The following is a 55,704-nucleotide window of genomic DNA, read 5'->3' as shown; positions in this document are numbered from 1 at the left end:
GGGGCGATGACATCGCGTACCCGCTGCTTGATCTCCTTGGCCTCGGGGAAGCCCTCGTCGGCCACCCTATCCCACACCAGCACCCCGTCCACCAGAATGCGAAATTCCCCCTTGCTGGCCGGCACCAGCGCCACCTCACCCAGATCGCTGTCGAAGGTGGAGAGCAGCTCCTGGGCCAGCCAGGCGGCGCGCAGCATCCAGCGACAGAGGGTGCAGTAGCGGATCTCGATGCGAGGTTTGGGGGCGGGCAGCGTCGTGTCGCTCATGTGGTCACTCCATCAATGGCGGCTAAGAAAAAAGCACTCACTGGGCAACCCCGTGGAAGTCGGCCAGCCAGTGGCGGGCAATGGTGCGCATGGTCGATTGCGGCAGGTCAAACAGACCGGGGGCCAGCGGCTGCAACGCCAGCTGACGCACCCCTTCGATGATCTCCGCCAGCACCAGATAGACATATTCGCCGATGACGGCGCCGTGGACGAAGTTGACCGCCTCGCCCCGGTTGAGCAGGAAGATGGTGCTACCGTCGGGGCGGGTCAGTGCCAGCACGTGGGGGCACACCTCCTCGCTCGGCCAGGGCAGCTGGGCGAGGCAGAACGCAAACTCGTCGTCGGCCGAGGTGACCGAGGCGACCATGGTGCCGGGGCGTAACTGCTGCAGATCCGCCAAGTCCAGCGCGCCGTTGCCGGTGGAGCAGATCACCAGCTCGGCCCGACCGAGGGCTTCGGCCTTGCCCACCAGCTTGAAGCCGTGGGAGAGCGCCTCCACCTGGCGCAACACGTCGGTCTCCACCAGCTCCAGATGCAGGTTGCGGCACCTGAGTTCACGGGCGATGCTGCGGCCCACCTTGCCGTAGCCGAACAGAGCGGCCTGGCAGACATTGAAGGTGCGGTTGAGGGTGCGGGCCAGGGATTCGGCGGAGTAGACCACGCTCAGACCAATCTGGATATCCTCGGCCTGCTTGAGGGGGCTGCGCGCCACCGAGATGACCGGGGTGGCCAGCACCTCCTGCTCGTAGCGCTGATGGCCGTTTTCGGTCATCTCCACCACCCCGAGGAAGCGGGGGCCGAAATACTCGCTGAGGGTGACCTGGGTTCTGGCGAAATAGCCCCCGATATCGAGGATGATCAGCCGCTCATGGGGAGCTACCAGCGGGGCTATGTGCTCGATCACCCCCTGCGGGGTGTTGGTCCACTGGCGATTGAGGGGCAGTACCGGATAGTGTTGCTGGGCCCAGGTCAGGGTCGGTCCATGCACTGACTTGGGTTTGGGCAGGATGGCGCCGATCCGCCCGATCTGATCGAGGGCCTGGATAAACTGGGGGCGATCGGGAAGCAGATGGGTAACCAGCAGGATGCAGAGCCCGTCGAGACGTCCCTGCTCGGTGAAATGGCGAAAAAACAGATGCTCAGATCCTTGACTGCGCAACTGTGGCCTCCTTAGCGCGCCGCAAACAAGCAGGCAAACAGAACCCGGTCAGACCGGGTTCTGTGTGTGTCCAGATAATTGAAAATCCTTTTTATCTGAAAGCACTATGGGGCTCAATCTTTATCTGTGCAGACTATGACGAAGTCGGCAACTTTCGGGTTAATTGTCTGTTTTTTATGCTAAAAATCAGTACAACGAGGCTTCCGGCCACACCTTCCAGAGACTGAGTCCGGCTCCTGCGCCCGCCAGCAGGATCAGCAGGGTCCAGCGCTGGATCCAGGGCTTGCTGCGCAAGGTCCACTCCAGCAGCGGCAGCAGCCAGACCGGCAGCAGCACCAGCAGCGGCACTTCCACGTATTGCCAGGCGAGCATCTGGACAAAGGCCAGCGCCAACCCGAGCGCCGCGGGCGCCACCTGGCTGCCGACAAAGGCCCCGAGCAGAGCACGGAAACCGGCGAACGCCGCCAGCGCACCGGCCAGCTGGGCAATCAGCAGGCTGCCGTCGATGCCGATCACCAGCGCCAGCCAGATGAAGCCGAGGGCAAAGCCGAGCCCCTCGCGGCTGTCACCGCGCAGCCCGGTCCATCCCAGCCAGGCGATGGCAGGCAGCAACGCCAGCCAGATGGCAGGCTCGCTTGCCAGCACCGAGGCCAGCCCCTGCCACCACACCAGCGCCCCCAGAGCGGCAAACAGCGCAAGCGCGGCCCGCTGGTCGGCCAGCTGCGCCGCCAGGGCGGGCACCAGCAGAGTCAGCGGCAGCCACTGCCACGCCTTGACCGGCAGCCCGTAGGCACCGCCCAGCAGACAGCCCACCAACCAGAGCGCCAGGGCGCCCCACAGATACCCCAGCCGCGGCCAGCGCCACGACAGCAAAGCGGCTCCCAAAGGAGCCGCCAGGGTTTGCAGCAGGAGTGCCGCGCCCATTACTTGCGCACGCCTTCGACGAACAGATTGATGCTCATCTCGTCAGGGATGTTCGGCACCATGTAGTTCACGCCAAAATCGCTGCGCTTGATGGTGGTGGTAGCGTTGAAGCCGCTGCGGTAGCCACCCCAGGGATCCTTGCCTTCACCGATGTGGACCAGATCGAAGGCCACTTCCTTGGAGACGCCGTGCAGGGTCAGGGTGCCTTTCAGTACGCCTTTATCCTTGGTGCCCTCATAGCCGGAGCTGACGAAGGTCATCTTGGGGAACTGCTTCACGTCGAGGAAATCGGGGCTGCGCAGGTGTTTGTCGCGCGGCTCGTGGTTGGAGTCCACGCTAGCGGCATCGATCTCGAAGCTCGCCTTGGCCGCCGCCGGGTTGGCGTCGTCCATGCTGAAAGTGCCGCTGAAGGTATTGAAACGGCCCACCAGTTCGGAGAAGCCGAGGTGACCCACCTTGAACTGCACCGTGGTGTGCGCCGCATCGACGTCGTAATCGGCTGCCATCAGGGGAGCCGCCATAAACAGGCAGGAGGCCAGCAGGGCCTTGGTCATTTTCATCCGTTCGTTCCTTCATATTGGGGGTTCACAACAACAGCCAAGATGCTAACCTCCATATCGGAATAGATAATCAGCGATTTATTAAAATAATTATCAACTGAGAGTGAAAGATGGACCAGATAGCCGCCATGCGCACCTTCATCAAGGTGGTGGAGTGTCAAAGTTTTACCAAGGCCGCCAACCAGCTCGGCATCTCGGTCGCCATGACCTCCAAGCTGATGCAGCAGCTGGAGGAGTCGCTCTCCACCCGGCTGCTGTCGCGCACCACCCGCCAGGTCAACCCCACCGAGGCCGGCCAGTTCTACTACCAGCGTTCCCAGGCGCTGCTGGCGGAACTTGAAGAGACCCACAGCCAGCTGACCCGCAACAACCAGCAGCCCCAGGGCACCCTCAAGCTGTCGGTGCCGATGGATTTCGGCTACCTGCACCTCTCCCCCGCCCTGCCGCTGTTTCGCGAACGCTACCCGGATCTGAAGCTGGAGATAGAGTACAGCGACCGACGGGTGGCGCTGGTGGAAGAGGGGTTCGATCTAGCGCTGCGCATCGGCAACCTGCCGGACTCCTCCCTGGTGTCCAAGCCGCTGGCCATGATGCGACTGGAGGTGTGCGCCAGCCCGGCCTATCTGGCCCGTCGGGGGACGCCAAACACCCCGGAGGATCTCAAGCAGCACGACTGCCTACTCTATACCCTGACCCAGCCGGACTGGGTGTTCAAACGGGATGGCGAGCAGCTGAGCGTGCGCCCGCAGGGGCCGCTGCGAGCCAACAACGGGGTGGCCCTGACCCGGGCGGCCTGCGACCATCAGGGCATCATATTGCAGCCCACCTTCATCGTCGGCGATGCGCTGCGCTCCGGCGCCCTGGTGTCACTGCTGCCGGAGTGGGAGAAGGGGCAGGTGGGGCTCTATGCCCTCTATCCGCACCGCCGTTTCGTCTCGGCCAAGGTGCGCTGTTTCATCGAATTCGTGCAGGAGCGCTATCTCGCCCCCCACTACTGGGATCGCAAGGCTTAAGACCTTTGCAGCGACCGAGGTGACGGGATGGCTAAGAGGCGGCGCTATCGGCAGGCAGCGGCAGCTCGGCCACCAGCAGCAAGTCGCGCAGGCTCAGCTGCCAGCGCGGCAAGCGCTGGCGCAGGGTCGCCAGCTGCGCTTCATCAAATGCATAAGGCAAGGTGATGTGCAGGCAGTGGCAGTCGAGCATGCCGGCCAGCTGCAGGGTCAGGATGAGATTGGCCTCGTCGGTCTTGTGCTTGTTGATGCGCTTGCCCAGTTCGTGGCGAAAGTGGGTCTCGGGATCCTGGGTCATCGCCTGCCAGCCATAACCAAACAGCGGAATGAAGGCGCTGACGACCCCCAGCGCGGTCAACGGCTGTTTGGGCGGGTGATAGAGAGCGTTGAGATCCAGCTCGATGGGCGTTAGATGCAGCTCACGATTGCCGGACAAAATATTATTACTCATTGGATAACCCTGTTGATTCCACTAGACTGCGCCGCATATTTGACCTGACATGCCAACGAGGTGCTGATGCTAAGCGATATCGAGATCTCCCGCCAGTCCCCCCGTCTCCCCATTCACGCGCTGGCCGAACGCCTCGCCATCCCTTCGCACCAGCTCCATCCTTACGGTCACTACAAGGGCAAACTCAGCCTCGGGCTGCTCAAGTCGCTCCCCAAACCGGCGGGCAAGCTGGTGCTGGTGAGCGCCATCACCCCCACCCCGCTTGGCGAGGGCAAGACGGTGACCACCCTCGGTCTCTCCATGGGGCTCAACCATATCGGCCAGCCCAGCATCGCCACCATCCGCCAGCCGAGCCTGGGCCCGGTGTTCGGGGTCAAGGGGGGCGCCGCCGGTGGCGGTCACGCCCAGGTGGTGCCGATGGAGGAGATGAACCTGCACCTCACCGGTGACTTTCACGCCCTCACCGCCGCCCACAACCTGGCGGCGGCGGCCCTCGATGCCCGCCTGTTCCATGAGCGCAAGCTCGGTGACCAGTTCAGCGCCAGAACCGGTTTGCAGCGCCTCGATATCGATGCAGACAACATCCTCTGGCCACGCACCCTCGATATAAACGACCGCGCCCTGCGCCACCTCACGATTGGACAGGGGGGCGCCGCCGATGGCGTCGAGCGCCAGGATCGCTTCGTCATCACCGCCGCCTCCGAGCTGATGGCCATTCTGGCACTGGCGAGCGATCTGAAAGACCTGCGTCAGCGCATCGGCCGCATCCAGCTGGCCCGCGACCTGCACGGCAAGCCCATCAACGCCGAGCAGCTGGAAGTGGCGGGGGCCATGACAGTGCTGCTCAAAGAGGCCCTGCAGCCGACCCTGATGCAGACCACCGAGCAGACCCCGGTGCTGGTGCACGCCGGCCCCTTTGCCAACATCGCCCACGGCAACTCCTCGGTGATCGCCGATCGCATGGCCCTCGGCCTTACCGATTACGTGGTGACCGAGGCAGGCTTTGGCTCCGACATGGGGCTGGAGAAGTTCTTCAACATCAAGCATCGCCAGTCCGGCATCACGCCGGCCTGCGTGGTGCTGGTGGCGACGGTGCGCGGCCTCAAGACCAACAGCGGCCTGCTCGACATCCGCCCCGGTCAGCCGCTGCCGGAGAGCCTGCTGCGCGAGGATCTGCCGACCCTCGAGCAGGGCTGCGCCAACCTCGGCTGGCACATCGCCAATGCCCGCCGCTACGGGGTGCCGGTGGTGGTCGCCATCAACCGCTTCCCCACCGACAGCGAGGCCGAGCTGGCCCTGCTGGCCCGCGCGGCGATGCAGGCCGGCGCTTGTGGCAGCGCCATCTCCAGCGCCTTTGCCCAGGGCGGGGCCGGTGCCAGCGAACTGGCCCAGGCGGTGGTGGCCGCCTGTAAGCAACCGGGCAAGGTCAAACTGCTCTACCCCGACGAGATGAGCCTGGACGCCAAGCTGGCAACTCTGGTGGAGTGCGGCTACAGTGGCCGCGGGGTGACGCTGTCGGACAAAGCCCGCCAGCAGCTGGCGCAACTCTCTGCCGAGGGGTGGGATCACTTGCCGGTCTGTGTGGCCAAGACGCCGCTCTCCATCAGCCATGACCCCGCCCTCAAGGGGGTGCCGACGGACTTCGAGGTGCCCATCGAGGAGGTGAAGCTGTGCGCCGGTGCCGGTTTCGTCTATGCCCTGGCGGGCCCCATCATGACCATGCCGGGCCTTGGCAGCCTGCCGGCCTACCGTCATATCGACATCGATGATAACGGCGATATCGTCGGGCTGAGCTGATGGTTGATGGTGAGTGGCAGCTGCAGGCCAAGCCACCGCCTCGACAACCTGCCACCGGTTACCGTCATATCGATATCGACGATAACGGCGAGATAGTCGGCCTGAGCTAAGTGATCGGATAAAGGGTCTGGCGCCGGCCGATGACACTGCGCTCATCGACCCGGCTACCAACAAACCTGCCAAAACAACAAGGCCCCGCCGATTGGCGGGGCCTTCTGTTATTTGCCTAGTGGCAGCAAGATTTAGAGCGTGAAACGCTGGGTCATATGGTGCAACGTATTGGCCAGCTTGCTCAGCTCCACGCAGGCCTGGGCGGTCTGCTGGGCCCCCAGGGCGTTCTCGTCGGCCGCATTGTGGATGTTGACGATGCTGCGGTTGAGCTCCTCGGTCACCGCGTTCTGCTCCTCGGTGGCGGTGGCGATCAGGGTGTTCATGTCGGTGATCTGGGTGACGGCACCGTTGATGGTGTCGATGCTGCTGCCCGCTTCCCGGGCCAGCCCCACGCTCTCCTGCATCTGCTGGCGACTCAGCTGCATGGCGCTGCCCGCCTCGGCGGTACGCTCCTGCAACACCTCGATCATCTTGCTGATCTCGGCGGTGGAGTTCTGGGTGCGCTGGGCCAGGGAGCGCACCTCGTCGGCTACGACTGCGAAGCCGCAGCCCTGCTCGCCGGCACGGGCCGCCTCGATGGCCGCGTTGAGCGCCAGCAGGTTGGTCTGCTCGGCGATACCGCGAATGACGTCCAGCACCATGCTGATGTTGTTGCTGTCCTGCTCCAGCTGCTGCACCACGGCGCCCGCCTGCTCAATTTTGACCGACACCTCCTCGATGCTGCTGATGGCGCTGCGCACCACCTGGTTGCCCTGGGTCGAGGTACGGGAGGCATCCTTGGCCGCGCTCATGGCGTCCGTGGTGTTGCGGGCCACCTCATTGACGGTGGACTGCATCTCGTTCATGGCGGTGGCGACCTGGGAAACCTCGCTCTGCTGGCGAGCCATGCCGGTGGCGGATTGTTCGGAGATGGCGCTCACCTCCTCCACTGCGCTGCTGAGCTGGCTCACCGAGCCGGCGATCTCGCTCACCAGATCCGCGAGCGAACCCTGCATGCGATCGATGGCGGCGCCGAGCTGGCCCAGCTCGTCACGCTTGAAGCGACTGCCGCGGATCCACTCCTGCAGTTCGCCCTTGCCCAGATCACCGCTCGCGATGCGCTGCGCCTGACGGGCCAGCATCACCAAGGGATCGCGGATCTGGCGGGTCAGCACGGTGGAGAGCACGGCCGCCAGCCCCAGACCCAGCAGCAGGGCGATGATGATGCTCAGCTTGGCGCTGTCAAACGCCTCCACCACCTGGGCACGGGAGCCCACGGAGTAGCCGTGGTTGATGCGGATCAGGTCCGCCACCGACTTGGCCAGGTTGGTATAGAGGGTGATCCCCTCGCTCATGAACAGCTGCTGGGCCTCGGCCAGCTGGCCGCCATCCTGCATCAGCCGCACCCGCTGGTGCAGGGCGACGTACTTGTCCCAATCCTGCTTGACGATATCGAAGGTGCGACGCTCCTCCACATCCTCTGCCCAGATGGTGGCGTCGTGGGCTTTGACCTGGCGGGCAACCTCTTGCAGGCTCTGCTCGCTGAGATCCCGATAGTGGGCTCGCTGCTGTGGGTCGGCTGCCACCAGAAACACATCCAGTTCATAGCGGCGCAGGGTGTTGATGGTCTCACCCAGGGTGCTGGTGCGCACCACGGCGGGCAGTATGCTGTCGGTAAAGCCGATGGCCGCCCGGTTCATGTTGCCGAACTGCAGCAACGAGAAACCGCCGATGAAGGCCATCATCAGGCCGAGCACGGCAAAGCCGGCGGTGAGTTTCTTGCCAATGGTCATGGTACTGGTATTCATGGCGTGTCCTGGATATGAGTGAACAGATAACGCTCGTCTGGACCGTAGCGATACGATCCGCAGTCACCGCCTCCATGGCGGCTCATCCAGCCTTGATGAATCTATGTCCTTGCATGAACGAGGCGAACAGTTTTTGCCAAAGTGCCGATCAGCCCAAGCGCCGAGCCCAAGCCGCAATGGCGCATGGCAGGGAAACGGCAGCAAGACCCCGGTCGAGAGAGCCGCCGGAACAGGCACCTTGCCGGCTTGGGTGCGCTCCCCAGGAGTGCACCCAAGCCATGGAAAGATATATCGACCGAGCCTGCCAATCCCTTGAGGAAAATCGTCGGGGCGACCAGCGGGCAGTCAGGAGAAGGAAAAAGGAGGGAAAAGCGAGGAGACATGCCGCCGCAGCGGCACGTCTCCGGGCAGATCAGCGCTTCAGGCCGGCCAGGAATTCGGCGCGGGTATCGGGCTGGGTCTTGAACACCCCACCGAGGGAGGTGGTGGTGGTGTAGGAGGTGGAGTCCATCACGCCGCGGGCCTTCACGCAGAAGTGGGTCGCCTTGATGCTGATGGCCACATCCTTGGTGCCGAGCAGGGTCTGCAACGCCAGCAGGATCTGCTGGGTCAGTCGCTCCTGCACCTGGGGACGGCGGGCAAAGAACTGCACGATGCGGTTGATCTTGGAGAGCCCGATCACCTTGCCACGGGGGATGTAGGCCACGTGGGCCAGCCCGTCGATGGTGACGAAGTGGTGCTCGCAGGTGCTGGTGAGGCTGATGTCCCGCACCATGATCATCTCGTCCACCTTCATCTTGTTCTCGATCACCGTCACCTTGGGGAAGGTGGCGTAATCGAGGCCGGAGAAGATCTCGTTGACGTACATCTTGGCGATGCGGTGCGGCGTCTCCGCCAGACTGTCATCGGCCAGATCCAGCCCCAGCGTCTCCATGATGGCGCGCATGTGGCCTTCGATCTTCTCCCGCTTCTGCTGACCGTCCAGTGCATTGGCCACCAGAGGTGTTTCGAGGCCCTCGGCCTCGAGGGCGGCCCTGACCAACAGGGCTTCCCGACTTAAGCTCGTCATCTTGTTCCTCTCCCACGCTCAGGGACTGTGATGGCCGCCTTGTCTATGACGGCATTCTGTTTTGGCGCAATAGTAAACGGCGATTATTGTCATAATTCAAGCTAACTCAAGCCCGTTCCCTGACTTTATGCCAATCAGGCGAATTTTACCCCGCCGGCGCTCCCCATACGGGGGTACCCTTTCGCTCCGGTCGCTGCCTATCTGTGCAGCCAGTCGGTTTTATCCCGCGGCAACCTGCCCATCCAGCTGGATTTTTGGGATAATCCGCCCTCTACTCCCCCTCCATCACACAATGAGGTCATGACATGGGATTTGATACCAGCGGACTACTACCCCTGAGCGACGCCCTGCAAGGCATGCTGGCACAGCTTGACGGCTGCTGCGACAGCGAACAGCTGCCCCTGCCAGAGGCCCTTGGCCGGGTACTCGCCATGGATATCGCCTCCCCTCTCTCCGTGCCTCCGTTCGACAACTCCGCCATGGATGGTTACGCGGTGCGGCTGGCTGATCTCGCCGGCGGCGCTCCCCTCATCATGGTGGGCAAGGCCTTTGCCGGGCAGCCCTATCAGGGCGAGTGGCCCGCCGGCCACTGCGTGCGCATCATGACCGGCGCCCCGGTGCCGGCCGGGACGGATGCGGTGGTGATGCAGGAAGAAACGCAGGCCGACGGCGACAGGATCACCTTTTTGACCACGCCGGTGCCCGGCCAGAACATTCGCCGCCGTGGCGAAGACATCCGCGAGGGCGCCGGCGTGCTCGCTGCCGGTACTCGCCTCACCGCCCGGGAGATGCCGCTGCTGGCCTCCCTCGGCATTGCCAGCGTGCCGGTACGTCGGCCGCTCAAAGTGGCCATCTTCAGTACCGGTGACGAGCTCAAGCCGGTCGGCACCCCGCTCGCCCACGGCGACATCTACGACTCCAACCGCTACGGCGTGCGAGCCATGCTGGATCGCATGGGCTGTGATTGCCTCGACCTTGGCATCATCCCGGACGATCCGGCCCAGCTGCGCGCCGCCTTCCAAAAGGCCGACCGCGAGGCCGACGCCCTCATCACCACCGGCGGCGTCTCGGTGGGGGAAGCGGACTTCACCAAACAGCTGCTGGAGGAGCTCGGCGAGATCGGCTTCTGGAAGCTGGCCATCAAGCCGGGCAAGCCGTTTGCCTTCGGTCGCCTGCCCCACGCCTGGTTCTTCGGTCTGCCGGGCAACCCGGTCTCCGCCATGGTCACCTTCGATCAACTGGTGCAACCGGCGCTGGCCAAGCTGGCCGGCCAACGTTTCGAACGCCCGCTGCAACTGCCAGCCATTGCCACAGAGCCGCTCAAGAAGGCGCCGGGCCGGCTCGACTTCCAGCGCGGCATCCTGGCTCAGGGGCCAAACGGCCTGGAGGTGCGCAGCACCGGCTCGCAGGACTCCGCCGTGTTCAGCTCCCTGTCGCGGGCCAACTGCTACATCGTCCTTGAGCGCGAGCGGGGGCGTGTCGCGGCAGGCGAGACGGTCACTGTCGAACCGTTCGGGGGATTGCTGCTGTGAGCGAGATCCTGAGCGATGCCGAGCTCTTGCGCTACAACCGCCAGATCATCCTCAAATCCTTCGACTTCGAGGGGCAGGAGGCGCTCAAACAGGCTCATGTGCTGGTGATCGGCGCCGGCGGCCTCGGCTGCGCCGCCAGCCAGTATCTGGCGGTGGCCGGGGTCGGCCAGCTCACCCTGGTCGATTTCGATCGGGTGGAGCTCTCCAACCTGCAGCGCCAGGTGCTGCACACCGATGAGCGCATCGGCCACTACAAGGTGGACTCCGCCGCCCAGTCCCTGCGCGCCCTCAACCCCTGGCTCAACGTGGAGACCCACGCCGCCGTGGCCGACGAGACGCTGCTCGATGCCCTGTTGCCACGCCACCAGCTGGTATTGGATTGCACCGACAACCTGGCCATTCGCAACCTGCTCAACCAAAAAGCCCGCCAGCACGGCGTGCCACTGGTCAGCGGCGCCGCCATCCGGCTGGAGGGACAAGTCTGCAGCTTCACCTGGCAGGAGGGGGAGCCCTGCTACGCCTGCCTCAGCGCCCTGTTCGGCGAGCAGGCGCTCACCTGCGTCGAGGCGGGGGTGCTGGCTCCGGTGGTGGGTCTGGTGGGCAGCCTGCAGGCGCTCGAAGCCATCAAGCTCTTGGCAGGGATGGGCCGCAGTTACAGCGGCCGCCTGCTGATGATCGACGGCCTTGGCGGCACCTTTCGCGAGATGAAGCTGCCAAAGCGCTCCGACTGCCCGGTCTGCTCGCACGGATGAACCACCCCAGCGAGCCTTTGCACCAACAAAAAAGCCGACCCATGAGGTCGGCTTTTTTATCCACCTTTGCTACCTCCCCCTCAATGAGTTGAGAGGATCCGCTGCAACAGATGATTGAAGCCGGAGGGGTCTTCCGCCGGCCAAGCGTGGTGGCCGTTGGGGGTGTGGATGGTGGCGTTGGGCAGGGAGGCAAACTGCTCCACCCGCTTGGCCAGCGGCAGATAGTCGTGACTGGTGGAGATGATGGCCACCGGCTGCCAGATATTGCCAAGCCGGGCGCGCACCGACCAACCGGGCAGCGCCTCCAGCAGCGCCTTGTAGGTTTTCTTCTTGTTGCGCACGAAACGCAGCCGGAAGGTGTGGCGCACCTGAGCAAGGTCGGGGCCGGGAAAGAGCTCGCGGCCGAGCCACCAGGCGAGCGGTCGCAGGCCGAACCAGCGCAGCCACTTGAGCCGCTGGGCAAAGCGCTCCTGCTCTTTTGGCGTCTCCAGCAGAAATTCGCTGAAGCCGTTGACCAGCACCAGCCCCTGCACCTTGTGGGGCAGTTGCAGCGCCAGCTCCAGCGCCACCATGGCCCCGAGCGACAACCCCACCACCCAGGCGGGCTCAGGCTGTTCATCGAGCCAGTTCACCACGTCCGCCGCCAGGGTCGCCACGTCGAACGGCCCCTCCTGCATGCTCTGGCCGTGGCCGCGCAGATCCAGCGCAACCACCCGGTAGTGCTCGGAAAAGCGTTCGATCTGCGCCTGCCAGTCGAGGCTGGAGGAGCCCAGCCCGTGCAGCAACAACAACAAGGGGCCCTCCCCCGCGCTGCGCAGGGCAAGACCGTTGGATTTCATCACCTGATTGCGGCGCATCAGTTCATTGCCTCTCGACTCATCCGCTGAACCATCCTGATTTTCTGCCTCTTCTGCAACCCGCTCAACCCTCGCTGACCAGGCTCACCGCCTTGATGTAGGCGTAGATCTGCTGGTTCGGGGCGAGTGCCAGCCGTCTGGCGGAGCGGCTGGTGATCCGGGCCAGCAGTATCTGCTGACCCAGCGCCAACTGCAACAGGGTCTGACCGGGACGTACTTCACGTTCGGCCAGCAGTCGAGTGGTGAGGCAGTTGGAGAGGCTGGAGTGTTCGATGGGGGCGGTGGCGATCACCACGTCCCGCCCGGCCACCTTGATCTGCAGGGGGCCACCATCGTCCGGCACCTGGGTCATGGTGACCCGCAACTGCTGCTCGCCGAGCTGCAGGGTTGCCATCTGCTCGTCGTCATCGTAGTGAGAGAGTGTCGCCGCCAGCATCACCCCGGCATCGTCGCGACTGGCAAGCGACAAGTCGGTGCGGGCGAAGATCTCGCTCGGCTTGCCTTGCGCCTCCACCCGGCCATCCGCCAGCAGCACCAGCTGATCGCAGAGCAGGCTCACCTCCTCCATGGCGTGGCTGACGAAGATCATCGGGATGCCGCTCTCTTGCTGCAAGCCCTTGAGCACGTGGGCCTGGTGGATGCGGCTGCGCCTGTCCAGCGCAGAAAAAGGTTCATCCAGCAGCAGCAGATCGGGCTCGGCCAACAGGGCCCGGGCCAGTGCCACCCGCTGGCGCTGGCCGCCGGAGAGGCCGTGGGCTGGCTGGGGCAGCAGTTCGGCAAAGCCGAGCCGCTTTGCCAGCACTTCGGGTTGCCAGCGCCCTCGCCCCTTGCGAGCCGCCAGTTGCAGGTTGCCGAGCACGCTCAGATGGGGGAAGAGGCGCGAATCCTGAAACACCAGCCCGATGCGGCGCGCCTCGGGCGGCAGATCGCTCAGCGCTCTGCCCTGCCAGTTCAGCTTGTCGTCCGGCGCCCTGTCCAGCCCGGCGATGATGCGCAGCAGGCTGCTCTTGCCGCAGCCGGAAGGGCCGAACAGACCGAGGATGCCCCCCAGCTCCAGGGCCAGTTCACAATCGAGGGTGAAGGCGCCAAACGCCCGCCTCACCTTGAGCAGCAATGGTTGCGCCTTGCGGGAGTCACTCATCCGAACAGCCTCCGTTGCCGGCGCTGCAGCACGCCGTACACCAGCACCAGCATCACCAGCGAGAAGCCCATCAGGCCACCCGCCAGCAGGTGGGCATTTTGATAGTCCATCGTCTCCACATGATCAAACAGGGCGATGGAGAGCACCTGGGTTTCGCCGGGGATGTTGCCGCCAATCATCAGCACCACCCCGAACTCTCCCAGGGTGTGGGCAAAACCGAGCGCCGCCGCCATCACGAAGCTGGGCAGCGTCATCGGCAAGATGATGTGAAAGAATCGCTCCACCGGCCCGAGCCCCAGGGTGGCGGCAGCCTCCAGCTCCTTGTTGCCCATGTTGACGAAGGCGGAGGTGAGCGGCTGCACCACGAAAGGAAGCGAGTAGAGAATGGAGGCCAGCAGCAGGCCGGTAAAGCTGAACGCCAGCGGCGCCCCGAAGGTGTCGCGCCACCAGGCGCCCAGCCCGTAGGAGGGGGAGAAGGCCAGCAGCAGATAGAAACCGAGCACCGTTGGCGGCAGCACCAGCGGCAGCGCCACCAGGGCCTCCACCACGGGTCTGAGCCTGTGCTGGCTGCGCGACAGCCACCAGGCCAACGGTGGCGAGAGCAGCAGCAGGATGGCGGTGGTGCTGGCTGCCAGTCTCAGGGTGAGCCAGACCGCCAGCAGATCCCCTTCACTCATCGGACTCACTCCAAACGCCAGCTCCAGCACCAGGCACGGCGAATGAGCCGCACTCCCGGCAGCGCTGCTCCCGAGTGAGACAAGTCATTGCCAGCAGATCTCTTTCAATACTCATCGCCCACCTCTCGGGTGAATTCAGGCAACGGCATGGTGCGCACCCCTATCGCAAAAGTGGGCCGACCCGAGGGCCGGCCACTCATCAGGCAGGTGTGTGATTGCGCCATCAGTGGGGCAGCGCATAACCTGCCGCCTTGATCTGTGCCTGACCCGGCCCCTTGAGCCAGGCCACCAGCGCCTCGACCGCCACCCCTTTCTTCAATACCAGCCCCTGCTGTTCGATGGGCGGATAGAAGTCGGCCGGCACGGCCCAGGCTTCACCGGTCTTGCCCGCTTCCACCAGGTTGGCCCAGGCGACGAAACCCAGTTCGGCGTTGCCGGTATCGACGAACTGCCAGGTCTGGCCGATGTTGGTGCCAGTCAGCAGGCGGTACTGCTTGGGATCGATCTTGAGATGGTCGAGGGTCGCCATGGCGGCGGTGCCGTAGGGGGCGGTTTTCGGATTGGCGATGGCGAGATTGCCCTTCCAGCTGCGCAGGGTTGCCTCGTCAGGAGCCGGCCCGCCCTTCTGCCACAAGCCCAGCTGGCCGATGGCGTAAGTGAAACGCTCGCTGCCCTTGCCCTCCTGCTCCAGCTTCTGCGGGGTTTTCACGTCGGCGGAGAGGAAGAGATCGAACGGGGCGCCGTGGCTGATCTGGGTGTAGAGCACCCCGGTCGCGGCGGAGGAGATGGCCAGGGTGTGGCCGGTCTTGGCGGTGAACTCCTTGCCGATGCGCTCTATGGTGCCCTTGAAGTTGGCGGCCACGGCCACCTTGACCTCGTCGGCCTGCACGGCACCGGCCTGCAGCGCACTGGCGCAGACCCCGGCGATGACAACGGATAACAGCGGTTTCATTCCTTTACCTCCTGACTGGGGCCGCGTTTATGCATCCCCAGCCAAGGGGGCAGCCCCGAAAACAGGGGCCGCGGCTCCCGATGAGCCAGCCCCCTTGAACAGGTCAAGCTTGCCAGCGGGCGGCGGCAGTGTTGTCGCTCTCCTTGGCCTCGACCCAGCGTTGTACCCCTTCGGCGGTCAGCTCTTTTTTCCAGAACGGCGCCCGGGTTTTCAAGAAATCCATGATGAAGTGACAGGCCTCGAAGGCCGCCTCGCGGTGGGCACTGCTCACCACCACCAGCACGATCTGATCGCCGAGCAGCAGCTCGCCGATGCGGTGGATCAGGGTGCACTCCTGCAAGGGCCAGCGGCTGCGAGCCTCGGCCACTATGTCCGTCAGCGCTTTCTCGGTCATGCCGGGATAGTGCTCAAGGGCCAGCCCCTTGACGAGCTCCCCCTGATTGAAGTCGCGCACCTTGCCGACAAAGCTGACCACGGCGCCGGTGTCCTGCCGGACAGCGAGGCGGGCATATTCGTCGGCCAGCGAGAAGTCATCCCGCTGCACCAGAATGCGATCGGTCATGGTTGCCTCGCTCATCCTTAACCTCCGGTCACCGGCGGGAAGAAGGCGACCTCATCGCCATCATGAAGGGGCGTATCCAGCGGCACCAGGGTCTGATTGACCGCCACCAGCAGCTTGCCCGCCTCCAGCGCCAGCGCCCACTTGTCGCCGCGCTCGCTTAAGACGCTCCGCAACTGCTCGGCAGTCGCGTAGTCGCACGGCAGGCTCAGTTCGTCGCAGGCCACCAGCTCTCTTACTTGCGCAAAAAAGAGTACCTTGATCATGCTTGCTCTCCGTCAGTCACACCCAGCTGAAAATGGCCGGACTTGCCGCCCTTTTTCTCCACCAGCCGCACCTGTTCGATCACCATGTCCTTTTGCACCGCCTTGCACATGTCGTAGATGGTCAGCGCCGCCACCGAGGCGGCAGTCAGCGCCTCCATCTCGACCCCGGTCTTGCCGGCCAGTTTGCAGAGGGTGCGAATGTGGACCCTATTTTGCTCCGCCTGGGGTTCTATCTCTACCTCCACCCGGGTAAGGGCCAGTGGATGGCAGAGGGGAATGAGATCCGAGGTCTTCTTGGCCGCCATGATGCCGGCGATACGGGCGGTGGCAAACACGTCCCCCTTGTGGTGCTTACCGCTCAGGATCAGGGCCAGGGTCGCGGGGGCCATGGTGACAAACGCCTCGGCGCGAGCCTCACGCTCGGTCACCTGCTTATCGGTCACATCCACCATGTGGGCTTCGCCGCTCTGGTTGAGATGGGTCAGGTTGGGTTCGGTCGGATTCATCAAAGGCCCTCAAAGATGGGAGACAAAGTTGCACGGCTTGGTGCGGGCATCGAGCTGGTCCTGGACAAGCTTCTCCCAACCCAGCTGGCAAGCGCCGGGGGAGCCCGGCAGGCAGCAGATCAGGGTGCGATTGGCCAGCCCCGCCAGCGCGCGGCTCTGCATGGCGGAGCCCTTGATTTCGGCAAAGGAGAGCTGGCGGAACAGTTCGCCAAAGCCCTGCACGGTGCGCTCGAACAGCACGCCGACCGCCTCGGGCACCCGGTTTTGTTCGTTGAAGCCGGTGCCGCCGTTGATGAGCACCACCTGCACCCCTTCATCGGCGATCCAGTCACTCACCTGAGCGCGAATACGAAACAGATTGTCGGGGCAGAGCGCCCGGTCGGCCAGCACGTGGCCGGCATCGGTCAGGGCAGAAACCAGATAGTCGCCCGCACTGTCATCGGCAGCGGTACGGCTGTCGGAGACCGTCAGCACGGCGATCTTGAGGGGAATGAATGCGTTGTTTTTCTGTCCCATGGGCAGCTCCTGATGGCAAAGGACCGTGAGCAAAGAGAAGAAAAGTGGCCAGGATCCCGGCTGGCAGCGCTCGATTGCGAGGAGAGGCTCACGTCCGTCAGGACCAAACCTTGACCAGTTGGTCACGCGCTGCGACTCACGGCGGGCCGATTCTACCAAAACTCGCGCCAGAGGGGGGATTAAAAGGGCGCACGGCGGCGCTTTTGCCCTGACCGGGCGGAATATGAACAGGCCGGGCGAACCCGGCCTGCATCATGTGAGCTTAGAAGCCCTTCACTCCCGTCATGTCGGGCAGCTGGTGAGCAATACCCTTGTGACAGTCGATACAGGTGCTCTCGCCGCTGGCCAGACTGGTGGAGTGCATCTGGGCACCCCGTTTGCCTTGCAGGGAGAAGTCCATGTATTCGAAGTTATGGCAGTTGCGACACTCCCTCGAATCCGTGTCCTTCATCCGCTTCCACTCCCGCTCGGCCATCTCGCGCCGGTGCGACTCGAACTTCTCGCGGGTATCCACCTTGCCGGTCAGCATGCCCCACAGCTCCTTGGACGCCTGCACCTTGCGAATGATCTTGTAGGTCCATTCATGCGGCACGTGGCAGTCCGGGCAGCTGGCGCGCACGCCGGAACGGTTGGCGTAGTGGATGGTGTCGCGGTACTCCACGAACACGTTGTCCTTCATCTCGTGGCAACCGGTACAGAACTTCTCGGTGTTGGAGGCTTCCATGGCGGTGTTGAAACCGCCCCAGAAGATGACCCCGCCAAAGAATCCCATCAACAGCAGCACCCAGAGGGCGGCCTTCGAGGGAGACTTGAAGGTGGTCCACAGACGCTGCACAAAACCGGGTAATTTCATCTATGGGCTCCTCAGTTCAGCGCTTCAACTGGTTTAAACGTGTTTTCCACCAGCGGCTTGGCATCCGCTTGCGGCACGTGGCACTGCAGGCAGAAGTAGCGACGCGGCGAGACCTCGCCCAGGGTCATGCCGTCACGGGTCTCGAAGTGAGTCGGGCTGATCTTGGGGGCCTTCATGGCGCTGGCGTTCTTGAAGCTGTGACAGGCCAGACACTTGTTGACCTTGTTGTCCACTTCATAGTTGCGGGTGTCGTGGGGGATCAGCGGGGGCTGATGCATGTACTGGCGATCGTAGAGGTCGCCATCCTTGCGAAAGTTCTTCAGAGGGGCCGCGTCGGCATCCGTTACCAGATCCGTGCTTCCCCGCTCCGACTTGATGCCCCCCGTGCTGTTGGTGATCTCGGGGACGGCCGCCATCAAGGAACCTGCCATCAGACAGGCCAGCATTGCTCCAATCAGCTTCTTCATTATGTGTTCTCCGACGTTTTCTCTGCCTTGACGGCAAAACCTACAGTGATTTCAAAAACTTGCTCCGCGCAGACATCGATGCAACGGCCGCAGTTGGTACACTCCTGAGCCACAATCAAGGGCCCGTGACCACGCTTGGCACCGTGAACGGGGCCGCGCAGGATGGGACGTTCCGGGCAGACCGCATAACAATCCATGCAGTTGCTGCACCGCTCGCGCCCCTTGGCAGAAATCTTGATGAACCCGACCCGGTTGACCAGGGCATAGAAGGCCCCCACCGGACAGAGGTGACCGCACCAGCCCCGCTCCACCACGAAGAGGTCGAACAGGAACAGCACCGCCAGCAAGGCCCAGCCTGCCCCCATGCCAAACAGCAGGCCGCGCAGGGTGAGCGACACCGGATTGACCAGCTCCCACACCAGTACACCGGCGATGGCCGGTGCTACCAGCACCATGGCCAGCAGCCAGTAGCGGGTGGTGCGACTGAACTGACCGTTGCCCTTGAGGCCAAGACGACCCCTGAGCCAGGCCGCGGCATCGGTGACCAGGTTGACCGGACAGACCCAGGAGCAGAACACCCGTCCCCCGACCAGCCAGTAACCCAGCAGCACGATGACGGCCCCCAACCAGAGGGTGGGGATGGGCCAATGGCCCGCCGCCAACGACTGCAGCAGGGTCAGCGGATCCGTGAGCGGCACCGTCTCCAGCAACAGCGAGCTGGAGAGGTTGCCCTTGAGGATCCAGATGCCCGCCAGCGGCCCCAGCAGGAACAGAGTGAGCACACCGAACTGGCAGAGCCGGCGCAGCAGCAGGAAGCGGTGTGACCGCCACCAGCCCAGCCTGGCCGTGGCCTCGGCTCCCGGATAACGACTCATAGCCCCTCCGGTTTGCGGGTCGGCAGAGTGAGCCTGTCGCCGATGAGCGATTTGCCCGCCTTCGCCTTCTCTTCCCAGCCGAGCCGATAGTGGTGGCCGATCTCCCCCTTGGCGAGCTGGCGAGGCACCACCTTGATGGCCGCCTCCTCCAGCACGCAGGCATGCTCGCACTTGCCGCAACCGGTGCAGACATCGCTGTGCACCGTGGGCAGGAACATGGCGTGCTTGCCGGTGCGCTGGTTGTGCTGCAGCTCCAGGGTGATTGCCTTGTCGATCAGTGGACAAACCCGGTAGCAAACGTCGCAGCGCAGCCCCAGGTAGTTGAGGCAGGTCTCGTGATCGATAAGCACTGCCACTCCCATCCGCGCCTGATCGATGTCGGTCATGGTCTGATCCAGCGCCCCGCTCGGGCAGGCCACCACGCAGGGGATGTCTTCACACATCTCGCACGGGACGGCGCGCGCCTTGAAGTAGGGGGTGCCGGTGGTCACGGGTTCAAACAGCCGGGCGAGCTTGAGAGTGTCGTAGGGGCAGGCCTCAACGCAGAGCCCGCAGCGCACGCAGGCGCTGAGGAACTGCGCCTCGTCGAGGGCGGCCGGCGGGCGCAGCGCCTGGGCAGGCACGGCCTGCACCTGCTGGCGCGCCATGCCGCCGAGCCCCACGCCAAGCAGGCCCACACCGCAGGCCCCCTTGGCCATGTCGGCCAGAAACTGGCGCCGACTACGACTCATCTCGCGCTCCCCCGCCTTATGCCTTGACGACCTTGACGGCGCACTTCTTGTAATCCGTCTCTTTGGAGAGCGGATCGGTGGCGTCCAGGGTCAGCTTGTTGACCAGTTGGCTCGCGTCGAAGAAGGGCATGAACACCAGTCCCTTGGGCGGACGGTTGCGACCGCGGGTCTCGACCCGGGTCTTCACCTCACCCCGGCGGGAGGAGACGATCACCTCTTCACCACGGCGCACGCCACGGGCCTTGGCATCTTCCGGGTGCATGAACAGCACCGCATCCGGGAAGGCGCGATAGAGCTCGGGGACCCGGCGGGTCATGGTGCCGGTGTGCCAGTGCTCCAGCACGCGACCGGTGGAGAGCCACATGTCGTACTCTTTGTCCGGTGCCTCGGCGGCCGGCTCATAGGGCAGCGCGAAGATGACCGCCTTGCCGTCGGGCTTGCCGTAGAAACGCACCCCTTCGCCCGCTTTCACGTAAGGGTCGAACCCTTCGCGATAGCGCCACAGGGTCTCCTTGCCGTCCACCACCGGCCAGCGCAGGCCGCGGGCTTCGTGATACTGATCGAACGGTGCCAGATCGTGGCCATGGCCGCGACCGAAGGTGGCGTACTCTTCGAACAGCCCCTTCTGGACATAGAAACCAAAGTGCTCGGCCTCGTCGTTCAGCGCCCCCTTGCTCTGCTCTTTCGGGAACTGGTTGACCTGGCCGTTGGCATAGAGCACGTCGAACAGGGTCTTGCCCTTCACTTCCGGCATCTTGGCGATGAGTTCGGCTGGCCACACCTCTTCCACCTTGAAGCGCTTGGAGAACTCCATCAGCTGCCACAGGTCGGACTTGGCCCCTTCCGGCGGCTTGACCTGCTGGTGCCAGAACTGGGTACGGCGCTCGGCGTTGCCGTAGGCCCCCTCTTTCTCCACCCACATGGCGGTCGGCAGGATGAGGTCAGCCGCCTGGGCGGTCACGGTCGGATAAGGGTCGGACACCACGATGAAGTTGGCCGGGTTACGATAACCGGGCAGCCCTTCTTCGTTCATGTTCGGGCCGGCTTGCATGTTGTTGTTGCACATCACCCAGTAGGCGTTGAGCTTGCCGTCCTTGAGCATGCGGTTTTGCAGCACGGCGTGATAACCCACCTGCTCCGGGATGGTGCCTTCCGGCAGCTTCCAGATCTTCTCGGCGATGGCGCGGTGCTTGGGTTCGGTCACCACCATGTCGGCCGGCAAGCGGTGGGCAAAGGTACCCACTTCACGGGCAGTGCCGCAGGCGGAGGGCTGGCCGGTCAGGGAGAACGGACCCGAGCCCGGGGTAGAGATCTTGCCGGTCAGCAGGTGGATGTTGTAGCAGAGGTTGTTAGCCCAGACACCGCGGGTATGCTGGTTGAAGCCCATGGTCCAGTAGGAGACCACTTTCTTGCTCGGATCGGCATAGAGCTGGGCCAGCTTCTCGAGCTTGTCCTTCGGCACGCCGGAGAGCTTGGAGACGGACTCCAGATCGTAATCCGCCACGAACTTGGCGAAGTCGTCGAAGCTCATCGGGGTGGAGTCGCCGCTGTCCGGGTTCTTGGCCTTCTGCTGCAGCGGGTTGGTGGGACGCAGGCCGTAACCGATGTCAGTCACCCCTTTGCGGAACTGGGTGTGCTTGTTGACGAACTCCCAGTTCACCTTGTCGTTCTGGATGATGTAGTTGGCGATGTAGTTGAGGATCGCCAAGTCGGTCTGCGGGGTGAACACCATTCCATTGTCTGCCAGCTCGAAGCTGCGGTGCTCGAAGGTGGAGAGCACGTGCACCTGCACATCCTGATGGGACAGACGGCGATCGGAGATGCGCGACCAGAGAATGGGGTGCATCTCGGCCATGTTGGAGCCCCACAGCACGAAGGCGTCGGCCTGCTCGATGTCGTCGTAGCAGCCCATGGGTTCATCCATGCCGAAGGTTCGCATGAAGCCCACGACCGCGGAAGCCATGCAGTGACGGGCATTGGGATCCAGGTTGTTGGTGCGCAGGCCTGCCTTCATCAGCTTGGCAGCGGCATAGCCTTCCCACACGGTCCACTGGCCGGAGCCGAACATGCCGACGGCGGTCGGGCCCTTTTCTTTGAGGGTGGTCTTGAACTTCTCGGCCATGATGTCGAAGGCCTGATCCCAGCTGATGGGGGCGAAGTTGCCGTTCTTGTCGAACTTGCCGTCCGTCATGCGCAGCATGGGCTGGGTCAAGCGATCCTGGCCATACATGATCTTGGACAGGAAGTAACCCTTGATGCAGTTAAGGCCGCGGTTGACCGGTGCATCGGGATCGCCTTGGGTCGCCACGACGCGCCCATCCTGGGAACCCACCAGCACGGAACAGCCGGTACCGCAGAAACGGCACGGTGCCTTGTCCCAGGTGATGGAGGTTTTGTCGGTACTGGTGATCAGATTGGCCGCCAGCGTGGGGGCACTGACACCAGCAACGGCAGCGGCTGCCGCCACCGCGTTGGCCTTCATAAAGTCGCGTCGACTCAGCTTCATGGCATATCCTCACATTGCTTATCGCGTAAGTTGTCGAGTGTATCGAACTGGTTTTGGCTCAGGGCGACGAACTCGTACCCCGGCATCGCTTTATCTTTGCATCCATGGCGGCCATTACGATGAGTCACGCAGGCTCGGCCTCATGGCGCTACTCCTTGCTCTGGGCCTCGAGCTCATCAAACTGGTGGTAAATCAGGGCGGCGGACAATACGCCCGGCATCGCATTGATGGCGTCGATGGCCGCCATGATGGGACGCTGGCTCGGACCTTCCAGGGTCACCACCAGCTTGCCCTCATCACTGACGGCATGGATCTCGGCTCCCTCGAGGGTCGCGATCTCGTCTGCGAGCTGGTGACGCAAGGAGGGCTGGGTCAGCACCACCAGGCTCGATACATGGAACTCTTGTTTCATTGTGACTCCTGCTTCACACAGATCCTGCTTCATCTGGACTCCTCGCCAGCGGGGGCCCCCACCCGGATGCTGCCCACCGGACAATCCATCACGCAGGCACCGCAACCGGTGCAGGCTGCCGCATCGATGCTGGGGGTCGGCACCCGGCCCAGCACGGGGGAGAAACGGATCGCCCGGGGCTCGCAACTGTCCTGGCAGCGCTGGCAGAATACCTGGCCATGGGCCAGACAGTTGGCTTCAATATGGGCGATGTATTGCCAGGGTGCCTCCGTGGTCGGGCGAAATATCGGCACTTTGCAAGCGGCGACACATTCCCCGCAAAAAGTGCACTCGCCGCGCAGAAAATCCACGCTTGGAAAACCACCATCGCCCTTGACCAGGATCTGCTCCGGGCAAGCCGTGAGGCAGTCACCGCAGCGGGTGCAGTCGGCGGCAAAATCGGACCAGGCGACGGACCAGGGCAGTTGCACCCGAGGCTCATTCGATGTCAGACGACCCCGAAACAGACTGCGACGCGACAGGTTGACCCCATCCGGCATAACGGCTCCTTGCTGCTGGTAATGGCGCACGAGTGAGTCCCATGACAGGTATTTTCAATACCTATTATAAGAGTGGGTGTATATTGCGGCCCTGACAAGTTCAGGGATATACCACCAGGGAGATAATCAGGGGGGATTCTTGCGCTGGATCAAACCCTTGGCACAATAAAGAACAATGGGGGAAAGGCAAAATACCCCCATTTGAGGATTGCTTATTAATCGATGGCTATTTTTGTCGGCTGCCGTGGATCAACCGCCGATGGAGGCCAGATGCGGGGTCATGCCGGCATTGCCTTCGTGTAGTCGATGGGTCGCCGCCTTGCCGGCAAGGGCGCTGCGGATCCGCTGCTGCAATTCATCCTGCTGGCCGTCGGCCGTCAACAGATCCCGCAGCTCCACCCCGTGATCGCCGAACAGACAGAGGTGCAGCTTGCCGAGGGAAGAGACCCGCAGCCGGTTGCAACCGGCACAGAAATCCTTGCTGTAGGGCATGATGAGTCCTACCCCGCCCATCGACTCCGGGTGCATGAACACCTGAGCGGGGCCATCGTCGGCACCGCGCAGCTGTTGCAGCCAACCGGCATCGAGCAGACGCTGCTTGATGAGCGCCCCGCTGGCGTGATGATCGCGAAACAGGGTATCCATCTCGCCGGTCTGCATCAGCTCGATGAAACGCAGCTCGATGGGCTTGTGCCGGATCCAGACCAGAAACGCATCCAGCTGATGATCGTTGAGTCCCTTGAGCAGCACGGCATTGATCTTGACCGACTTGAAACCGGCGGCCAGCGCCGCTTCGATGCCATCCATCACCTCCGCCAGCTTGTTCTCACCGGTGATCTGGTGAAACTGGCGCGGATCCAGGCTGTCGACGCTGACGTTGAGGGCGGTCAGGCCCGCATCGAACCACTCCCTGGCCCGCTCTTTCAAACGATAACCATTGGTGGTCATGGCCACCTTCTCGATGCCGGGGGTATTGGCCACCGTCTCGATGATAGCGGTGAAGTCCCGGCGCAGGGAGGGCTCCCCGCCGGTCAGACGCACCTTGCGGGTGCCCATGGCGGCAAATCCGGAGACAACACGGCGGATCTCTTCCAGAGAGAGAAAGGGCTGACGCCCCGCCTTGCCACCGGCCGGTGGACGGTAACCATCGGGCAGGCAATAGGTACAGCGAAAATTGCACACGTCGGTGATCGACAGGCGCAAATAGTAGAAACGACGGGAAAAACCATCTTGCAGTGGCGACATAAACACCTTTCCAAATACGGGAGGCCAGGGCATTTCTTTCCTGACCCTTACAGCTCGAACATCGGCTGACGGCGGTTTCCCCCTATCATGAGGACTTAGGCAAAACCGCTCGGAGTTCATCTAGTTTTTCGATGCTAGCACAAGTTGGAGTACACTCCCATGCTACTTTGTGGGGTTATTGTCTGAAGTGAAGGAAGAGAGCCGGCATGGGAAAGTGGTTCAAGGTACATTCGGTCAGCAGCGCCATCGGGCGCTCCATGGTGCTCATCCTGTTCATGGCAAGCCTGATCGCCGTGGTAGCCATGGTGACCCTGTTCTATTCGGTGCCTGACGCCAAGGCGATCAACCTCTCCGGCTCCCTGCGGATGCAGGCCTACCGGATGGCCTACGAGATTGAACAGGGCCAGCAGGTGCTGAGCCGGCTCGCTCAGTTCGAGCAGACCCTGCACGCCGCCGAACTGCAGGAGACCCAGCGCTGGATCACTCCCGCCTCCCTGCGTCGCACCTATGGCGAGGTGCTGCAGCAGTGGCAGGTGATGCGCGAACACATCGAGAACGCCACCCCGCGGCGCTATACCGACAACACAGAGCAGTTCGTCGCGGCCATCGACGACTTCGTCAACCAGATGCAGTACCACGTGGAGTTCAAGGTGCGCATGCTGGCGCTGGCCGAAGGGCTGGGGCTGCTCTCCATCATCACCATCGCCTGGTTCACGGTGCGCTTTACCCGCCAGCAGGTGGTGGCTCCGCTCAACCAGCTGGTCTATTGCGCCCGCCAGATCCAGCGCCAGGAGTTCGACCTGACCCTGCCCCCCCACTGCGAAAACGAGCTGGGGGAGCTGTCGGGGGCTTTCGTCACCATGGCCGACGAACTCGGCAAGCTCTACCGGGAGCTGGAGAGCAAGGTCGAAGAGAAGACCGCCAAGCTGCAGCAGGCCAACGACACCCTCTCCTTCCTCTACAGCACCGCCCAGAAGCTGCACGCGGCGCCGCTGAGCCGGCGTACCCTGCTCAAGCTGCTGGAACGGGCGGCGGCCCACCAGCACATCGACTATATCCGGCTGACCCGCTTCGAGCACAATGCCATGCCGGACTACATCACCGGCCGCAAGGGCTGGCCCGGCGATCTGGATGCCGTGGTCAGCTTCTATCTGCAGATGGACGAGCAGGAGTATGGCCGGCTCGACGTCATCAGCAGCCATCCCATCGACGAGCGGCTGATGAAAAACTTCTCCATGTTGCTGGCCCAGGTGCTGCACAAGGATCAGACCCTGCTGCAACACCAGCGCCTGCTGCTGATGGAAGAGCGGGCCGTCATCGCCCGCGAGCTGCACGACTCGCTGGCCCAGGCCCTCTCCTATCTCAAGATCCAGTCCACCCTGCTCAAGCGCTCCTTCGCCAAAGGGGATACGGTCAAAGCCGAAGCCGCCATGCAGCAGATCGACGAGGGGCTTGGCAGCGCCTATACCCAGTTGCGCGAGCTGCTCGGCACCTTCCGTCTCAGCATTGGCGACGCCAACCTCGGTGAAGCCATCAAGGTGATGCTGGAGCAGCTCAAGCCGCAGACCCAGGCCGACATCAGGCTCCATTACGGTCTGGCCGATACCGATCTCGAAGCCGGTCAGCATATCCACATCTTGCAGCTGATCCGTGAGGCAGTGCTCAATGCCATCAAACATGCCAGTGCGCAAGTGATTGATGTTAGCTGTGAGACCCTCGCCGATGGTAACATCCAGGTTCAGATTTCAGATGATGGTGTCGGAATAGGGATCGCAAGCTCGGCGGTCAACCACTATGGCCTGAGCATCATGAACGAGCGTGCCAGCAAGCTGCATGGTCTGCTGACCATCAGCGAAAGGCCGCCCAGAGGCACCTGCGTACATCTGACCTTTCCCACCAGCCTAACAAGAGATGCCTGATGGACGAGATGAAATATAGTGTTCTGGTCGTGGATGACCATCCCCTCATGCGCAAAGGGATTGTGCAGCTGCTGGCCCTGGAGGAGAACATCGAAGTCGTCGGTGAAGCTTCCAACGGTACCGATGCCGTCGCCATGGCCAAGGAGTCCGAACCGGATCTGATCCTGCTCGACCTCAACATGAAAGGCCTCTCCGGTCTGGACACCCTCAAGGCGCTGCGCACCGAGGAAGTGACCTCCCGGGTGGTGATCCTGACCGTTTCCGACGCCCGTCAGGACGTGGTGGCGCTGCTCAAGGCCGGCGCCGACGGCTACCTGCTCAAGGATACCGAGCCAGAGATGCTGCTGGCCCAGCTGGCGGACGTGATGACCGGCAAACAGATCCTGAGCGAGCCGCTGCGTCCCTACCTCGAGAACATCTACGAGCTGGATCACCTGCAGCAGAAGCTGGAGAGCTTAACGCGTCGCGAAATGCAAATCCTGCGCGAAATTGCAAAGGGCCTCTCCAACAAACAGGTCGCCTCCGTGCTCCATATTTCCGAAGGCACGGTCAAGGTACACGTCAAGAGCCTGCTCAAGAAGCTCGAGGCGCAAAGCCGCGTGGAAGCTGCTGTCATGTACCTGGAGCAGCGCAACTAAACGCCCTCCCATCCAGCAAAAAGCCACCTTCCGGTGGCTTTTTTCATTCTCTGGCACAGTCGCTGCATTGTCCTATTCAGCAACTACTCAATGGAGGATGGAACATGAAACTTCAACCCTTGGCACTGTTCCCCTTGCCTTCCCACATATTGCCTGGTGGCAAGCTTCCTCTGCGTTTGTTTGAACCGCGCCACCTGCAGATGCTCAAAGAGTCATTCATCGATGACCAGGGCTTCGGCATCGTGATGGAAGAGGCGACGACGACTGGCAAGTCCGGGCGGATCCTGCCGGTCGGCACCCGGGTCAAAGTCACCGACTTTTACACCCTGAATGACGGCCTGCTCGGCGTCACCGTACTCGGCATGGAACGTTTCTGCATCCACGAGATGGAAACGGACGAGCTGGGTCTGCGCCGGGCCAGAGTCGAAGCGCTGCCCAACTGGCCCAGCACCCATTCAGACTTCAGCGACAAGCCGCTGGTGACCCGGCTGCGGGAAGTGTTTGAACAGTATCCGGAACTGGATGAACTTTACCCGGACAAGCAGTTTGACGATGCGGCCTGGCTCTGCCAACGCTGGCTCGAAATCCTGCCGATGCCGATCTATGAAAAGCAGATGTTGATTGCCAAACAAAATAGCGAAGCGGCCCGTCAATTCTTGCGCCGACTGATCGCACAGTGAGTCAGAAGTGTATTGCAAAATGCGAATATTCCGATAATGAAAACAAGAATTTCGCATTTTGCAAATGAAGCGCCCAATAGAAATCAATAACCGCGCTGCAAGCCGCATAAACTGGTTCTGAAAAGTTGGCACGACTTTTTCATATAGAATCGTACAACCCGATTTATCCCGTGCTCTCTTCAGTATTTGCTGAAGAATTGGTCAACCACCCAGGTTGACCATTTTTTTTAGCTGCGATCCGGCGCTGCGGGTTGAAAATGGCGTTGCAGACACTCCCGCAGCCGCATCAGGCTTATCGGTTTGGCCAGAAAGTCATCCATTCCCTGGGCCAGGCAACGAGCCCTGTCTTCCGCCATGGCGTTGGCCGTCAGCGCCACGATGGGCACGCTACAACCCAGTTCTCGCAGACGCCGGGTCGCCTCCAGTCCATCCATTTGCGGCATCCGCATGTCCATCAGGATGAGATCTGGCCGTTGCTCCGCCACCTGAGCCAGCGCCTCCAGCCCGTTGGCCGCGACTCTGACCCGGCTCACCAGCTTTTGCAGCATGAGCGATACCACCAGCTGATTGACCGGACTGTCTTCCACCACCAGCACATCCAGATCCTGAATGGGCTGCTGATCCGGCTCGGGCCGGCTGCTGCATTCACATGGCAGCGCCATGCCCGGCAAATCGAACCAGAAACAGCTCCCCTCACCGGGGGCACTGCGCAGCTGAATGCTGCCGCCCATCAACTCCACCAGCCGCTTGCTGATGGCCAGCCCCAGCCCGGTGCCCGAGAAGCGGCGGGTGGCCGAACTGTCGACCTGAGAGAAGGGTTCGAACAGCAGCGCCTGATCCTCGGCCGAGATACCGATCCCGCTGTCGGTCACCGAGACCCTCAATTGCTGCTCATGCCAGCTCAGTTGCAGCAACACGCTGCCCTGACTGGTGAATTTCACCGCGTTGCCAAGCAGGTTGCTGATCACCTGGGAGAGGCGCACCGGATCCCCCTGCAGCTGGGCGGGCACGGCGTCGTCCACCCGCCAATCAAGGTCGATACCCTTGCTGCCCGCCTGCGCCAGCAGCGGTTCGATGAGGGACTGGCAGAGCTGGGCCGGTTGCAGCGTCTCGCAGTGAAACTCCAGGGTATGGGATTCAATCTTCGAGAAATCGAGCACGTCGTCGATGATGGTCTGCAGCAGGCGCGCGGCATGAGTGGCGTGGCCCAGCAGCGTCTGTTGTTGGGGTTCGAGCTGGGCGTGTTGCAGCAGATCCAGCATGCCCAACACCGCATTCATGGGAGAGCGGATCTCGTGGGTCATCATGGCCAGGAACTGCGACTTGGCGCGGTTGGCCGCTTCCGCTTCGTCCCGCGCCCTCGCCAGCTCCTGCTCACGGCGGATCTGGTTGCCCACATCCCGCGCCGTACCGCGGTAACCGATGAAGACACCGGCCGCATCGAAACAGGGCTCGGCGTTGATCTCCATCCAGCGTGGCCCCTTGGCCAGGCTGACCTGAGCCCGCACCGCCCGCACCGGCAGGTGCAGACCGATGAGCCGGCGATACTTGCCCCATTCGGGGTCGCGCCTGTCATGGGCGTAATCGTAGAGGCTCTGGCCGGGTTGATGCATCAGCATGTCCCCCTGCTGGCCGGGGGCGGATACATAGCTCAGCCGGTGCTCGGTATCCGTCTCCCAGAACCAGTCGGACGCCATGCCGGCAAAGCTGCGAAAACGCTGTTCACCCGCTTGCAGCGCCAGCGTTTTCAACTCGACCTGTTCCTGCAGGCGGGCTCGATAGGCGATGTTGACCAGCGCCTGGGAGATGAGTGGGCGGCAGCGCTGCATGGCCGCCTTGCTCTTGAGATCGAAGGTCCCCATCACGGCGTGACGGCAGATGAGCACACCGGAAAAACCGGGGGCGCGCAAGCCCGTCATCATCACGCTGGCCCAGCCCTCAACATCGGCCAACGGTGCCAGTTCCGGCAACTGGGTCGGATCATAGATGACCAGGGTCTCTCCCTCGATGGCACGAGAGAAGAGCGGGGTCAGCTGCCAGCTGCGCCCCACTTCACCATCCTGGGTGCTGAGGTGGGTGATGCCGCCCTCTCCCTCCCAGGCCACCACATCCGCATGTTCGAAGCCGATGAAGGGCTTGAGCACCTGAATGAGGCTGTCCAGCACCTGTTCCAGCGTCTGGGCATCGGCCAGCGTCGCCACCCCGCACAACAGGGTTTGCGACTCCTGGCGGTATTTGGCCTCGCGTTCCCGGCAACGCACCAGCTCCACCAGGGTGGTCTGCAGCTTGTCGCCGAGGGCTTCCAGTTCCGTGTTACCTATCATCTTGTTTCCAGCGCAATGTCAGCTGTCGAGGAAGATCACGCTCGAGACCATCAGGTTGCCGTGCGCCAGCTCACCATGGGGCAGGCGGCCCTGCTCGCCGAAGGTGAACGGGGTGATGAAGGGGATGTCCCCCAGCCGGGTATGAAATTGATCGACAAATTGGCATAAGCTATCACCAAGAGCCAAGCGACAACCAGCACAAAAAATCACAAGGGCGCCAAACGGCTGCATCTCGGTGGCCATGCCGTACTCGGGTTCGATGCGGGTTGCATTCAGACTGCGTTGCAGCAAGCCCTCCTGGCTGCTGTACATCAGCAGCAACCGCTCCCCGACCTGAGTATCGGTAAAGAGGCGCAATCCGCCACCTTCTGTCACGGCCTCCGGGTGGGAGAGCTTGTAATAGGGCATGTCATCCAGGGTACCCACCTGTCTGGCCAGCGGCGACAAGGTGGTCTCCCGCAAGATGGGGCCCACCGGCCAGGGGGTTGTCCGTCCGCTCCAGCGAGCATAGACCTCGGCGGCGGGTTTATGATCGATGGTGAGGATCTCCCGTCCCGACAGGGCCGTGATAGTGCCGCGATATTCGGTGGGGACATAGCCGGAGTGAAACTGGAACGCCAGCTGGCAATCGGGATAGAGCACGGCCAGCGCGACGCCTTCGCGGGTACTGCCCTCATCCCAGCACAGCTGCCAGTCACCGCTGACGCTGTTGTCGGCGGCGGAGCCCCCGACGACCGGGACCGTCGTGCCCAGCTCGGCTTCGATGCTCTCCAGCATCGCCTCCTCGTGGCCCGGGCTTGCATGCAGCAAGATGAGTTGTGGCAGCTCGCCGGGGCGCCCCCCATCGGCGATGGCACTGCGCAGCAGCTGGCGCACATCCACCGCATCCCCCGCCTGGCCCGCCACGCCGTAGGCCCCCTTGTCGTCGTAGATCGCCGCCACTGCCAGGCCAATCCCCTGACGGGCATGATGGCCGGTCTGGGTCATGACCCCGCCACAGGAGCTGCAGCCGATCATTCGAGACGACGGGAACTGCTGTTTGAAGTGATGGCGCAGTTCCTCGGCATCGTGAGCCTGAGTAAAATAGACCAGTAACAGCGAAGGGGAATGAGGTGATTGAGCGAGCAGCCGCTCACTGACCTGCCGGGCAGCCAGCAGGGAGGTCTCTTCAAGAGAGTGAGCCGTCAGGAAGTTCAACACCATCTCCTAGTTGTTCATGATGCTGGGGGTAAGCAAAAATCATACCTTAATCAAACAATTATCCCGTCTTATCGATTAGAATCACATTCAATTGAGCCCAACCACAGGAAAACGGCATGTGGCAGAAGAACATCAATGATTTTGACCGGGTCGTCGCCATCGGTGGCGGCCACGGCATGGGCCGCGTGCTCTCTTCACTCTCGTTTCTGGGATCGCGCCTGACCGGCATCGTCACCACCACCGACGATGGTGGCTCTACCGGACGACTGCGCAAGAGCCAGGAGTGTATCGCCTGGGGGGATCTGCGCAACTGCCTTAATCAACTGGTGACCGATCCCAGTATCGGCAGCCTGCTGTTCGAATATCGGTTCGCCGGTCGCGGTGAACTGGCGGGCCACAACCTCGGCAACCTGATGCTGCTGGCGCTCGACAACCTCTGCGTGCGCCCTCTTGATGCTATCAAGCTCATCAGCGACATGCTGAAAATAGAGTCACAATTGCTACCCATGTCTGAATTTCCCACCGACCTGTGCGCCCACACAGCCTGTGGCAACCAGATCCTGGGGGAAGTCTCCATCGATCAGCTCGACACCCCGCCGCTCTCCCTCAGCCTGAGCCCGGAGGTACCGGCCACCCGCGAGGCGGTGCAGGCATTGGCACAGGCCGACATGATCATCCTCGGCCCCGGCAGCTTTCTTACCTCCATCATGCCGCCCCTGCTGCTGGCAGAGGTGGCCCAGGCCATCAACGAGAGCGATGCCATGCTGGTGTTCATCTGCAATCTGGTCGCCGAAAACGGCCCTGCCAGCCAGCTCAGCCTGCACAATCAATGGCGCTGGCTGGAGTCACGGGTCGGCGCGGGTCGGGTCGATGCCATTCTGGCCCCGGCGGGGGAATACCCGGCAGAGCTGGCTGGCCGATTGATCCTGGCCGAGCTGGGTGAGGCCGCTCTTCCCCATCGGCACGATCGCCTGAAATTGAAGCTGGCACTGGACAGGGTTATCCAGCAACTGGTCAATCAACGCTAACGGGCGGGTAGAGGATGGCAAGTCCGGCGCCAATGCGCCGGCTGCAGGGGATCAGTGATAGTTGGCGAGGTGGGAGAGCACCTGGGGCAGGGATTGCTCCAGCTCGGTCAGCAAACGGGCGACTTGCTCGCCGTCTTCATGTTTGCAGGCTTGTTCCAGCGCCACCACCTGTTGGTAGCTGAGCTGGGCACCATAGCTGCCGCAGGAGGACTTCATGCTATGGGCAAGCCGTGCCAGTGCGGGCCAGTCCTGCTGTTCATAGAGCGGGCGCAGCTGGGCAAGCTGTTCCCCCACCTCTTCGATGAAGACCGAGATCACCACCGGCATCATCTCCTGGCCGATGTCTTCCGCCAGCTGTCGCAACACCTTCTGATCCAGCCACTCCATTCCGTCACCCTCCTTATGGTATTCAAACAGACCATACTATAGATGCCCGGCACGACTCAGTCACGTTTCATCGCCGTCAGAAAATCGAACTCAAACGGGGCGTGAATCAGAAAAGCGTGATCAGGATCGCCTAACCAGACAATAGATGGCCGAATTGCAACATAGATGTTGCCATGAAATTAACAATTAAATAACAATGGCAGCCGTGAGAATGATGCGACTCAGCAACACCTCTCTCATCCCTTTTGCCTGTATGGCTGCTGCGAAGAACCAGGGTAGGATTCTACCCTGGTATTTTTTTATCTCTGGATCAGTTGATTATCACAGCTGATTGGCACCCACCCGCTCACCCAGTCGAAACAGACTGAACTCGCCTGGCACCATTTTTACCCAGTCTTCATTACCGGTCAGCGGCCGGGTCGCAATCAGGGTCACCACATCGTCCGGTGTCGTCTCGCTCTGAAAGTCGATGGCGACATCTTCATCCAGCAGACGGGCCTCCCCGAACGGAGCTCGCCGGGTCAGCCAGTAGAGGTTGTTGCTGCAGTAGGTCATCACGAATTCCCCATCCGACAGCAACATGTTGAATACCCCCAGGCCGCGCAGCTCGTCGCACAGGGTCGCCAGGTAGCGAAACATGGCGGGAAAGTTGGCAGGGCGTCGGGGATACTTCTGTTCCAACCGATCGAGCAGCCAGCAGAAGGCGTGTTCGCTGTCGGTGTCGCCCACCGGTCGATGGCGGCCGGTGGCCAACCCTTTGTAACCCGTCAACTGGCCATTGTGGGCAAAGGTCCAGTAACGACCCCACAGCTCGCGGGTAAAGGGGTGGGTATTCTCCAGCGAGACGCAGCCGCGGTTGGCCTGCCGAATATGGCTGACCACGGCGCGGCTTTTGATGGGCAGCGCCTGCACCAGCCTGGCAATCGGCGACTGGGCGCTGGGCTCGGGATCCTTGAAGGTACGAAAGCCTTTCCCTTCGTAAAAAGTGATGCCCCAGCCATCCTTGTGAGGCCCGGTCTTGCCGCCGCGTAGCATCAGGCCGGTGAAGCTGAAGCAGATATCGGTCGGCACATTGGCACTCATGCCGAGCAGTTCGCACATAGGCTGCGGGCTCCTTGCTTACTTGACCATCTCATTGCCAATCGGCCGGCTCAGCCTGCGCTGACACCGGCCGCTTGCGCAAGATCCCGCCGGGACACGGCCAGACAAGGCACGACTATCCCGGCTCGAGATCCCAGCCTTACTTGGCCATCTCTTTTTCGACCAGCTGGATCAGGATGTGGATCACCTTGATGTGCACTTCCTGAATACGGTCGGCGTAACCGAAGTGCGGCACCCGGATCTCGACATCGGCCAGACCGGCCATCTTGCCGCCATCCTTGCCGGTCAGCGCAATCACCTTCATGCCTTTGGCATGGGCGGCTTCGATGGCTTTCAGGATATTGCCGGAGTTGCCGCTGGTAGAGATGCCGAGCAGCACGTCACCACGACGGCCGACCGCTTCCACGTAGCGGGAGAAGACGTAGTCATAGCCAAAGTCGTTGGACACACAGGAGAGGTGGCTGGGATCGGAGATGGCGATACCGGCATAACCGGGGCGGTTCTCGCGATAACGGCCGGTCAGCTCTTCGGCAAAGTGCATGGCGTCGCAGTGGGAGCCACCGTTGCCACAGGAGAGTACCTTGCCTTCCTGCTTGAAGGAGTCAGCGAGCAGCTTGGCGGCCGCTTCGATGTCCTTGAGATTTTGCTCATCTGCCAGGAACGCCTGGAGCACGCTGGCAGCTTCGGTCAATTCATTGCGGATCAGTTCTTGGTACATGATGTCTCTTCCAAAATATGGGCCGCGCCATTGTCGCACAAGCCAATCCCGGAGTCGCCCCCTGCCCGTCAAGCGCCCCTCTGCAGGGCGTTATGCCGATCACAGAGCCAAGGTAACAAGCTTGTAAACAGCTTGATAAGTTTGTGCGTATGAATTACAACAGGGACCATATCCAACAGGTCAGACCTCTGGATCAGTTCAATCATATTCACCCAACTTCGGCAACTCATGCAAGGAGCGAAAAATGACGACGACCCTCACTCTGCTCGGAGTGATCCTGGTGATCGGCGCCATGGCTTATCGCCGGGCGTCTCTGTTCACCTCCACGCTTGCCACTGCGGCAGCCCTGATTGTCGGCACCCTCTATGGCCACGTTCCCCTGCTGGTCTGGGCGCTGTTTGCCGTGATCGCCATCCCCCTCAACCTGGTGGATTTTCGTCGCAACCAGCTGACCAAGCCGCTGTTTAAACTCTACAAATCCATCATGCCGGAGATGTCCCGCACCGAAAAAGAGGCCATTGAAGCGGGCACCACCTGGTGGGAAGCAGACCTGTTTGCCGGCAACCCGAACTGGAAAAAGCTGCACGCCATTCCGGTCAGCACGCTGTCTGCCGAAGAGCAGGCGTTTATGGACGGCCCGGTTGAAGAAGTGTGCCGCATGGTCAACGACTGGGAAGTGACCCACGAGCGGGCCGACCTCTCTCCCGAAGTGTGGCAATACCTGAAGGACCACAAGTTCTTCGCCATGATCATCAAGAAGAAATATGGCGGGCTGGAATTCTCCGCCTATGCCCAATCCTGCGTGCTGCAAAAGCTGTGCGGCGCCAGTGCCGTGCTGGCCTCCACCGTCGGCGTGCCCAACTCGCTGGGCCCGGGCGAGCTGCTGCAACACTATGGCACCGATGAGCAGAAGGATTACTACCTGCCCCGTCTGGCGGTCGGCAAGGAGATCCCCTGCTTCGCCCTGACCAGCCCGGAGGCGGGTTCCGACGCCGGCTCCATCCCCGACTTCGGCATCATCGCCAAGGGTGAGTGGGAAGGAGAAGAGGTGCTCGGCATGCGCCTTACCTGGAACAAGCGCTACATCACCCTCGCCCCCATCGCGACCGTACTGGGTCTGGCCTTCAAACTGCGCGACCCGGATCACCTGCTGGGTGACGAAGAAGAGCTCGGCATCACCTGCGCCCTCATTCCGACCCACATCAAGGGAGTCGAAATCGGCCGCCGCCATTTCCCGCTCAACGTACCGTTCCAGAACGGCCCGACCCGCGGCAAGGACGTGTTCGTCCCGCTCGACTTCATCATCGGCGGCCCGGCCATGGCCGGTCAGGGCTGGCGCATGTTGGTGGAGTGTCTGTCAGTCGGGCGCGGCATCACCCTGCCCTCCAACAGCACCGGCGGCGTCAAGATGCTCGCCCTGGCGACCGGCGCCTACAGCCGTATCCGTCGCCAGTTCAAACTGCCCATCGGCAAAATGGAAGGGATTGAAGAGCCGCTGGCCCGTCTCGGTGGCAACGCCTACATCATGGGAGCCGCCGCCAACCTGACCGTGACCGGCATCGACCTGGGCGAAAAACCCTCGGTCATCTCCGCCATCGTCAAATATCACCTCACCGACCGCGCCCAGAAGTGCATCATCGATGCCATGGACATCCACGGCGGCAAGGCCATCTGCATGGGCCCCAACAACTATCTGGCCCGCGGCTATCAGGGTGCTCCCATCGCCGTCACGGTCGAAGGGGCCAACATCCTGACCCGCAGCATGATCATCTACGGTCAGGGCGCCATCCGCTGCCACCCGTACGTGCTGCCGGAGATGCTGGCCGCCAGCCACCCGGATCAGGAACAGGCCCTCAAGGACTTCGACAAGGCGATGTTCAGCCACGTCGGCTTTGCCATCAGCAATCTGGTGCGCAGCTTCTGGTTAGGGTTAACCGGAGCTCGCTTCGCCGCCGCGCCGTTCAAGGATCAGACCAAGGGCTACTACCAGCAGCTATCCCGCCTCTCGGCCAACCTGGCCTTCCTGTCAGACATGGCCATGGGCACCCTGGGTGGCGAGCTCAAGCGCAAGGAGCGGGTCTCCGCCCGTCTTGGCGACGTACTGAGCCAGCTCTATCTGGCCTCCAGCGCCCTCAAACGCTATCAGGATGAGGGTCGTCAGCATGCCGACCTGCCGCTGCTGCACTGGGCGCTGCAAGACGCCCTGTTCAAGGCACAGGAAGCCATCGACGAGTTGCTGCGCAACTTCCCGAATCGCTGGATTGGGTTGGCTCTGCGCGTCATCGTGCTGCCGCTGGGTCGCGACCTGAAGCGCCCGAGCGACAAGCTGGACAGCCAGGTCGCCCGCCTGCTGCAAACTCCGAGTGAAACCCGCAGCCGTCTGGCCCAGGGGCAGTATCTCACCCGCGAAGAGGGCAACCCCTTCGGCCTGCTGGAGCAGGCGCTGGACGACGTGCTCTCTGCCGAGCCGCTGTTTGAGAAAGTATGCAAGGCTGACGGCATCAAGCGTCCGTTTATGCAACTGGACAAGGTGGCAGAGATCGGCCTAGCGCAGGGAGTTCTCAACCAGACCGAAGCGGACCTGCTGCGCCGCGCCGAAGAGAGCCGCCTGCGCACCATCAACGTCGATGATTTTGATCCCATCGACCTGGTGGCCAACAAGGCGCTGTTCGAGCCATCGGCCTATCACAGAGCCGCCTGACAGACACATTGATAGTCAAACGCCTCCCATGTGGAGGCGTTTTTTTATGGGGCTGCAACAGGATGACGACAAAGAGATTTCACAGATCAAATTTTATTTCTCAATAAGTTTCCTATCCTTAGTGAAGCAGTTAATGTAAGCACAGGATCCCAAACAGGATTGCATGATGGATGACCAAATCCTGATTATTGACGATGACGATCTGCCCCTTCTCGATGACCAGCAGGCTGGATGGAAGGTGATGATTGTGGACGATGAACTCGAGGTTCATCGCATCACCAAGATCACCCTGAGCAAGTTTGAATTCGATAATAGACCCATTGAATTTTTGCATGCTTATTCAGCCGCCCAGGCCAGGGAGCTGCTCGCCAAGACCCCGGACGTAGCACTGCTGCTGCTGGACGTGGTCATGGAGGTCGATCACGCCGGCCTCGATGTGGTCAAATTCGTGCGCGAGGATCTGCAAAACAAGATGGTGCGCATCGTGCTGCGTACCGGCCAACCCGGTCAGGCCCCGGAAGATGACGTGGTCACCAACTACGACATTAACGACTACAAGGACAAAACCGAGCTCACCTCCCAGAAGCTGCGCACCCTGCTGCGGGCCAGCCTGCGTTCATACCGCGACATCCGCACGCTGGAGAGCAATCGCCAGGGGCTGGAAAAAGTCATCGAGGCCTCCAAGGGGATCTTCGAGAAACGGGCCCTGCGCCAGTTTGTCGAAGGTGCTCAGGAACAGCTCGGGGCCCTGCTCAGTCTGGAAGAGTCTCAAATCTACGACGTGAAGCAGTTCGCCTACGAAGTGCGGGATCAAATTCTGGAGCCCCTGCTGCCGGGCCACCCGTCACTGCGACTGGCGGATGCACCCTCTATTCTGCGCCAGGCCATGGCCAATCGTGCCAACGTCTATGATGGCAACCAGATGGTGCTCTACTGCCAGAACCCCCGTCATCACCTGCTGTTTCATATCGAGACCACTCGTCAGCTCAGCCAGATGGACATGGGGCTGCTCAGCCTGTTTACCGAAAACATCATAGTGGCACTGGAGAACATCCGGCTCAACGAGGTCATCGCCGACAACCAGCGCGAGATCATCTATCGGATCGGCGAGCTGGTGGAGACCCGCTCCAAGGAGTCCGGCCTGCACGTGAAACGGGTCGCCCTCTACACCGAACTGTTCTGCCAGCTGCTCGGCATGAGCGAGGAGCAGAGCGAGCTCATCAAGCGCGCCTCCCCGCTGCACGACATCGGCAAGGTGGGCATCCCGGATGCCATCCTTCACAAACCGGGCAAGTTGACCCCCGAAGAGTGGGAGATCATGAAGACCCACGCCCAGCTGGGACAAGATATGCTCTCCGGCAGCGATCTGGCACTGTTCCAGATTGGCGCCACCATCGCCGGCAACCACCATGAAAAGTGGAATGGCAGCGGCTATCCCCGTGGCCTCAAAGGTGATGCCATTCCGTTGGAAGGGCGGGTGGTGGCGCTGGCCGACGTGTTTGATGCGCTCGGCTCGGATCGCTGCTACAAGAAGGCCTGGCCGCTGGACAAGGTACTGGCGCTGATCCAGGAGGAGAAAGGTCAGCACTTCGATCCCCAGTTGGTAGAACTGATGCTGGCCAACCTCGACAAATTCCTCGAGATCCGCGATCAACACAAAGACATCTACGTCGGGGAACATTGATGCAGAAGGGTTGCAGCTAACCCGCTTCCCCACAAATAAAAAAGCCGCCTCAATGGGCGGCTTTTTCATGCGGTTGCCCGGTTATTGTTCGGGCAGGTTCAGATCGAGCTTGGCTTCCGGCTTGGCGCTTTCGCTCTCGGCCTTCTGCGCCGCCATCGCTTTTTTCAGTGCCCGCCGCTTTTGCAGCAAGATGAAACCGACGCCGCCCAGCAAGACCAGCAGGATGCCAACCCCACCCAGCAGCCAGAACAGCCAGCCGCTGCTCTGTTTTTCCTCGAATTTCACCTGGTTGGGCACTGCAGCCGAGGTTTCAGAGGCCGCAGAGGCCGCCGATGGCTCAACCGCCAGCACCGGGAAGATATTGAACGATTTCACCGGCAGCGTGACCTGGATCTCGCGGCCCAGCCGGGTCGTGCCAAACAGGGTCGCGTTCACCTCATACTGGCCAACCTCCTTGATGGCGGAGAGATCCACTTCCACCCCGGGTTCGGTCGCCACCGCATTGAACGCCATGCTGGCTCCCACCGTGTTGGTCGCCTTGCCCTCAATAACCACGGAGGCCGGATCCAGCTCATCGGCATCGATCAGGAAGGAGAGCTTGGCGCCAAACTCCTGCGAGGGAGGTGCCAGGGTATAGCTGACCGGCAACGGGTAGATCAGCACGTCCTGATAGCGAGCGCGGGAGAACACCTGATTGCCCGTGCTATACATGGCGCGGTATTTGCCAGCAGCCACATCCAGCACCGCCTCGGCGGTCATGATGCCGTCACCCGGCACCTCGTCGAGCCCCTTGCCATCGTCACGATAGTGGCCGAGCACTTCGTCAACGATGGGCTCCCCCTCCTGCTTGGCGTCGTTGAAACGCTGCAATCGCACCGTCATGCCAAGGTCGGTCAGGTAATAACCGGCCTTGGGCGGTGCATCGTCGATCAGCAGCCAAGACTTGAGCTTGACCCTTTCCCCCTGATAGAGCTGGGTCGGCAGTTGATCGGTTTCCAGCCTGATGTTCGACAGCAGGCGCACCCGGTTGTCCGGGTCCACTTCGCCGATGGCCTGCCAGGGGCCCGGCATGGGATCACGGATGGTGATGAGATCCTGATCCTTGAGCGCCAGCCAGCCCACATCGGGGGGCGTCACCTTGCCCACATAGAGCTTGCTGCCGTCCGGACGCACCAGGATCACCGACGGGGTGCCCGGCTTGCGCGTCACGATGAAGGTGATCTCTTTCACCCCGTAATCAATGCGAAAGCGATTGTCGAGCAGGGGAATGTCGGAGGGGGCAAACACCTCGTTGGCCGAGGCAGTCAGCGAGGCCAATAACAGCAGGCCACCCCATAGCTTGCTCATTGCCGCCACAGGCAGGCTCCTCCTTTTTTCTGCACCAGATCCAGCCGCGCTTCGTGCACCGCCTCAATCTCGGCACTGGCACGGATCACCTTGAGCGGTGGGCGATTGCTCTCCAACCGGCGGATGCTGGTGTCCTGATTGCTCTCATTCTCGCTGCTCTCGGTAGCCAGATTCAACTTGGTCTGGCCACCCGTCATCAGCAGGTAGACGTCCGCCAGGATCTCCGCATCGAGCAAAGCCCCGTGCAGGGTACGGTGCGAGTTGTCGATGCCGTAGCGATCGCACAGCACGTCGAGGTTGTTGCGCTTGCCCGGGAACAGGTCCCGCGCCATCGCCAGGGTATCCGTGATGCCGCAGATGTCGGCAGTCTTGAAATTGAGGCCGAGCTTGCCGAACTCATAGTCCATGAAGCTCACGTCAAACGGCGCGTTGTGGGCAATCAGCTCGGCACCGCGGATGAACTCGATGAACTCGTCGGATATCTGGCTGAACGACGGCTTGTCACGCAGGAACTCGTCGGTGATACCGTGAACCTGAATGGCCTCGGGGTCCACCAGCCGATCCGGCTTGATGTAGACGTGGAAGTGGTTACCGGTCAGCTTGCGGTTGATCACCTCCACACAGCCGATCTCGATGATGCGGTGTCCCAGATAGACGGGGCCACCGGCGGTGTTCATACCTGTGGTTTCAGTATCCAGAATGATCTGGCGATTCAGTTGGGGTGTGTTCATGATCCAATCTATGTCAAACTTCGGCTTTACCCGCTAGTTTACCCCAAGACTCATGCTAAAAAAGATCGATTTGTATACGGATGGTTCCTGTCTCGGCAACCCGGGCCCTGGCGGCTATGGTGCCGTCATGGTCTATGGCAAGCACCGCAAGGAGCTCGCCGGCGGTTTTCGCCTCACCACCAACAACCGGATGGAGCTGATGGCCGCCATCATGGGGCTGCGCACCCTGAACGAGCCCTGCCAGGTCAGACTCACCACCGACAGCCAGTATGTGCGCCAGGGGATCACCCAGTGGATCATCGGCTGGAAGAAGAAAGGATGGGTGACAGCCAGCCGCCAGCCGGTCAAGAACGTCGATCTCTGGCAGGCATTGGATGCGGAAGTGGCGCGCCATCAGATCGAATGGCTCTGGGTCAAGGGGCACTCCGGTCACCCGGAAAACGAACGCTGTGACGAGCTGGCCCGCGAGGCCGCCAGCGGCAAGCAGCTGGCCGAGGATACCGGCTACCACCCCTGATCCGGGCCAGCCTCACCCGTGAGGGCCGCTCGCCCGCCGAGCCTCCAGAGACTGGCTACCAACCCTGACGCGCCATGCCCGGCGTCGCTATCGACTCGGGCAAGCGCCAGCGGCGGCGCACCGGCGTCAGGGGGAAGCGCCGTTTGCGCGCCGCTATCACGTAGACGGACGCAAACGGCCTGCAATAATCCCGCCCCACACTCTCCCGCCACCAGCCGATCCGGCTTTGCTTGCCCATGAACGAGTAGCCAAAGCGCTCATCAAACATCACTTCACACCCGAGCAGCTGCAGCCAGTCGGTGACCCGCGCCGGAGTGAACATGCGGGCCGACCAAGGCAGATGTTGACGCAGGAAAGGCAGGCAGTGGCCGATGCCGACCAGGCTGAGCGGATTGTAGCCGCTGACGATGAGCCAGCCATCGTCGGTCAGCACCCGCTCCGCCTCGCGCAGCACCTGGTGGGGGTCTGGCGAAAAGTCAAGACAGTGGGCCAGCAGGCAGGCATCCACGCTGCCGGTGCGCACCGGCAAGGCCAGTGGATCGCCCTTGAGATCCAGCAATCTGCCGCTGGGGGCGACCCCTATCTGGTGGCGAATGGAAGAGCAGCCGCAGGAGAGTTCGGCGCTCAGCGCCCCGACTTTAAGCAGATGATAACCAAACAGATGTGGGCACCAGCTGTCGAGCCGTTCCTGGATCTCGGCCGCTACCCAGTCCCCCATGGGCAGTGCCGACCAGCTGGTCGGGATCTCGATTTGTTGTTCGGTACGTGCCACCTGCATAATAGGGCTCAACTTGGGGTTCGAACGCCATCCAGTTATATAAGATACCCTCCATAAAGAGAAGCAGACTCATGTATCCAGTGATCACAGTTCCTGCCTTTAACGACAACTACATCTGGTTGATCCGACACGAAAATCACTGCCTGGTCGTCGACCCGGGCGATGCCGAACCCGTGCTGGAGCGGCTGGCTGCACTGGACCTGCAGCTCGACGCGATTCTGCTGACCCATCACCACCACGATCATGTGGGAGGCGTTACCGCCCTGCTCGGCCACTTCCCCCACGCCAGACTCTATGGTCCCAAACTTGACCCCATGCCCGCTCATCACGGCCAGTGGCTCGATGACGGGGATCAGATCAACTGGCATGGCCTGAGTCTTGAGGTGATCCATGTGCCCGGCCATACCCATGGCCACATCGCCTATTACGGCCATGGCATGCTGTTTTGTGGCGATACCCTCTTCAGTGCCGGTTGCGGCCGCCTGTTCGAAGGCACCCCGGCCCAGATGCACGCCTCATTGCAGCGGCTCGCCGCCCTGCCCGACGACACCCTCATTTATTGTGCCCATGAATACACCCTCTCCAACCTGCGTTTCGCCTACGCGGTCGAGCCGGACAACCAGGCGATCCAGCAGCGGATCGGGCTGATCAGCAAGCTGCGCCAGCAGGGTCTGCCGAGTCTGCCCTCACGGCTGGGGGATGAGCGGGAGTTCAACGTTTTTCTGCGATGCGAGCAGGATTCCGTGAAATTTTCTGCTGAGAAACACGCCTTAAAATGCTTGGAAAATCCAGAGGATACCTTCACCGTGCTGCGATCCTGGAAGGACGTTTTTTGAACAAACCTTGATCAGGGGGCCATTGCCCCTTATGATGCGAGCTGTTTTTCCTAAAGATGACCTGAGCGAGATGAAGGTACGAACGGCCTTATTGGCGGCGCTGTTTCTCAGCGGCTGCCAAAACCTGAGCCATCAGGATGACCGGGCGCTAACGGCAATCGAGCCGATCAAGTCCCCCCAAGTCAACAAAAAAGCGTATAAAAAACATTCGGCGCGCTTCCTGTTCGGAGACGAACAGATCGACGAACTGGATGACACCGATAACCTGTGGGTGCGTATCAGCGATGATATGCAGTTTGATCCGCAGGAGAACGACCGTGTCCGCCAGCAGCGTGATTGGTTGTTGCGCAATGATAAGCATCTGGCGACCATTGCCAGCCGGGCTGAGCCCTACCTGTATCTGATGGTAGAGGAAATCGAACGGCGTGAGCTGCCAATGGAGCTTATTACCATCCCCATGATCGAGAGCATGTTCGATCCCCACGCCCGTTCCCGCAGCAATGCGGTGGGTCTGTGGCAGTTCGTTCCTGCGACCGGCAAGAACTTCGGCCTGCGCCACGACAACTGGTACGACGGCCGCCGCGATGTACTGGCCTCCACCAATGCCGCGCTGGATTATCTGGAGTACCTGAACCGTTTCTTCGACGGCGACTGGCTGCAGACGCTGGCGGCTTACAATGCCGGTGAAGGACGGGTGCGCAACGCCATCACCCGCAATCAGAAGGCAGGCCGACCGACCGACTACTGGTCACTCGATCTGCCCCGCGAAACCCGGATGTATGTGCCCAAGATCCTGGCCATGGCCGACATGATCCGCAATGCGGACAAGTACAATGTCACCCTGCCGGTACTGGCCAACAAGCCTCAGCTGCGGGTGGTCAACACCGGCGGCCAGATCGATCTGAACGTGGCAGCCCAGCTGGCAGGCCTGCGTCCGGCCCAGCTGAAAGAGGTCAATCCGGCCCTGACGCGCTGGTCGACCTCACCCAAGGGGCCCTATCGCCTGCTGGTACCGGTCGAGTATGCCGACACCCTGGAGCTGGCCCTGGCCGATCTGCCCCAGAGCGAGCGCATCCGCACCCGCTCCTATCAGGTCACCAGCGGCGACACCCTCTCCCGTATCGCCCAGAATCACGGGGTGAGCGTGCAGCAGCTCAAGCTGGCCAACAACCTGAGTGGCAACCACCTGCGCCGTGGCCAGACCCTGATGATCCCGACCAGCGGCAGCAAGCCGGTGGTCAGCCAGAGCGCCCAGAGCAAGCCACAGCAGCTCGCCAGCCGCAGTGCCGGCAAGATCCAGTACAAGGTGCGTGCCGGTGACAATCTGTGGAGCATCAGCCAGGCGCATGGGGTCACCCATGACGAGCTGGCCAAGTGGAACGGTCTCAACGCCAAGTCGGCCTTGAAGCCTGGCATGAAGCTGGTGGTCTGGCCCAAGCAGGGCAAGAGCAGCAACAAGTCCATGGTCTATCAGGTGCGCCGCGGTGATTCCCTCTCCTCTATCGCCGCCCGTTTTCAGGTTGCTGTGATGGATGTGATGCGCTGGAATCAGCTGGGCAAGAGCGATTACCTCAAGCCGGGTCAGGAGCTGACCCTGTTCGTGAAGAACAACAGCTGATCGTTCATCGCTTCATAAAAAATACCCCGCCAAAAGCGGGGTATTTTTTATCTGGAACAGGCCACCCTGGTGGCCAGTACGGATTCAGGGGGTGATGGCCTGAGCCGCGAAACGGGCCATGATGGGGTTGTGATCCGAGGCATCGGTCGCCGGGCTGCTCACTTCCACCAGGTCCAGGTTGCGGTAGTAGAGGTGATCAAGCGGCCGGCCGAACGCGGTCCGGCGCAGATCCGGCACCGGGATCGCCTCCTGCAGCCCCAGTTCGCCCACTAGCTTGTTCAGCCAGAATTCGCGCTTGTCGCTCCAGGTGTTGAAATCCCCGGCCAGAATGACCGGGCCCTGATGGCGATGGATCAGGGCGGTCAGATCGTTGAGCTGCTCGCGAAAGGTCGCCATTCCCAGCTCGAAATTCACCGCATGCAGGTTCACCACCAGCACGCCGTCAGGATCCCCCTGCAAGGGGTAGAGGCTGACCAGACCGGATTTGGGGATGCGCAGCAGCGGCTCGGGGGAGCGCACGCCGCACACGAACGCCTGTGGCGTCTTGGCGACCGTCATCACGCCGAAGGAGACGCCGCCCTGAGTAAAGGCTTGCAATTGCTGCCACTGGAAATCTCCGGCCTTCAGCCATTCCAGCATGTCGGGGCGGGTCGCCGACTCCTGCAGCAGTACCAGATCCTGGGATTTGGCATACTCGTCCAGCCCCTCGCGCCAGTTTTTACGCTGACCCTTGTAGAGATTCCAGACGGTAATGCCGAACTCGCGTGGCAAGGCGGTGGAGGCCAGCGCCACCAGCGGCGGCTTCTGGCAGTTGGCGCCGGGAATGATGCCCTGCGCCGTGACCAGGTGATCCTGATCCGGCACCTCGAAACAGCCGACCAGTCCCAACGTCAGCAGCGACGTACCCAGAATGCGATAACTATTTTTCATTGGCTAACAACCACCTGCCTCTGCATTGTGTCCTGACCATCACAAATGTCATCGCTGCCGACTAGGCTGATAGCTCGTGTCCGGCCCGGCTCATCCAGAAGGAATTCAACGATGGCGAGACAGCACCAGTACCGCGTGACATTTTATGATCAACAAGGAAATTGTCATCAAGTGGAGCTTTCCACCGTCTATCAGATCAGACGGGATCCCCAGTGCGATCTCTGCCTGTTCGACACGCAGCAGTGCGTCGGCTCGGAAGAGATGCTGGAACGCATGATACGGCAAAAAACCGGGTTTGAGCAGGAAATATCCATCATCAACGCCCGGCTTATCTGAGCCGGATCAGACCGGTACCGGACGGGATTTTCCCTGTTCGTCGATGGCGACATAGGTGAAGATCCCTTCAGTCACGCAGTAGCGCTGGGCCTCGTTTTCACGCAGCACCGGCTTGACCCACACCTCCAGTTTCAGCCGCATGGAGCTGCGACCGATCTTCAGGCAGCGCCCGTAGCAACACACCACGTCGCCCACCTTGACCGGGCTGTGAAAGGTCATGCCCTCGACGGATACGGTACAAATACGTCCTTTTGCCAGCTCCTTGGCCATGATGCCCCCACCTATATCCATCTGGGACATGATCCAGCCCCCGAAGATATCGCCATTGGGGTTGGTATCGGCTGGCATAGCCAGGGTTCTCAGCAACAGTTCCCCATCGGGGTGACGTCTTGTATCTACCATCTTTACCGCTCTCTCTTTATGGATGGCGGCATGATAGGGGGCGAGCCCCCCCTTGGCAAACCTCAATTGCCCGCCGCGCCACCCCATTGGAGCCACCTGTGCCCCACTCTATAGCACAGTGCGGAATGCTCAGTGACCCCGGGCCGCCAGCTCGGCAAACCAGTGCGCCGGATCGGGCCAGCGATAGACAAAACCGAGCTGCTCGCAGATGCGCAGCCCCTCGACGGGGATAAACCGGCCGGCCGGCTCGATGAAGACCGGGGCCGGCAGGCCCAGCTGGCGCGCGGCAAAGGGGTAGAACTGCTCCCGGCGCGGGTGCACCGGTGCGCTCAGGTTGTAGGCATCGCCATCCTTTCCCTGCGCCAGCAACAGCTGACAGGCGGCTACCACGTCATCCAGGTGCACCAGGTTCACCGCCTGACCGCCCCCCTCCAGGGTCTTGCCCGCCAGGAAGCGGCCGGGATGACGCTGTGGCCCGTACAGCCCGGCCGGGCGCAGCACCATGGCACAGGGAATGCCAGCCCCCATCGCCGCCTGCTCGGCGGCCAGCATCCGCATCCCGCGCTCGTGGGCAGGCATGGGGTCTTCATCCTCCCCCTGCCCCAGCGCCCAGACCGAGGTGGCACTCACGAACAGCAGCCGCTGCACGCCGGCGGCCTGCGCCAGCTCGGCCACCCGCCCGATGGCGGCCGGGTAGTCCTCGACCTTGCTCGGTGGCACGCAGATCACCAGCTCGCGACAGCGAAACGGCAGGGCGGTCAGCCCGGTGCCCAGCTGCAGCGGCCAGGCTTGCAACCCCTCCGCGCTCAGCTGCGCGGCTTTCTGAGCCGAGCTGACCGTCACTGCCACCTGGCGACCCTCGGCCTGCAGTGCCCGGGCCAGCGGCAACCCCAGCCAGCCAGCGCCCACGATCCCCGTCTGGTATTCACTCTCTGTTGTCATGACAAAATCCTGGCAAAAAAAAAACGGCCATCCATGATGACCGTCGAAAGTAACGAAGGAAATAGCTGGATTAACCAGTTACCTCCCACAGCGGGAAAATCGGGAGCACAGGCTCCTAATTCGTGGGGCCTATGCTAGTGGCAGGCAGTCCAAAAAGCTTTGAAGCGGATCACAGTTGAAAAGGATTTCTGAAAACGCTTTCAATTTTTCCGCAAAATAGGGAAGCAACATTGGCCCATTCAGGGCCAATGTCGGCTACTCAGGCGACGGATTCCCGTCTGACCAGCTCGGCCTCGAACTTGAGCTCCAGCCCCTCGGCCGGCTTGTGATCCAGCAGGCTCAGCGCCAGCTCGGCAGCCCGGCCGCCCATCTCCTCGATGGGGTAGCGCACCGTGGTGAGCTTGGGATAGATGTAGCGGGCATAGGGAATGTCATCGAAGCCCACCACCGAGATCTGCTGCGGGATCTTGTATCCCCGCTCCAGCAGACAGGAGATGGCCCCCGCCACCATGGCGTCGTTGAAACCGAGCACGGCGGTAAACTCAACCCCCCGATCCAGCAGTTCGCCCATCGCCACGTAGCCGCCGTTCTCGTCGGCAAAGGCGCGGCCGATGAGGGCAGGATCAAGAGCGATACCGGCCCGCTGCAGGGCGTGGTGATAGCCTGCCATCCGCTGCTGGCCATCGACGAACTCTTCATCGTCCGAGGTGACGAAGGCAATCTTGCGATGGCCCGCATCCAGCAGGTGCTGGCAGGCAGTGGTGATGCCGGCCTGGTTGTCCAGCCAGACACAGCGATCTTCGGCCCCCGGCACCTGGCGGTTGATGAAGACCACCGGGGTGCTGCCCGCCACCAGCTCGCTCAGCTCCTCGTCAGGCAGCGCCTTGCTGTGCAGGATCAGCGCATCGCACTGGCGCTGCAGCAGCGCCTGAATGGCGTGGCGCTCGCGCACCTCGTCGTGATTGCCGGACATGACGATGGTGAACTTGTCCGCCTTGTCCACCACGCTCTCGATGCCGCGCATCATCTGGGCGAAGAAGGGGCCACCACACAGATCCCCCACCAGCACACCGATACAGTTGGAGCGCTTGCTGACCAGCGCCTGGGCAAAGCTGTTGGGACGAAAATTGAGTTCCTTCATGGCCGCCATGACGGCCTCACGCTTTTCTGATGCCACCTGCGCCGTGTTGTTGATGACTCGCGACACTGTTGAAATGGACACATTAGCCAACCGGGAAACGTCTTTAATCGTTGCCACTATCAATTCCTTTGTTGGGGGAGCCTGTCTGTGTTGAACGGGCGATTATAACGAACCTGCCAGACCAAGAGATGGCGCCCGATCACCTGGCAGGTTTCCTTTTGTAACAAAACCTTATGGGATAATAACCATTTTGGGGAGGGAATGGGAATCCGGCTGCCGCCAGGGCGGCAGCCGTCTCAATAAGCGTGACTCAGCTCGCGCTCGGACATGAAGCGCAGCGGCTGCTGCAGCTTGTGCTGATAGATGAGATCGAACGACAGCACGTTCTGCACATAGTTGCGAGTCTCCTTGTAAGGGATGCTCTCGACCCAGACATCCATCGGCTTGTCCGCACTCTGATCGCGCCAGCGTTTCACCCGGCCGGGGCCGGCGTTGTAGGCCGCCGCCGCCAGGATCCGGTTGCCGTCGTACACATCCAACAGCCGCTTGAGATAGGCGCTGCCAAGGCGGATGTTCATGGCGGGATCAAACAGCTGCTGCTCGTTGCGATAGGGCACTCCCAGCTTGCTGGCCGTCTCCTTGGCGGTGGTCGGCATCAGCTGCATCAGTCCCCTCGCCCCGACCGGCGACTGTGCCAGCGGGTAGAGCGCGCTCTCCTGACGGGAAATGGCGTAGAGCAGGCTGGTGTTCATGGTCCGCTCCTGTGCCATCTGGGAGAAGGTGTGCTTGAGCGGCAGCGGGAAGCGCAAATCGAGGGCATCCCAGGCCTCAGCCCGGATGCTGGCCAGAATGGCCAGTTCATGCCAGCCCTGGTTGAGGGCGATGTGGCCGAACTCGAGGCGCTGGGCCACCGGATTGCGATCCATGTTGTGGATCCACTCCGCCCGCGCCGCCGTGATCTCGTTCATGTCGAGCAACTCACGCACCCGCAGCAGGAAGGGCCAGCGGCGGCTGGCGGTGCGCCAGTCCGGCACCTTCTTCGCCACGCTCTGATTCTTCATCCGATAGGGCACGCCACTGCGCTGCGCCGCCATGAAGCCGTAGAAGCCACGCAGATTGGCGGTTTCCAGATAGAGATCCCGCGCCGGTTTCTGCTGGCCCTGTACCTCCAGCGAGCGCGCCAGCCAGTAGCGCCAGCGATCCTCCTTCTGCAGACCCATGGGCATGCGCTTGACCCAGCCGGAGAGACCTTTCCAGTCCTGCTCCCAGATGGCGAGCCGGGCCCGCAGCTCCAGCAGATCCGGGTCGGCCTGGCGCACCACGGTAGCATCCAGCCAGTTGCGCTGGGCGGTTGAGCGATCCAGCAGCAGCCGTCTGGCCACCGCCCGTTCCACCGGCTTGAGTTCGGCGGTACTCAGCGCGAAACGCGAGCGCAGATAGCCGAGCTGCCCCAGTACCGCTTCCGGCTGCTGGTTGGCATAGCGGGCCAGCCCCAGCAGCAGCAACGTTTTGGAGGGTGCGGCGGTAGTGAAATAGGCCGTGTTCATCGCCTTGGCGGGCTGCTCGAACAGGGTAATCATCTGATCCCCGTACGCCTTCATGCTGCTGCCAAGCTGGGCGCCGAGGTGGCGGATGAGGTTCGGGTTCTCCGCCTCGAAGGCCAAGGTCATGCGGGTCCAGATCTTCTCCTGGGTGCGCAAGCCGGCCTGCTGCCAGAGCTGGAACAGGGGATCGCAGGCATCGGGGCGGGACTGGCCACTCAGCCAGAGCTTGCCCGCCTCCTGCAGTGCCTGGTTCTGCTGGCCGGTGTAGTAGCGCGCCTGATAGTGCATGCAGAGCAGATCGGTGGAGTTCGGCTTGGCCGGATAGAAGCGCAGGAACTGGGACCATTGCTGGCTCTGGGCCAGATAGGTGAGATAGCTGCGCTCCAGCCGGTTGGATTGGGGGGTGTCGCCGTGCTCGCGGATGAAGCGGGTCACGTCGTCATACTCTGCCGCCCCGGGCCGAAAGGCCAGCTGGTAGTAATCGAGATAGGGCAGCAGCGGATAATGGGTCAAACGGGCACGAATTTGCTGAAAACGGGCCTGATCGTCGGCCCGCACCGCGTCATAAGCCTGGCGATAGAGAGATTGTTCCAGGGTCTGCGCCGCAACCTGCGTCAGCAGCCCCGGCACGCACAGCGCCGATAAAATGATTCCCTGCACGGCTTTCACGAGAGACGTCTCCATTGAGAGGCAATGCCACCGCCCGTTGGCGGTGGTGTCATATTCCCTCATTCTACCCGTTAACCCAAGGGGCTACAGCTCGCCGGCGAGACTATTTTTACCCCCGGCCAGCGGGCTTTCACTGCGGGCAAGGCGCTGCACGTAGCGCTCCAGATAGGGCACCGGCAGCGGCTTGGAAGCCAGGTAGCCCTGGTAGAAGTGGCAACCCTGGGCCTGCAGAAACTCCAGCTGCTGACGCGACTCCACCCCTTCCGCCGTCACGTTGAAGCCCATGTGGCGCGCCATGGCGATCACCGCCTCGACGATGGCCATGTTGTCGCCATCGCGCGGGATATCCTGGATGAAGGAGCGATCGATCTTGAGCTCGTCCGCCGGCAACCGCTTGAGGTAGCTCAGGGAGGAGTAACCGGCGCCGAAGTCATCGATGGCAAAGCTGATGCCAAGCGCCTTGAGCTCGCTCATCTTGCTGATGGTGTCTTCCGCATGACCCAGCACCACGGACTCGGTGATCTCCAGATTCAGGCTGGCGGGATCCATGCCGGTGGAGGCCAGCATGTCGTGGATCCGGTCGACGAAATCGGTGGCGTGAAACTGCTTGGCACTGACGTTCACCGACAGCTGCGGGATGTGAATGCCGTTCTCCTCCCAGCGCACGTACTGGGCGCAGGCTTCGTACAACACCCAGTTGCCGATGTCGACGATAAGGTCCGTCTCCTCGGCGATGGGAATGAACTCGGCGGGCGACACCAGGGCCCGGCCGGGCGGCTGCCAGCGGATCAGCGCCTCGACGCCGATGATGTCGCCCCCCTCCACCATGTGTTGGGGCTGGTAGTAGAGGGTCAGCTCCTGCTGGTTAAGGGCGCTGCGCAGTTCGTTGTGGATGAGCAGCCGGCGATCCGCCTGCAACTGCATGGAGGCATCGAAGAAGCGCCGGGTCTTGCGACCGGCCGACTTGGCCTGATACATGGCGGTGTCCGCCTGCTTGAGCAGATCGTCCACCCCCTGCTCCCGGCCGGGGAAGAGGGTGATGCCTACACTGGCGCCAATATGCAGCACCTGGCCCGCATGGTTGTAGGGGGCCGCAATCTCGCTGATGAGCCGTTCGGCGATAAGGTCGGCCTGCATCTCCGCCTGGGGGGGGCTGGCCGAAAGCGAGGGCAACAGCAGCACGAACTCGTCGCCGCCGAGCCGCGCCAGACAATCCCCCTGCCGTACCAGCCGCTTGAGCCGGCTGGCGACCTCCTTGAGCAGCCAGTCGCCGGTGGCGTGGCCGAGGGAGTCGTTGATGGTCTTGAAGTGATCCAGATCGATGAACAGCAGGGCGCCGATCAGATAGTCGCGGCTCGCCTCGCCAAAGGCGTGGGCCAGGGTTTCGTGCAGCTGGCGGCGGTTGGGCAGGCCGGTCAGCTCGTCGTAGTAGGCGAGATCCTGGATGCGGCGCTCGGCCTCCTTGCGCTCGGAGATATCTTCGAAACAGATGACGAAGTGGCTGATCTCCCCCCTGTCATCCTGCACCGGGGTGACTATCTCCCACTGCGGATAGGGGTAGCCATCCGCGTGCAGCCGTTGAGTCTCCCCCTGCCAGCGGCTCAGGGTGCCGAGCTCGTAGCCAAGTCCCCCCAGCCCGCACCAGAGATCGTTGCCCAGATGCAGGCCGATCACCCGCTGGCTGTCAAAGCCGGTGATCTGGCTGAAGGCGTGGTTGACCCGCAAAATCTTGAAATCGGGGTCGGTGATGATGATCCCTTCATGGGTTTCAAACGCCACGGCCGACAGGCGCAGCTGGGCATCGCTCTGCAGCCGTTCCAGCTCCGCCACCATCCGCATGGAGAAGGTGGTCAGCACCGACCCCAGATTGGGGATCGCGCTCTGATCGGAGAAGATCAGCGCCAGGTTGCCCAGGATCTGGCCGTTGCGATCACACAGCGGCAGGCCGTAGTAGCCCTGCCCCGCCTTGAAACCGGTACAGCAGGGCAGATCGTTCGCCAGCGGAATGACGCAGGTCTCCCCCGCCAGATAGACCTGCTGGCAGGGCATGCCGTCGAGTTCGTACTCCTTGAGGTCGATGCCGTGGCAGGCCAGCACCTTGAGCCGTCCGCTGCCGGTGCGCTCCGCCAGCCAGACCGCGTCCGCCACCAGGATGTGGGCGAGCTGGTTGACCAGGGTATTGAAGAAATCGAGCCCGGTCCGGGCAGAGAGCGCCTGCGCCAGCTGGGTCAACAAGGGGTCTTGCAGCAGCGGCAGTTGTTGGGAGAGGTCGGCAGGCAGCTGGGTACTGCGGGTGGTGTCGAGCGGCGCAATCCAGCCGCAGCACATCTGCTGGGCCGGCACGTACTGGCCGCTCCAGAGCACATGGCGCACCTCGCCGCCCTCCTCGCAGAGGTGACCGATGAACTGGGCCGGTTGCTGTGAGTGGTAAAGTCTGGCGAGAAAGTCGGCAAAGCCGGCCTCGTCATCTGCCGCCAATTGCCCGAACCAGGGGTGAGGCCCCTCTCCTTGCCAGAGCTGGTAGGAGGCATGATCGGACAGACTCCACTGGGCGTGTTGCCGATCATAAAACCACATCATCTGAGTGGCCTGCTGTTTCATGTACTACTCCAACACCACAACAACCACGTTCAAGCCCTTGACGACTTGACAGCGCCCACATTCACAGCGCGCACGTCGGCAAGGGCGGTGCGGGGAGAAAGTGCAAAAGATGCGAGACTAAGCGGTGAAAACCGGACATGAGGTCGACATGCGGCGCTGCCACGAAGGGACAGAAACGATCCAAGTTTCTCCATACTGCCTGCCAGTTTCGTGGAGCTCAAGCGCTTTTTGGTGCAGAACGGGAAAAGATCACAATTTATTCCTCCCCTCGGAAGCAAGGCCACAGTTCGTGACGCAGATCACATTTTAATGTTCAGCCATGAGTAATCTGAAGGTGAAGACACAAGCAAGACGACCCGAAGGGGGCCAATATGAAAATCGAAATCACCAGCAAAATCATCGACATCACCCCGGCTATCCGCGAGCGCATTGAATCCCGTTTTGACAAGCTCGAGCGTCTTCAGGTGCCTCTTATCACACCCCATGTGATTGTCTCCAAAGAGCGTCTGATGTTCATCGTTGAAGCCACTGCTGGCATCCCCAACGGCAAGCTGTTTGCCCAGGCAGAACATGAGGACTTGTACGCCGCCATCACCGAACTGGGGCAAAAGCTGGAACGCCAGCTCAACCGTCACACCGAGAAACCCATCGCCCGTCGCGCCGCAGCGGCTGGCAAGGAAGTACCGCAAGAGGATGAAGCCGACGCCTAAACTGCGCCACGGCACAGCCAACAACGACAAAGGCGGGATCTCCCGCCTTTTTGCTGCCCGAATACCGGCGCTTGTCGCCTTCAGCCACCACTTAGCCAGTGCAGCCTGGCATCCACCCCCGCCTTGAGCGTATCGAGGATCGGCAGCATCAGCAGGGGATCGTCGCGTCTTGGCTGATCCGCCAGCTTGCCCTGCCAACGCTCCCGTCCAAGCGGCGAGAGGTTGTCATAGACGGCGGGCTCCAGCGCCGGCGGGGCGCCGAGCAGCGGCGGTGAGCGCAACGCCAGCCAGAGCCGCACATCCACCATGGAGCCCCCCTGTTGCAGCCGCTCGTTGAGCAAAGCGGCCTCTTCATCATTTGCACTGCCCTGCAAGGGCGTGGCTGGCGGCAGCTCAAAGCGGCTGCGCCAGACCCGGCTCTCAGCCTTTGCTGGCTGCCTCGGGTCGAACCAGGGCTGCTCTTCCACCGCATCGGTCAGCAGGGCCAGATGCAGGCGAAAGTCAGCCCTGTCTCCGTGCTGGAGATCCTGGTTGAGACGTTGCCCCAGCTGGGCCTCGTCCACCAGCCACTGCTCACGAATGGCGCTGGGTAGCATGAGATAACTCTTGGAAACGGTGGTTTCATCCTTTATCGGCCGCAAATACGATCCTTTAAGCAGGAAAAATCCAGCCAAGGGGTTCACAACCCCGGCAGATCTGTTAGTATGCGCCTCGCACTTGTGGAGGGGTTCCCGAGTGGCCAAAGGGATCAGACTGTAAATCTGACGGCTCTGCCTTCGAAGGTTCGAATCCTTCTCCCTCCACCATTTCAAGTGCAGTCACGGCGCCCGCCGTGGATAAAAATTGGCAATACCCCGTGGAGGGGTTCCCGAGCGGCCAAAGGGATCAGACTGTAAATCTGACGGCTCTGCCTTCGAAGGTTCGAATCCTTCTCCCTCCACCATCATTCAAGAAAACCCGGCCTCGCGCCGGGTTTTCGCTTTTCAGCATCCCCTCTCTGTTCATCAACATCAGCGTCAGCCGCATCAACGCCGCCCATAAAAACGGGAGGCTTGCGCCTCCCGTTCTTGTCTCTTCCTGTCCGCTACAGGGTGAAGCGATAGAAGATATCCACCGCCTGGGCCACCCCGCTCATGGCCTGCAGGTAGAGCCTGGGCATCAGCTCGTAGCGCAGCTTGAACTCGGCGATGGGGCTGAACACCCCGACCCCGTACTGGAACTGCAGCCCCGGCAGCAGATAGGCCGACAAGGTCACCTGGGTGTTGTCGCCACTGCCGGCAGTGTCGAGGGCCACGTCGCTCATGCCGAGGGATTCTCCCAGACTGGAGACCACGCCGTTGGCCTGGCTGATCGCGCCCGCCACCAGCAGGCCGTTGAAGCCGCCATCCTCGCCGCTGGTCTGCAGCCCCTTGCCGCGCAGCAGATAGGAGAGCTGCTCGGACTGGGCCAGCTGCGGCTCCGAGTAGACGGTGATCTTGGGCTTGCTGGCCGGCCCGGTCACCCGCACCCCCACCGTCACCTTGTCCTCGATGGTATCGGGATCCCGATACGCCTCTATGTTGAGGAACGGCTGATCGAGGGGGCCGGAGAAGAGGATGCGGCCATCCTTGATGATGAGGTTCTGACCATAGGCCTTGAAGCGCCCGTCATTGAGCACCAGCTGGCCGTTGCCCGCCAGCGGCCGCGAGGGATCCTGGCGGAT

Annotated in this window: 54 protein-coding genes, 2 tRNA genes and 1 riboswitch (2 of these 57 cut by a window edge); of the genes, 17 read left to right on the top strand and 39 right to left on the bottom strand. The window is 62.0% G+C overall.

Annotation, left to right across the window (positions count from 1 at the left end; all coding sequences use genetic code 11):
• From E5E97_RS13010 to E5E97_RS12995, 4 genes are all read right to left on the bottom strand, one after another.
• Positions 1-266, bottom strand: partial view of a SelT/SelW/SelH family protein gene (locus E5E97_RS13010; protein WP_171280370.1) — the 5' portion only. Its footprint begins 46 nt before the window's first position; 266 of the gene's 312 nt are visible here — the first part of the coding sequence; the start codon lies at positions 264-266; its stop codon lies beyond the left edge, outside the window.
• A gap of 37 nt (positions 267-303) precedes the next feature.
• Complete coding sequence (locus E5E97_RS13005; RefSeq protein WP_016350268.1) at positions 304-1,425, bottom strand: adenosylhomocysteinase; 1,122 nt, start codon at positions 1,423-1,425, stop codon at positions 304-306.
• A gap of 186 nt (positions 1,426-1,611) precedes the next feature.
• Positions 1,612-2,349, bottom strand: a complete 738-nt coding sequence (locus E5E97_RS13000) for a hypothetical protein (protein ID WP_171280369.1) — start codon at positions 2,347-2,349, stop codon at positions 1,612-1,614.
• Entirely contained in the window at positions 2,349-2,909 is a 561-nt protein-coding gene (locus E5E97_RS12995) for a YceI family protein (RefSeq protein WP_011705502.1), read from the bottom strand. The genes E5E97_RS13000 and E5E97_RS12995 overlap by 1 nt, the downstream gene beginning before the upstream one ends.
• A 110-nt stretch (positions 2,910-3,019) precedes the next feature.
• Here E5E97_RS12995 and E5E97_RS12990 point away from each other — a divergent pair, with 110 nt between their 5' ends.
• The gene (locus E5E97_RS12990; protein WP_171280368.1) at positions 3,020-3,922 is read left to right on the top strand and encodes a LysR family transcriptional regulator; all 903 of its coding nucleotides are present in this window, start codon (positions 3,020-3,022) and stop codon (positions 3,920-3,922) included.
• A gap of 31 nt (positions 3,923-3,953) precedes the next feature.
• Here E5E97_RS12990 and E5E97_RS12985 read toward each other — a convergent pair whose 3' ends face one another.
• On the bottom strand, positions 3,954-4,370 hold the full coding sequence (locus E5E97_RS12985) for a hypothetical protein (protein WP_135320140.1): 417 nt from the start codon (positions 4,368-4,370) through the stop codon (positions 3,954-3,956).
• Positions 4,371-4,436: 66 nt separating this feature from the next.
• Here E5E97_RS12985 and E5E97_RS12980 point away from each other — a divergent pair, with 66 nt between their 5' ends.
• Positions 4,437-6,167, top strand: a complete 1,731-nt coding sequence (locus tag E5E97_RS12980; RefSeq protein WP_171280367.1) for a formate--tetrahydrofolate ligase — start codon at positions 4,437-4,439, stop codon at positions 6,165-6,167.
• A gap of 242 nt (positions 6,168-6,409) precedes the next feature.
• Here E5E97_RS12980 and E5E97_RS12975 read toward each other — a convergent pair whose 3' ends face one another.
• Positions 6,410-8,065 carry a methyl-accepting chemotaxis protein gene (locus tag E5E97_RS12975; RefSeq protein ID WP_171280366.1) on the bottom strand — a complete coding sequence of 552 codons (1,656 nt, stop codon included), beginning with the start codon at positions 8,063-8,065 and terminating at the stop codon, positions 6,410-6,412.
• A 412-nt stretch (positions 8,066-8,477) separates the two neighbouring features.
• The gene (folE, locus tag E5E97_RS12970) at positions 8,478-9,134 is read right to left on the bottom strand and encodes a GTP cyclohydrolase I FolE (RefSeq protein WP_011705496.1); all 657 of its coding nucleotides are present in this window, start codon (positions 9,132-9,134) and stop codon (positions 8,478-8,480) included.
• A gap of 305 nt (positions 9,135-9,439) precedes the next feature.
• Here folE and moeA point away from each other — a divergent pair, with 305 nt between their 5' ends.
• Positions 9,440-10,666, top strand: coding sequence for a molybdopterin molybdotransferase MoeA (gene moeA, locus E5E97_RS12965; RefSeq protein ID WP_171280365.1), 1,227 nt, complete (start codon positions 9,440-9,442; stop codon positions 10,664-10,666).
• Positions 10,663-11,418: a molybdopterin-synthase adenylyltransferase MoeB gene (gene moeB, locus E5E97_RS12960; protein WP_171280364.1), complete on the top strand. Its 756-nt coding sequence runs from the start codon at positions 10,663-10,665 to the stop codon at positions 11,416-11,418. The genes moeA and moeB overlap by 4 nt, the downstream gene beginning before the upstream one ends.
• Positions 11,419-11,498: 80 nt before the next feature.
• Here the strand turns inward: moeB and E5E97_RS12955 are convergent, their stop codons facing one another.
• From E5E97_RS12955 to moaA, 16 genes are all read right to left on the bottom strand, one after another.
• Entirely contained in the window at positions 11,499-12,275 is a 777-nt protein-coding gene (locus E5E97_RS12955; RefSeq protein WP_016350261.1) for an alpha/beta fold hydrolase, read from the bottom strand.
• A gap of 64 nt (positions 12,276-12,339) precedes the next feature.
• The gene (modC, locus tag E5E97_RS12950; RefSeq protein ID WP_171280363.1) at positions 12,340-13,416 is read right to left on the bottom strand and encodes a molybdenum ABC transporter ATP-binding protein; all 1,077 of its coding nucleotides are present in this window, start codon (positions 13,414-13,416) and stop codon (positions 12,340-12,342) included.
• Complete coding sequence (gene modB / locus E5E97_RS12945) at positions 13,413-14,093, bottom strand: molybdate ABC transporter permease subunit (RefSeq protein WP_016350259.1); 681 nt, start codon at positions 14,091-14,093, stop codon at positions 13,413-13,415. Before modB ends, modC begins: the two co-directional genes overlap by 4 nt.
• Before the next feature lie 223 nt (positions 14,094-14,316).
• Complete coding sequence (gene modA, locus E5E97_RS12940; RefSeq protein WP_011705490.1) at positions 14,317-15,045, bottom strand: molybdate ABC transporter substrate-binding protein; 729 nt, start codon at positions 15,043-15,045, stop codon at positions 14,317-14,319.
• Positions 15,046-15,148: 103 nt separating this feature from the next.
• Positions 15,149-15,622 carry a molybdopterin synthase catalytic subunit MoaE gene (gene moaE, locus E5E97_RS12935; RefSeq protein ID WP_118881531.1) on the bottom strand — a complete coding sequence of 158 codons (474 nt, stop codon included), beginning with the start codon at positions 15,620-15,622 and terminating at the stop codon, positions 15,149-15,151.
• Positions 15,623-15,624: 2 nt separating this feature from the next.
• Entirely contained in the window at positions 15,625-15,870 is a 246-nt protein-coding gene (gene moaD / locus E5E97_RS12930) for a molybdopterin synthase sulfur carrier subunit (protein ID WP_118881532.1), read from the bottom strand.
• Positions 15,867-16,376 carry a cyclic pyranopterin monophosphate synthase MoaC gene (moaC, locus tag E5E97_RS12925; protein WP_118881533.1) on the bottom strand — a complete coding sequence of 170 codons (510 nt, stop codon included), beginning with the start codon at positions 16,374-16,376 and terminating at the stop codon, positions 15,867-15,869. The genes moaD and moaC overlap by 4 nt, the downstream gene beginning before the upstream one ends.
• A 9-nt stretch (positions 16,377-16,385) precedes the next feature.
• Positions 16,386-16,892 (bottom strand): molybdenum cofactor biosynthesis protein B, encoded by a 507-nt coding sequence (moaB, locus tag E5E97_RS12920; protein ID WP_011705486.1) that lies wholly within the window; start codon positions 16,890-16,892, stop codon positions 16,386-16,388.
• Between the two features lie 262 nt (positions 16,893-17,154).
• The gene (locus tag E5E97_RS12915) at positions 17,155-17,745 is read right to left on the bottom strand and encodes a cytochrome c3 family protein (RefSeq protein WP_011705485.1); all 591 of its coding nucleotides are present in this window, start codon (positions 17,743-17,745) and stop codon (positions 17,155-17,157) included.
• Positions 17,746-17,756: 11 nt separating this feature from the next.
• Positions 17,757-18,212 (bottom strand): nitrate reductase cytochrome c-type subunit, encoded by a 456-nt coding sequence (locus tag E5E97_RS12910; RefSeq protein WP_065476796.1) that lies wholly within the window; start codon positions 18,210-18,212, stop codon positions 17,757-17,759.
• The gene (napH, locus tag E5E97_RS12905) at positions 18,212-19,087 is read right to left on the bottom strand and encodes a quinol dehydrogenase ferredoxin subunit NapH (RefSeq protein ID WP_011705483.1); all 876 of its coding nucleotides are present in this window, start codon (positions 19,085-19,087) and stop codon (positions 18,212-18,214) included. Before napH ends, E5E97_RS12910 begins: the two co-directional genes overlap by 1 nt.
• Complete coding sequence (gene napG, locus E5E97_RS12900; RefSeq protein ID WP_118881534.1) at positions 19,084-19,818, bottom strand: ferredoxin-type protein NapG; 735 nt, start codon at positions 19,816-19,818, stop codon at positions 19,084-19,086. The genes napH and napG overlap by 4 nt, the downstream gene beginning before the upstream one ends.
• Before the next feature lie 16 nt (positions 19,819-19,834).
• Positions 19,835-22,324, bottom strand: a complete 2,490-nt coding sequence (gene napA, locus E5E97_RS12895; RefSeq protein WP_118881535.1) for a nitrate reductase catalytic subunit NapA — start codon at positions 22,322-22,324, stop codon at positions 19,835-19,837.
• 148 nt (positions 22,325-22,472) lie between these two features.
• Positions 22,473-22,736 (bottom strand): chaperone NapD, encoded by a 264-nt coding sequence (locus tag E5E97_RS12890; RefSeq protein WP_011705480.1) that lies wholly within the window; start codon positions 22,734-22,736, stop codon positions 22,473-22,475.
• Between the two features lie 29 nt (positions 22,737-22,765).
• Positions 22,766-23,275: a ferredoxin-type protein NapF gene (napF, locus tag E5E97_RS12885; RefSeq protein ID WP_011705479.1), complete on the bottom strand. Its 510-nt coding sequence runs from the start codon at positions 23,273-23,275 to the stop codon at positions 22,766-22,768.
• A gap of 249 nt (positions 23,276-23,524) precedes the next feature.
• Positions 23,525-24,520, bottom strand: a complete 996-nt coding sequence (gene moaA / locus E5E97_RS12880; protein ID WP_171280362.1) for a GTP 3',8-cyclase MoaA — start codon at positions 24,518-24,520, stop codon at positions 23,525-23,527.
• A riboswitch (molybdenum cofactor riboswitch) is annotated at positions 24,508-24,647 on the bottom strand. Its footprint overlaps the gene before it by 13 nt.
• A gap of 79 nt (positions 24,648-24,726) precedes the next feature.
• Between moaA and narQ the strand changes: the two genes are divergently transcribed.
• The 3 genes from narQ to E5E97_RS12865 all read left to right on the top strand — a co-directional run bounded on the left by narQ (position 24,727) and on the right by E5E97_RS12865 (position 27,757).
• Positions 24,727-26,439: a nitrate/nitrite two-component system sensor histidine kinase NarQ gene (gene narQ, locus E5E97_RS12875; RefSeq protein ID WP_118881537.1), complete on the top strand. Its 1,713-nt coding sequence runs from the start codon at positions 24,727-24,729 to the stop codon at positions 26,437-26,439.
• Positions 26,439-27,077: a two-component system response regulator NarL gene (gene narL / locus E5E97_RS12870; protein ID WP_011705476.1), complete on the top strand. Its 639-nt coding sequence runs from the start codon at positions 26,439-26,441 to the stop codon at positions 27,075-27,077. The genes narQ and narL overlap by 1 nt, the downstream gene beginning before the upstream one ends.
• A gap of 104 nt (positions 27,078-27,181) precedes the next feature.
• The gene (locus E5E97_RS12865; protein ID WP_011705475.1) at positions 27,182-27,757 is read left to right on the top strand and encodes an LON peptidase substrate-binding domain-containing protein; all 576 of its coding nucleotides are present in this window, start codon (positions 27,182-27,184) and stop codon (positions 27,755-27,757) included.
• 227 nt (positions 27,758-27,984) lie between these two features.
• Here E5E97_RS12865 and E5E97_RS12860 read toward each other — a convergent pair whose 3' ends face one another.
• Together E5E97_RS12860 and E5E97_RS12855 are read right to left on the bottom strand one after the other, a co-directional pair.
• Entirely contained in the window at positions 27,985-30,081 is a 2,097-nt protein-coding gene (locus E5E97_RS12860; protein ID WP_162901983.1) for an ATP-binding protein, read from the bottom strand.
• Between the two features lie 18 nt (positions 30,082-30,099).
• Complete coding sequence (locus E5E97_RS12855) at positions 30,100-31,284, bottom strand: FIST signal transduction protein (RefSeq protein ID WP_171280361.1); 1,185 nt, start codon at positions 31,282-31,284, stop codon at positions 30,100-30,102.
• Between the two features lie 113 nt (positions 31,285-31,397).
• Between E5E97_RS12855 and yvcK the strand changes: the two genes are divergently transcribed.
• On the top strand, positions 31,398-32,309 hold the full coding sequence (gene yvcK, locus E5E97_RS12850; RefSeq protein WP_039213739.1) for a uridine diphosphate-N-acetylglucosamine-binding protein YvcK: 912 nt from the start codon (positions 31,398-31,400) through the stop codon (positions 32,307-32,309).
• Positions 32,310-32,360: 51 nt separating this feature from the next.
• Here yvcK and E5E97_RS12845 read toward each other — a convergent pair whose 3' ends face one another.
• From E5E97_RS12845 to lpcA, 3 genes are all read right to left on the bottom strand, one after another.
• Positions 32,361-32,696, bottom strand: coding sequence for an Hpt domain-containing protein (locus tag E5E97_RS12845; protein ID WP_011705471.1), 336 nt, complete (start codon positions 32,694-32,696; stop codon positions 32,361-32,363).
• A 321-nt stretch (positions 32,697-33,017) separates the two neighbouring features.
• Complete coding sequence (locus E5E97_RS12840; protein WP_029303437.1) at positions 33,018-33,797, bottom strand: class II glutamine amidotransferase; 780 nt, start codon at positions 33,795-33,797, stop codon at positions 33,018-33,020.
• A 139-nt stretch (positions 33,798-33,936) separates the two neighbouring features.
• Entirely contained in the window at positions 33,937-34,515 is a 579-nt protein-coding gene (lpcA, locus tag E5E97_RS12835) for a D-sedoheptulose 7-phosphate isomerase (RefSeq protein ID WP_011705469.1), read from the bottom strand.
• A gap of 244 nt (positions 34,516-34,759) precedes the next feature.
• Here lpcA and fadE point away from each other — a divergent pair, with 244 nt between their 5' ends.
• Complete coding sequence (gene fadE, locus E5E97_RS12830) at positions 34,760-37,216, top strand: acyl-CoA dehydrogenase FadE (protein ID WP_049048830.1); 2,457 nt, start codon at positions 34,760-34,762, stop codon at positions 37,214-37,216.
• 166 nt (positions 37,217-37,382) lie between these two features.
• Positions 37,383-38,900, top strand: coding sequence for an HD domain-containing phosphohydrolase (locus E5E97_RS12825; protein ID WP_171280360.1), 1,518 nt, complete (start codon positions 37,383-37,385; stop codon positions 38,898-38,900).
• Positions 38,901-38,981: 81 nt separating this feature from the next.
• Here E5E97_RS12825 and E5E97_RS12820 read toward each other — a convergent pair whose 3' ends face one another.
• Complete coding sequence (locus tag E5E97_RS12820; protein WP_118881540.1) at positions 38,982-40,247, bottom strand: TIGR03503 family protein; 1,266 nt, start codon at positions 40,245-40,247, stop codon at positions 38,982-38,984.
• Positions 40,244-40,978, bottom strand: coding sequence for a DNA polymerase III subunit epsilon (gene dnaQ, locus E5E97_RS12815; RefSeq protein ID WP_171280359.1), 735 nt, complete (start codon positions 40,976-40,978; stop codon positions 40,244-40,246). Before dnaQ ends, E5E97_RS12820 begins: the two co-directional genes overlap by 4 nt.
• A gap of 52 nt (positions 40,979-41,030) precedes the next feature.
• Here dnaQ and rnhA point away from each other — a divergent pair, with 52 nt between their 5' ends.
• Positions 41,031-41,495, top strand: a complete 465-nt coding sequence (gene rnhA / locus E5E97_RS12810; protein ID WP_171280358.1) for a ribonuclease HI — start codon at positions 41,031-41,033, stop codon at positions 41,493-41,495.
• Between the two features lie 55 nt (positions 41,496-41,550).
• On the opposite strand, the gene E5E97_RS12805 is transcribed toward rnhA, so the two are convergent.
• On the bottom strand, positions 41,551-42,273 hold the full coding sequence (locus E5E97_RS12805; RefSeq protein WP_016350242.1) for a class I SAM-dependent methyltransferase: 723 nt from the start codon (positions 42,271-42,273) through the stop codon (positions 41,551-41,553).
• 71 nt (positions 42,274-42,344) lie between these two features.
• Here E5E97_RS12805 and gloB point away from each other — a divergent pair, with 71 nt between their 5' ends.
• Entirely contained in the window at positions 42,345-43,109 is a 765-nt protein-coding gene (gene gloB / locus E5E97_RS12800) for a hydroxyacylglutathione hydrolase (RefSeq protein WP_017409839.1), read from the top strand.
• A gap of 70 nt (positions 43,110-43,179) precedes the next feature.
• Positions 43,180-44,727 (top strand): LysM peptidoglycan-binding domain-containing protein, encoded by a 1,548-nt coding sequence (locus tag E5E97_RS12795; protein WP_011705461.1) that lies wholly within the window; start codon positions 43,180-43,182, stop codon positions 44,725-44,727.
• An 84-nt stretch (positions 44,728-44,811) separates the two neighbouring features.
• Here the strand turns inward: E5E97_RS12795 and E5E97_RS12790 are convergent, their stop codons facing one another.
• Positions 44,812-45,657 carry an endonuclease/exonuclease/phosphatase family protein gene (locus E5E97_RS12790; RefSeq protein WP_016350239.1) on the bottom strand — a complete coding sequence of 282 codons (846 nt, stop codon included), beginning with the start codon at positions 45,655-45,657 and terminating at the stop codon, positions 44,812-44,814.
• A 111-nt stretch (positions 45,658-45,768) separates the two neighbouring features.
• Between E5E97_RS12790 and E5E97_RS12785 the strand changes: the two genes are divergently transcribed.
• A complete protein-coding gene (locus tag E5E97_RS12785) occupies positions 45,769-45,993 on the top strand; it encodes a hypothetical protein (RefSeq protein WP_005299261.1) in 225 nt (74 codons plus the stop codon).
• Positions 45,994-45,999: 6 nt separating this feature from the next.
• On the opposite strand, the gene yciA is transcribed toward E5E97_RS12785, so the two are convergent.
• From yciA to E5E97_RS12760, 5 genes are all read right to left on the bottom strand, one after another.
• Entirely contained in the window at positions 46,000-46,395 is a 396-nt protein-coding gene (gene yciA / locus E5E97_RS12780; RefSeq protein WP_005299258.1) for an acyl-CoA thioester hydrolase YciA, read from the bottom strand.
• A gap of 129 nt (positions 46,396-46,524) precedes the next feature.
• Positions 46,525-47,337, bottom strand: coding sequence for an NAD-dependent epimerase/dehydratase family protein (locus tag E5E97_RS12775; RefSeq protein WP_118881542.1), 813 nt, complete (start codon positions 47,335-47,337; stop codon positions 46,525-46,527).
• A 259-nt stretch (positions 47,338-47,596) separates the two neighbouring features.
• On the bottom strand, positions 47,597-48,595 hold the full coding sequence (locus tag E5E97_RS12770) for a LacI family DNA-binding transcriptional regulator (protein WP_171280357.1): 999 nt from the start codon (positions 48,593-48,595) through the stop codon (positions 47,597-47,599).
• Between the two features lie 179 nt (positions 48,596-48,774).
• Entirely contained in the window at positions 48,775-50,691 is a 1,917-nt protein-coding gene (locus E5E97_RS12765; protein WP_118881543.1) for a transglycosylase SLT domain-containing protein, read from the bottom strand.
• Between the two features lie 84 nt (positions 50,692-50,775).
• Entirely contained in the window at positions 50,776-53,292 is a 2,517-nt protein-coding gene (locus E5E97_RS12760; RefSeq protein ID WP_171280356.1) for a bifunctional diguanylate cyclase/phosphodiesterase, read from the bottom strand.
• A 371-nt stretch (positions 53,293-53,663) separates the two neighbouring features.
• Here E5E97_RS12760 and raiA point away from each other — a divergent pair, with 371 nt between their 5' ends.
• Positions 53,664-54,002, top strand: a complete 339-nt coding sequence (gene raiA, locus E5E97_RS12755) for a ribosome-associated translation inhibitor RaiA (protein ID WP_011705453.1) — start codon at positions 53,664-53,666, stop codon at positions 54,000-54,002.
• An 80-nt stretch (positions 54,003-54,082) separates the two neighbouring features.
• On the opposite strand, the gene E5E97_RS12750 is transcribed toward raiA, so the two are convergent.
• A complete protein-coding gene (locus E5E97_RS12750; protein WP_060389685.1) occupies positions 54,083-54,598 on the bottom strand; it encodes a VC2046/SO_2500 family protein in 516 nt (171 codons plus the stop codon).
• A gap of 125 nt (positions 54,599-54,723) precedes the next feature.
• Here E5E97_RS12750 and E5E97_RS12745 point away from each other — a divergent pair.
• Positions 54,724-54,808, top strand: a tRNA-Tyr gene (locus E5E97_RS12745).
• A 52-nt stretch (positions 54,809-54,860) separates the two neighbouring features.
• A tRNA-Tyr gene (locus E5E97_RS12740) sits at positions 54,861-54,945 on the top strand.
• Positions 54,946-55,086: 141 nt separating this feature from the next.
• Here the strand turns inward: E5E97_RS12740 and E5E97_RS12735 are convergent.
• A protein-coding gene (locus tag E5E97_RS12735; protein WP_171280355.1) for a translocation/assembly module TamB domain-containing protein crosses the window boundary here: on the bottom strand, positions 55,087-55,704 show its 3' portion. The gene runs 3,168 nt beyond the window's last position; the window shows 618 of its 3,786 coding nt (coding positions 3,169-3,786); the start codon falls outside the window, past its right edge — the gene reads right to left on this strand; it ends in the stop codon at positions 55,087-55,089.

Origin of the sequence: Aeromonas sp. 2692-1 (genome assembly GCF_013085505.1) — a bacterium.
In the GTDB taxonomy this organism is placed as follows: domain Bacteria; phylum Pseudomonadota; class Gammaproteobacteria; order Enterobacterales; family Aeromonadaceae; genus Aeromonas; species Aeromonas hydrophila.
Note: the sequence above shows the minus strand (reverse complement) of the source record. Positions and strands in the feature narration are given on the sequence as shown.

What these genes read in the sequence shown, in the direction of transcription:
- E5E97_RS13000 (WP_171280369.1), bottom strand. Translation starts at nt 2,349, where the DNA reads ATGGGCGCGGCACTCCTGCTGCAAACCCTGGCGGCTCCTTTGGGAGCC.
- E5E97_RS12995 (WP_011705502.1), bottom strand. Translation starts at nt 2,909, where the DNA reads ATGAAAATGACCAAGGCCCTGCTGGCCTCCTGCCTGTTTATGGCGGCT.
- E5E97_RS12990 (WP_171280368.1), top strand. Translation starts at nt 3,020, where the DNA reads ATGGACCAGATAGCCGCCATGCGCACCTTCATCAAGGTGGTGGAGTGT.
- E5E97_RS12985 (WP_135320140.1), bottom strand. Translation starts at nt 4,370, where the DNA reads ATGAGTAATAATATTTTGTCCGGCAATCGTGAGCTGCATCTAACGCCC.
- E5E97_RS12980 (WP_171280367.1), top strand. Translation starts at nt 4,437, where the DNA reads ATGCTAAGCGATATCGAGATCTCCCGCCAGTCCCCCCGTCTCCCCATT.
- E5E97_RS12975 (WP_171280366.1), bottom strand. Translation starts at nt 8,065, where the DNA reads ATGAATACCAGTACCATGACCATTGGCAAGAAACTCACCGCCGGCTTT.
- folE (WP_011705496.1), bottom strand. Translation starts at nt 9,134, where the DNA reads ATGACGAGCTTAAGTCGGGAAGCCCTGTTGGTCAGGGCCGCCCTCGAG.
- moeA (WP_171280365.1), top strand. Translation starts at nt 9,440, where the DNA reads ATGGGATTTGATACCAGCGGACTACTACCCCTGAGCGACGCCCTGCAA.
- E5E97_RS12955 (WP_016350261.1), bottom strand. Translation starts at nt 12,275, where the DNA reads ATGCGCCGCAATCAGGTGATGAAATCCAACGGTCTTGCCCTGCGCAGC.
- modC (WP_171280363.1), bottom strand. Translation starts at nt 13,416, where the DNA reads ATGAGTGACTCCCGCAAGGCGCAACCATTGCTGCTCAAGGTGAGGCGG.
- modB (WP_016350259.1), bottom strand. Translation starts at nt 14,093, where the DNA reads ATGAGTGAAGGGGATCTGCTGGCGGTCTGGCTCACCCTGAGACTGGCA.
- modA (WP_011705490.1), bottom strand. Translation starts at nt 15,045, where the DNA reads ATGAAACCGCTGTTATCCGTTGTCATCGCCGGGGTCTGCGCCAGTGCG.
- moaE (WP_118881531.1), bottom strand. Translation starts at nt 15,622, where the DNA reads ATGAGCGAGGCAACCATGACCGATCGCATTCTGGTGCAGCGGGATGAC.
- moaD (WP_118881532.1), bottom strand. Translation starts at nt 15,870, where the DNA reads ATGATCAAGGTACTCTTTTTTGCGCAAGTAAGAGAGCTGGTGGCCTGC.
- moaC (WP_118881533.1), bottom strand. Translation starts at nt 16,376, where the DNA reads ATGAATCCGACCGAACCCAACCTGACCCATCTCAACCAGAGCGGCGAA.
- moaB (WP_011705486.1), bottom strand. Translation starts at nt 16,892, where the DNA reads ATGGGACAGAAAAACAACGCATTCATTCCCCTCAAGATCGCCGTGCTG.
- E5E97_RS12915 (WP_011705485.1), bottom strand. Translation starts at nt 17,745, where the DNA reads ATGAAATTACCCGGTTTTGTGCAGCGTCTGTGGACCACCTTCAAGTCT.
- E5E97_RS12910 (WP_065476796.1), bottom strand. Translation starts at nt 18,212, where the DNA reads ATGAAGAAGCTGATTGGAGCAATGCTGGCCTGTCTGATGGCAGGTTCC.
- napH (WP_011705483.1), bottom strand. Translation starts at nt 19,087, where the DNA reads ATGAGTCGTTATCCGGGAGCCGAGGCCACGGCCAGGCTGGGCTGGTGG.
- napG (WP_118881534.1), bottom strand. Translation starts at nt 19,818, where the DNA reads ATGAGTCGTAGTCGGCGCCAGTTTCTGGCCGACATGGCCAAGGGGGCC.
- napA (WP_118881535.1), bottom strand. Translation starts at nt 22,324, where the DNA reads ATGAAGCTGAGTCGACGCGACTTTATGAAGGCCAACGCGGTGGCGGCA.
- E5E97_RS12890 (WP_011705480.1), bottom strand. Translation starts at nt 22,736, where the DNA reads ATGAAACAAGAGTTCCATGTATCGAGCCTGGTGGTGCTGACCCAGCCC.
- napF (WP_011705479.1), bottom strand. Translation starts at nt 23,275, where the DNA reads ATGCCGGATGGGGTCAACCTGTCGCGTCGCAGTCTGTTTCGGGGTCGT.
- moaA (WP_171280362.1), bottom strand. Translation starts at nt 24,520, where the DNA reads ATGTCGCCACTGCAAGATGGTTTTTCCCGTCGTTTCTACTATTTGCGC.
- narQ (WP_118881537.1), top strand. Translation starts at nt 24,727, where the DNA reads ATGGGAAAGTGGTTCAAGGTACATTCGGTCAGCAGCGCCATCGGGCGC.
- narL (WP_011705476.1), top strand. Translation starts at nt 26,439, where the DNA reads ATGGACGAGATGAAATATAGTGTTCTGGTCGTGGATGACCATCCCCTC.
- E5E97_RS12865 (WP_011705475.1), top strand. Translation starts at nt 27,182, where the DNA reads ATGAAACTTCAACCCTTGGCACTGTTCCCCTTGCCTTCCCACATATTG.
- E5E97_RS12860 (WP_162901983.1), bottom strand. Translation starts at nt 30,081, where the DNA reads ATGATAGGTAACACGGAACTGGAAGCCCTCGGCGACAAGCTGCAGACC.
- E5E97_RS12855 (WP_171280361.1), bottom strand. Translation starts at nt 31,284, where the DNA reads ATGGTGTTGAACTTCCTGACGGCTCACTCTCTTGAAGAGACCTCCCTG.
- yvcK (WP_039213739.1), top strand. Translation starts at nt 31,398, where the DNA reads ATGTGGCAGAAGAACATCAATGATTTTGACCGGGTCGTCGCCATCGGT.
- E5E97_RS12845 (WP_011705471.1), bottom strand. Translation starts at nt 32,696, where the DNA reads ATGGAGTGGCTGGATCAGAAGGTGTTGCGACAGCTGGCGGAAGACATC.
- E5E97_RS12840 (WP_029303437.1), bottom strand. Translation starts at nt 33,797, where the DNA reads ATGTGCGAACTGCTCGGCATGAGTGCCAATGTGCCGACCGATATCTGC.
- lpcA (WP_011705469.1), bottom strand. Translation starts at nt 34,515, where the DNA reads ATGTACCAAGAACTGATCCGCAATGAATTGACCGAAGCTGCCAGCGTG.
- fadE (WP_049048830.1), top strand. Translation starts at nt 34,760, where the DNA reads ATGACGACGACCCTCACTCTGCTCGGAGTGATCCTGGTGATCGGCGCC.
- E5E97_RS12825 (WP_171280360.1), top strand. Translation starts at nt 37,383, where the DNA reads ATGGATGACCAAATCCTGATTATTGACGATGACGATCTGCCCCTTCTC.
- E5E97_RS12820 (WP_118881540.1), bottom strand. Translation starts at nt 40,247, where the DNA reads ATGAGCAAGCTATGGGGTGGCCTGCTGTTATTGGCCTCGCTGACTGCC.
- dnaQ (WP_171280359.1), bottom strand. Translation starts at nt 40,978, where the DNA reads ATGAACACACCCCAACTGAATCGCCAGATCATTCTGGATACTGAAACC.
- rnhA (WP_171280358.1), top strand. Translation starts at nt 41,031, where the DNA reads ATGCTAAAAAAGATCGATTTGTATACGGATGGTTCCTGTCTCGGCAAC.
- E5E97_RS12805 (WP_016350242.1), bottom strand. Translation starts at nt 42,273, where the DNA reads ATGCAGGTGGCACGTACCGAACAACAAATCGAGATCCCGACCAGCTGG.
- gloB (WP_017409839.1), top strand. Translation starts at nt 42,345, where the DNA reads ATGTATCCAGTGATCACAGTTCCTGCCTTTAACGACAACTACATCTGG.
- E5E97_RS12795 (WP_011705461.1), top strand. Translation starts at nt 43,180, where the DNA reads ATGAAGGTACGAACGGCCTTATTGGCGGCGCTGTTTCTCAGCGGCTGC.
- E5E97_RS12790 (WP_016350239.1), bottom strand. Translation starts at nt 45,657, where the DNA reads ATGAAAAATAGTTATCGCATTCTGGGTACGTCGCTGCTGACGTTGGGA.
- E5E97_RS12785 (WP_005299261.1), top strand. Translation starts at nt 45,769, where the DNA reads ATGGCGAGACAGCACCAGTACCGCGTGACATTTTATGATCAACAAGGA.
- yciA (WP_005299258.1), bottom strand. Translation starts at nt 46,395, where the DNA reads ATGGTAGATACAAGACGTCACCCCGATGGGGAACTGTTGCTGAGAACC.
- E5E97_RS12775 (WP_118881542.1), bottom strand. Translation starts at nt 47,337, where the DNA reads ATGACAACAGAGAGTGAATACCAGACGGGGATCGTGGGCGCTGGCTGG.
- E5E97_RS12760 (WP_171280356.1), bottom strand. Translation starts at nt 53,292, where the DNA reads ATGAAACAGCAGGCCACTCAGATGATGTGGTTTTATGATCGGCAACAC.
- raiA (WP_011705453.1), top strand. Translation starts at nt 53,664, where the DNA reads ATGAAAATCGAAATCACCAGCAAAATCATCGACATCACCCCGGCTATC.
- E5E97_RS12750 (WP_060389685.1), bottom strand. Translation starts at nt 54,598, where the DNA reads ATGCTACCCAGCGCCATTCGTGAGCAGTGGCTGGTGGACGAGGCCCAG.